This is a genomic window from Paenibacillus sp. N3.4, from assembly GCF_008017805.1.
Taxonomy (GTDB): Bacteria; Bacillota; Bacilli; order Paenibacillales; family NBRC-103111; genus Paenibacillus_E.
Window position 1 is genome coordinate 1 of the sequence record NZ_VRTT01000039.1, and the last position, 57,671, is coordinate 57,671.

Consider the following 57,671-nt stretch of genomic DNA (forward strand, 5'->3'; position numbering starts at 1 on the left):
GAAAACCAGTTATCCGGTCTTAGCTATCGTTTCCGATAGTTATCCCAGTCTTATAGGCAGGTTACCTACGTGTTACTCACCCGTCCGCCGCTAAGCATTCCCCGAAGGAAATACTCCGCTCGACTTGCATGTATTAGGCACGCCGCCAGCGTTCGTCCTGAGCCAGGATCAAACTCTCCATAATAGTGGACAATTGCTCATCCGTATATCTGAAAGCTTAATTGCTCATTTGCGTTGCTAGCGAGATTTTACAATCTCTTTTTGAACGATTGCTCGTTCGTGCTTACTCACTCGTTGTTCAGTTTTCAAAGATCAATTTCTTTCGTATTTCTTCGCCCTCTGTTTAGCGGCGACTTTTATAATATATCACATTCGATCCATTCAATGCAAGCTTTTTTTATTTTTTCTTTTTTATGCTTGGTTTGCATGGTAGATGGTGGAAGCTTCGAAAGCGTGAACCGTTTTTAGCGGCGAGAGTTAATTTATCATAGAATCATGATGAAAGTCAAGCAATAAAAAAGAATCAGTATAACTACTGATTCTTCGCAGATCGGTTCATTTATATACTCGTGTATTTTAACTCTAATTCTGAGATTTCTTCATCGATGAGAATCGCTACTTCTTTAATCAAGGCTTTCTTAACTAGTTTATTCAGCAATAAAGGAAGCTCTGCTCTCACTTCAACTAACCCAGGATGAAGTTGTAGTTCATCGGAGCTTAAAGGATGCTCGCTTTCTTTAAGTATATGAATAAGCGCTGCACAGCATCGTTCCATTTTGGACATAACAGAAAATTCACACGCAAGAAGAACAAGCTGTACGCGTTGTTTCAACGTCTCTTTACTCATCGTTAGTTCTTCATATAATTTATATACTCCAGGGTTAATGGCCCGGATCTGTCTCCAAACCGTAATCTCAGGATGATAACCGTCTTCAATAATGACAATTCGCGCCCAGTGGTGAAGGGCTTCTAGAATATTATTGTAAGCATCGAGGATATGATCATCTAATATGTATTCCTTACTTTGAAAATATTTGCGTAAAAATAAAGAGAACTCAATTAGCAGCTTGTGCTCTCGCAGATCACCGGGAAACTCAAGTATGCGATGACGAAGGCCTTCCAAATACGTATTCTGATCCAGAAGTATCTCTCCTTTTAGCAGCCATTGAATCATATTCCGATTAACGCCTTGACGAATCCACTGCTCGACAGAAGATGGGTCTAACCACTTTTCTTGTATCCTTGAATCGTCTCTTATATAATTAGCTGTATGATTGTTCAGGCTCAGGTCATTCGTAACTATAAGCAGCAATGTATCAAAACCGTCTGTCAGCGAGGGAAGTTGCTTAGGATTGTCTACCGCCATGACACTAATTACTCTGGGGTCATTCCGGAACTTAAGCAAATACTGCTCTTTATCAATTCCCATGGGTATCAAAAGCTCCTGTCTTCTCTATTGTTTATAACTATTTCTACATCGTGAAGGAGTTTCCTGCTGATTTCTGTGACAAATCATACAAAACATCATGCGAACAATGGGGAGGAATTACAAAGTGCGTTTCAGATCAAGCAAAGTAAATGAATTCCGCTTATGGGGTCTTTCATTAACGATGGGCGGCATGCTGCTCATGATTATTGGACTTGCAGGAATTGTTTTTGATTGGGGCACGGCAGGCCGAGTTATTGCCGTCGTTTTTATGATTTTAGGTATGGTTACTATGATGGTGAGCATGGGCATCTACTTCTGGGCAGGTATGCTCTCAACTTCCGCAACGGTCATCGATTGTCCGGAATGCGGCAGAAGAACTAAGATGTTAGGCAAAACAGACCGCTGTATGTTCTGCAAAACCATTCTAACGGTTGATCCCCAATTCGAACCAACAGCTGAAAATGAAACAGCAGCCGCACTTTTGGCGCAGCATGAGCATAATAGAGAACATGAACATAAGCCTCATTGAGAAAACCTCTATCGAGGTCAAAAAATGAAAAGCCGCAACCCTTTCGGGTGCGGCTTTCGCTTTATTTTGGAATTCATTCAAGATTTCATTTGAGCCAAAGCATCCTGTATCACTTTCCACATGGTCGGCTGTTCAAAACCTCTACGCCACGAAGCAACTCCGGCTAGATCATATTTCTTTACCAGATCAATCCTTGCTTTGACAGATGTTTCATCTTCCAGCCAAATACGAATAAGCTTCTCGCCTTCTTTGTATTCCACATAGTTCTGTCCAGTTTCCGAAAGAAAGGTCGGGGTTAGCTTTTTATCCTTGATAATCGTCTGCGCTGCTTCCATCGTTAATGTCTTGGATGTTGTCGTCGTCTTGCCGTTTTTCGTTTCCTCGGTCCATTGACGCGTATAGAATGGTACACCAAGGACAAGCTTAGATGGTGGAACTTTCTCACTCCCAAGCAATTGGGTGACAGAGCGCTCTACCCAAGGCAAAGAAGAGACCGAGCCTGATTTGGGGCTTGATGCCCAGTATTCGTCATACGCCATCACAATCATATAATCTACGACTTCAGCTAAGGCGGGTCTGTCATAGAACATGGACCACATTTCATTCGTAGATTTCGGTGTAACATCGATGGAGACAGCCAATCCTTGCTCATGCATAAAAGGTGTCAGCTCACGAACAAACTGGACCAGATTGTCTTTATCTTTGAGGTACACATTTTCAAAATCAATATTAATCCCTTGCAATTTATAGGTTTGGGCAAAACCTAGCAGTTGTTTAATCATTTTCATACGCCGATCATACGTAGAAAGGGCTTGGGTTGTTCGATCCGCCTCAAAGCCATTGCTAAACAACGCCCAGACCTGATAATTACGAGTTTGCGCCCATTTCACATAAGAAGCATCCGCCAGATTCTTAATGCGCCCTTCCCCATCTGCTATGGAGAACCACGTTGGACTAACAACATGCAGACCAGGCATATCGCCTATCTTCGTGGTGTCGGGATTTTTGGTAATGACATGTTCCCATGTCATGTTCAGTTTACCGTTAAGCGGCTTCCACGGCACGTAGGCAGATGTTTGCTCTTGTACGGGAATTGTCTCTTCATGATCTACTGCAATTTGTGCTTTGCGAACGAATCCAATCGGACCGCTTTCTTGTTGTACACGGTACCAATCATTTTCTTCCCCCAAAATCATCACCTGCTCATTAGGAGCGATAGTGGATACAAACGGCGCTTTGATGGACGAATCAGTCCGCAGCTCATCTTGTACGGCGCCAATTTGCTTGCCCCATTTGAGATGATCCCCTTGTTTCAACAGAATCACAGCGCCAGATTTTGCCGATTCTCTAATTTCAAAAGGATATAATTGACGCAAAGGTTCGATCGGAACGTAAATAATGTCATCTTTTTTTTCAACAGGAAAGGAAAGCGTTATGGGTTTCTCGTTCATTAAAGCCGTCAACTCGGCTGTTTTGAACCGAAGCACTTTGTCTTTGGTCGTAATGATAACGGAATCGCTGCTTTTCTCGTATATAATAGAGGGATCTATCCACTCCTGGATAAGATCAAGCGGAAGCTTCAATCCTTCTTTTTCACCGATAGCGCTCGTCTTATAATAGTTGCCTTGATAAAAGACAGGCTTACTTAATGCATGGAAATCTGTATCCACCTGTGTACGATTCGGGGCAAGCTGCTGCCAGATGAACAAACCGATACCCGCAGCAAACATAAAGATAAAGAGAAAACTGATAATAATTAATTTCTTAGCTGTTTTTTTACGGCGTGTAGGCTGGTCTGCAGGAGTTGGATACAATTCTTCACTTCCTTATAAGCAAAATATAAAAGAAAAAACGTGCTCTTACCTCTTTTATGCAAAGAAGGTTCGATCACGTTTCATTATACAACATAGGAGCAGACAATGAGGAATTCTGCGTTAATTTAGTGCTTGGTAATCCCTGTACAATCCGGACAAACGCCATATACCTCTAATCGATAGCCACGCACTTGAAAGCCGGTCTGACGAGCGGCTGTTCCCTCAACATCAGGGAGAGGCGGGTATTCGAAATCCGAAATTTTGCCGCATGCTTCACAAACCGCATGGTAATGGTCTGTCATATCCGCATCAAAGCGACTCGAGCTATCCCCATAGGTTAGTTCTCGAACGAGTCCCGATTCAATAAAAACTTTGAGATTATTGTACACCGTCGCAACGCTCATGTTCGGGAATTTCGATTCAAGAGACTTGTAAATGTCATCTGCTGTCGGATGAGTCATGGAATCCAGCAAAAAGGATAGAATGGCATGCCGCTGTGGCGTCATCCGAACACCGGTTGTTTTCAACTTAGCTAAAGCCTGTTCTAATTGTGCTGCCATGGTACTCACCACCTGATGTTAGTCATTAAAACCTTACACTATATTGTACGTGCGCAAATTGACTTTTGTCAATGAGGGCAGCTTTTCCATGTTTGATATTATTTGTTTTTACGGGAATCCAGCACGAACATGGCTAAACCAGCAAGAACAAGTACGATTGAACCCACATAAGAGCCCATAAAATCAAAGAGCCCTGCAAACCAACGAGGTTTGGTGCTGAGCAGGAAAAAAAGAACACCAATAGCAACCAGCATAACACCCAAATTCGTGCCTCTAAGCAGTTTTTGCAAGGGGTCTTGAAAGTCACTAGGGTAAGCGTCTGGCGAGAATGCTCCCAACTCATTGCGTCGGTTCACATTATCTGTTGCTTGCAACACATCGAATAGGTTGTAAAAGTAAATGACCGGAAGAAACAGCGAAAATAGCGTCATCATCGGTACATTGGTATTGGGCTGGGTCGCTATCGTCGTCATGATAAAAATATCAAGAATCACCAGCATCATGATAAAGAGCCCGCGCTGCATCAGGCCTAAGTAAAAGTGCCCTGTGCCAGGAACGAGGAACGACAATAAACCTGCCTTCCACTTACGCTTCTTAGGTGCTTGGTAATAAGGAGCATAGGGAGGGTAAGAAGGATCTGACGAATAGTCAGGAATATGTGATTTTTCATTAGGAACCTGCATGTAAAATACCTCCATTCTCTTTTTTAAAATTGTAGAAATTGAGAAAGCTTTTGAATATAAGTCGTTAGCTGAGTAACTTCCGAATCGAGATTCATTATTTTACTGATGATCCCTGATTGGATAAGAACAACTGTAGCCGCAATAGCCACAATGCTGTTCATCCATTCCTTCCTTCTAGGTGCTTTGCTTGCTTTAGGTGGAAAAGAGTTCTCAGGAGCATGTAAAGAGCGCATCACGCGATCCGTTAGTGTGGAAGAAGGTTCATCCAGAGGCATGTCATCCAAGAACTTATTTAGGTATTGCGTGAGCCGAATGTCTTCCTGATGTTTGAATTTCATGTGCGTTCACCTCCAACCACTTTTCCTTTAGCAAAGCTTTCCCTCGGTAGAGCCTCGTTTCCAACGTTTTCACGGGTAAACCGGTAATTTCGGCCATCTCTTGATAAGAAAGCTGCTTATAGTGGAATAAATACATAATCAATTTGTACTTGTCCGGAAGTTGAGCTAACAAGGCCTGCATCTGTTCTTGCTCTTCCTTCAACAAGGCTACTTCCTCCGGCTGCTCCCTCGTATTCGTGAACCAGCCTTTCATTTTATCCAAAAGCGCTTCAATAGGCTTCCTTTTCTGAGAACGTTGATAATCGGTAACCAAGTTTGTTGTCATACGATACAGCCAAGTCGTAAACTTCGCCTCGCCTCGAAAAAGTGATAAGGAACGAAACAGCTTAACGAATACTTCCTGGGTTAGGTCTTCGGCAGTTTCCTTATGGCCTACCATGCGATAGATGAGTGTATAGATATAATTTTTATGCCTTTCTACTAATACACGATATGCATCGGAGTGACCTTGACGGACCTGATCGATGATCTGCTCATCCGTCATATTGTCCATGCCTGACTTCCCCCTTTCTGTTAACTTCCTAAAACTTAGACGATGCCTATGAAGCAACCCCTTCAAATTTTACTTTTTTCTATCGTAACACCGGTTACACCTATAGTTTGACTAATTTCCTCAAGAACAGAAATGATAATAGACATTTTGGGAATCGTAACATGAAATGTAATTTGTATATTTTTGATCTCATTGACGGTTTCTTGTTCATCCATGGCAATTTTACGAATATCCACTTTATGTTTACCAAGTAAGGTTGTAATGAGGCCTAATGTGCCTGGTTGATCGATGGCTTGAATTTTGATAACTCGAATTTTCTTCCCATTAAAATATTTGAGTTCGACTTTGTTTAATATCCATAAGGAGATAAGCACCATAAAGCAAGCGAGAATAGCAGGGTAATAAAAACCCGCGCCCACAGCGAGCCCAATGCCCGCCACTACCCACAGTGACGCCGCTGTTGTCAGCCCCGTAATAGATCTGCCATTAAATATAATGGTCCCTGCGCCCAAAAATCCGATTCCACTGATGACTTGGGCAGCTAAACGCGAGGGATCAATACGGACATTTACTTCATTCACAAATGCACTAAATCCGTACATGGAAAGCAGCATCACTAAAGTAGATCCCACGCACACCAAAATATGCGTGCGAAGACCCGCGGCATGACTGCTGACTTCCCGCTCAAAGCCGATTAAACCACCTAGCAAAAGTGCTAAAACTAAACGTATCGTGACATGCAGTTGATCGATAACCCAAGGATTACTCATGGTGTTCGCCCCTTTTTCACTGATCATATATTGTATCGCGTAAGAACCCCTTACGATCCTAATCCAAATGAAAAGTTATTAGATCATAGCAGGCCGTTCAAAGGTAGTTAAATTTACACCTGGGGGAACCGTGAATACCCTCCGTACGGTAAAGCCAAAGCTTTCGTATAATCGGACAGCTGGCACATTATCCGTTCCTGTAGATACGAGGAAGCGTAAAGCTCCGCCTCTCACTTGTTCGGTTAATATATATTGCAGGAGTGACCTGGCAATGCCGCGGCGAAAATATTCCGGATGCACCATCATGCGACAAATGGTTATGGCAGTGCCCTCTTGCGTAAAGGAGATCGCCCCGGCAAGTCGGTTAGTTCCTTCTTCATGAAGGTAATAACCGTAAAAGGTTTCTTCGGCTTCACGTATCGACTGAATGCCGTCTTTGAGTGGAGGAATGTCTTCAAATCCGATTATATTCGCTTCTACACGATAAGAAGCTAATTGTAAGGATAACAATATCAAAATATCCTCATTGCTCTGTAATGGCAGTTGTTGAATGGTCAAGGCGAATCCTCCTATTTAAAATGGAAAAAAGTGGTGCCCCCTAAATTTTAGGATCACCACTTTATACCATATCATTTGCTGTTCAGACACTCCACAATTAATTTATTAACGAGCCCTGGATTCGCTTTGCCTTTCGTCTCTTTCATCACTTGTCCGACTAGGAAGCCTACGGCTTTTTCTTTGCCTGCTTTAAAATCAGCTACGGATTGCGGGATATTATTTACAACCTGCTCCACAATTGCCTTGATCGCGCCTTCGTCACTGATTTGTACAAGTCCCTGCTCTTCCACAATTTTCTGTGGATCTTTGCCGGTCTCGATCAGCTCCTTGAAGACAGTTTTGGCAATCTTCGTAGAGATCGTACCTTTTTCAATCAGACCGATCATCTCTCCGAGTCCTTTGCCAGTGATTTTCACATCGGCTAGTTCCAAGCTATTCGCATTAAGATAACCAAGCAAGTCCCCCATGATCCAGTTCGAGACTGCTTTGGCGTCTTGGGTATACTGTAAGCTCTCCTCGAAGAAATTCGCTAACTTCATGGAAGAAGTAATCACGTCGGCGTCATAGCTTGGCAGTCCGTACTGGCTGCTGTATCTCACTTTACGCTCATCAGGAAGCTCAGGGATAGAAGCTTTGACGCTAGCTTTCCAAGCGTCGTCAATGTATAGGCTGACCAGATCCGGGTCCGGGAAGTAACGATAATCATGCGCTTCTTCCTTGCCTCGCATCTTCAGCGTCTTGCCCTGCGCATCATCCCAGCGGCGCGTTTCTTGAACGACTTGGCCGCCGCTGCGGAGCACTTCCGCCTGGCGGTATTCTTCATATTCGAGCCCGCGCTGCACGCCGCGGAAGGAGTTCATATTTTTCAGTTCGGCCCTTATGCCGAACTTCTCTTGACCGAATGGGCGCAAGCTGACATTCGCGTCGCAACGCAGCGAGCCTTCCTCCATTTTCACATCGGACACATCGCAATAGAGCATAATCGCCTTAATTTTCTCCAAGTATACACGCGCTTCTTCCGGAGAACGCAGGTCTGGCTCTGACACGATTTCGATCAGTGGTGTGCCTGCCCGATTCAAGTCGACGAGCGAAGCATAACCGCCATCGACATGCGTCAACTTGCCTGCATCTTCTTCGAGATGAACGCGAGTGATGCCAATCCGTCTCGTCACGCCGTTTACTTCGATGTCGATCCAGCCATGCTCGCCGATCGGCTGATCGTATTGCGAAGTCTGATACGCATCCGGTGAATCCGGGTAAAAGTAATTTTTACGGTCGAATTTACTATTCGTTGCAATCGTGCAATTCAGTGCCATAGCAGCTTTCATCGCATACTCGACTGCTTGACGGTTAAGAACCGGCAGTACGCCCGGGTGGCCTAAACAGACCGGACATGTATTCGTGTTTGGAGGTGCCCCGAATGAGGTTGCACAATCACAAAATATTTTTGAAGCGGTATGGAGCTCAACGTGAACTTCCAGACCAACTACGGTTTCAAATTGGGTTTCTGTTGCCGACAAAATAAATGCCTCCTTCATGACTCATGAACTGTAAACCTACAATTGCGGGCGCTGCTTGTGGTGATCCGTGTGCTGCTCATAAGCGTGGGCTACACGCAATAGGGTAGCTTCGTCCAGGGCTTTGCCGATGACTTGCAGGCCAACGGGAAGTCCGTTCACGAAACCGCAAGGAACGCTAATTGCCGGAATTCCTGCCAAGCTGACCGGAATGGTCATAATGTCATTCATATACATCGTCAGCGGGTCTTCGCTCTGCTCGCCGATCTTGAAAGCAGGGGTCGGAGCCGTTGGGCCGATGATGATATCATATTTCTCAAACACTTGATCGAAGTCTTGCTTGATCAACGTGCGAACTTGTTGAGCTTTCAAATAATAAGCATCGTAGTAACCGGAGCTTAAGGCATAGGTGCCCAGCATGATGCGGCGTTTGACCTCAGGGCCAAAGCCTTCGCTGCGGGACATGTGGTAAAGATCGAGCAGGTTCCGTGCGTTGTCCGATCGAACGCCGTAGCGCACGCCATCAAAGCGCGCAAGGTTCGACGACGCTTCGGAGGAAGCGAGCAGGTAATAAGCCGCTACAGCATATTCGGTATGAGGAAGCGTTACTTCTTCCCATACAGCGCCTAAGCCTTCCAACACTTTGAGCGCTTCCAGCACTTTCTCTTTCACGGCAGGGTCGATACCATTGCCCATGTATTCTTTAGGGACACCGATGCGCAAGCCTTTGACATCTCCGGTCAATGCGCTGAGGTAATCTGGAATGTCCACGTTCGCAGACGTGGAGTCCTTCGGATCGTAACCTGCGATCGCTTGCAGCAGGTAAGCAGAGTCTTCCACGTTCTTCGTCAGCGGCCCGATTTGGTCGAGCGAGGACGCGAATGCGACCAAACCGTAACGGGACACAAGGCCGTACGTCGGCTTCAGACCGACGATACCGCAATAAGCGGCAGGCTGACGAATGGAGCCGCCTGTATCGGAGCCCAGCGCGAAGTAGACTTCGCCTGCAGCTACTGCAGCAGCGGAGCCGCCGCTGGAACCACCTGGCACATAATCCGTGTTCCATGGATTATGTGATGGATGAAAAGCGGAGTTCTCGTTAGAACCACCCATCGCGAATTCGTCCATATTGAGCTTGCCAATCGTGACGGTTTGGGCGGCTTTGAGCTTGCTAACGACAGTGCGTCATAGATCGGATTATAGTTGGACAGGAATTTGCTTGCGCATGTAGTTACAAGCCCTTCCGTGACCAAATTATCCTTAATCCCGATAGGTAAACCGAATAGATGACCCCCGGCGTTATCACCAGCCAACTGCTCGTCCAACTGTTTGGCCGTTTGTCTGGCATTTTCTTCATCCAAGGTAAGAAATGCACGGACTTTGGCATCTACTTCCTGAATTCTTGTATAGGATTGATCCACGAGATCGGCAACAGTGATTTCTTTGCCTTGAAGCTTCGTGCGGATTTGCTGTAGGTTTAAATCAAACAAAGACAACGACAGGCACTCCCTTTCATAAGGTTCTCTATTCTAAAACTGCTGGAACTTTAAACTGCCCATCTTCATGATCAGGCGCGTTCAACAAAACTTTTTCAATCGGCAGCGACGGTTTCGCGACATCTTCGCGCATCACATTCACTAACGGCATGGCATGGCTTGTCGGAACGACGCCATCGGTATTTAATTGATTTAGCTGTTCGGCATATTGGAGGATTGCATTTAGCTGCTCGGTAAATTGCTCTTTTTCGGTTTCGTTCAGATCGAGTCTAGCCAATTTTGCTACGTGCTCGACATCTGCTCTTGTAATGCTCACGTTTCTACACCCCTTTTTCAGCGTCTGGTCATTCTTTTCATTATATCCCAGATATATGTCGAACTCAATCCAGAATCAACAGTTCAGCATCAGGACCGCTTGCCTTGTAAAAATAACAGCTCCCCTTCAAAGCGGCTGTGGCCAACATTGAAAGAGAGCTGTTATCCGTTAAGCTATTGGATAAATCCGGTATCCATCGCTTTTGCTTTTTCTTTTAATACATAATACTTGAGCTTCGCTGCTGCTAAAGTCGTTTCGGCTTGGTTTACTTTGAGCGCAAATTTATTAAGATCATGTTTGGAGATGACGCCCACATCGAAGCGGAACTTCATTTTCCCCAGATCTCCCTGCACGTCATTGAGATTTCGCTGTTCCGTGAGAACAGCTTGGTACGCATTCTTGGCATCATTGTAAGTCGTTTGAATTTTTTTGGTCAGTTCAAGCTTCGTTTGCTCGTTTTTCTGGCCATTTATCGCCAAGTTAATACCGAGGTAAGTTTCCCCATACGTATTCTGCGTAACGCTATGTCCCGTCTCCCACACAGCTTCATCCATATTATTGCCTGAAGCTTTCATTTGATAAGAGGTTTTGAGCAAAGTCGTCATATCGCTCTCCGTGATCGGTTCAACAGAAATAGGTTCAATATCCTTCACAATTAGGTTAGGGTCATAGGAGATTCCAATGTCAGTTGACAGCTGAACAAGTCCCAGACGATAGTTATTCGTCAGCGCCACCTTATCATCCTTCTGTTTGTTGATTGCTTTCTGTACCGTCTGCACGTCATCAGAGGAGGCCAAACCTTGCTGCGCGAAAAGCGTAGCTCTCAGCAAGTCTTTTTCCATAACTGCTTCGTATTCATTCATGAAATCCAACTGCTTCTTCTGGCCTAGTAACTGCACATATTGAGCGATCGTTTGCAGCCTGATGCCAGCTTTCGCCTCATCGGTTTGCAATAAGGAATTACGCTGATCCGTTCCTAATTGATGAGCGGCCGTACTCATTTGTGCTCGCTGAGAAGAGATGATCTTATTCATACCACCGGCAAGGGCACCCATCCCCTGTAGGATTTGATTCATGGCTGTGTCCTGCATGATCGTCCAAGCGATATCCGTGGGATCCGTGAGTCCCGGAAGACCGTTGGTCGGAGCCGTTACTTCCGCTGGTGTGCTAGGCAGATGTACGGGTGTAAATGAGGGTGAGCCCATTTCGTTCATTTGCTCCTCAAGATCACCTTTTTTGCTGCCTTGAGCAGCGTATTTCAACGATAACATCGCTAAATTGTGCGAGTCTTTCAATGCCTTATCCAGCACGTAAGTCAAATCAATAGAAGATACAGTTTCAAGTACATCTACATTCACATACACATTTTGATTCGGATCCTCGACAGTATCGGCAAAAATAAGCGCTTGTGAGCTGGTAAAGAATAATAATGCTGCTGATAAGCTGATGAGCGTTTTTTTCAAGAAAATCGCTTCCTTTCTTTATTAGACCGAAACATTGGAACCCGACGGCAGTGCTGGTTTTGTGCCCACAGGGGAATCTTGCGTTGTTTTCTTTGAAAAGACAACAAACCGAGTTAATAACATGGCGATCAAATAAGTAAGCGCTCCAGTCAAAATCAAGGAGAGGCAGTCATGCCAGATGACCGCGAAGTCATTTCCTTTTACAAATACATTGCGCACGCCGTCTAAAAAATAAGTTAGCGGAAGCATGTGACCAAACACCTGCAGCGCTTTAGGCATGGCTTCAAAAGGCCAAGTAAATCCGGAAAGCATAAAGGAGGGCACTGCAATCAACATTGCGGTCTGTGTGGCTCCAAGCTGATTCCCAGAGAATAGACTAATGAGATAACCGATTCCGCTAACCGCAAAGGTAAAACTAACGATGATTGCAAAGCCCACCAGCAAGCTGCCGCTCATTGGCGCGCCGAACATATAGAGAGCAAGGACAAAAGTTACCGCCGTATTAAAAAGATTGATCAAGAAATAAGGGGCCGTCTTCGCATAGGCGATTCGCCAAGGGTTTCGTTTCCACGCCTCAAACCGCTGCCATGTGCCAGCATCCTTTTCACGCGTGATGGTCAAGGCAATGCCCAGAAATAATACTTGCTGTAAAATTGCGCCTACCAGACCGTAAAGCATAAAATCGCTATAGTTAAACGTAGAGTTATACATGATGCGATAACGATACGGAATCGGAGATAAGGTATTCATGATCTGCTCGTTTTGCAGCCCTTGCTGCAGTTGCAGTTTCTTTTGCGAGTATCCCATGCTAAAAGTCGTGATGACTTCATTGGCACCTTTGGTTGCCGAGTTCGAAATCATCATATTGCTGCCGTCAATGAGCGTTAGCAAAGGCAATGTTTCGCCATGCTTCAGCTTTGCTTCAAAACTGGAAGGAATGATCAAGCCGACCTTCGCCTCGCCGCTGGATAAAGCCCGCTTCACATCGTCTTCGGAATGATATTCCTTCGTAATTTGGAACGTTTCGCTCTGTTCGAACGCTTGAATAATTTGACGACTTAAAGGACTTTGGTCTTCATCGACGACAACCGTGGCCATTTCGGTCACTTTATGGTGCATGTAAATCGATCCAAACAATATGGTGTACATGATTGGGACGAAGAACAAGATGAGGAAAAGACGTCGGTCCTTCAGAATGTGCGTCCATTCTTCTGAAATCAGCTTGCCAATCCGAAGATCCATCTTGTTCATCACCCTTCCGTTTTACCGTTCCATTGGAGTGTCATTCCTGTTGTAGCAGTTTCAGGCAATTCACTTAGTTCAATCTTGATTCCGAATGAACGGATGTCTGTCTCACCTGAAGTTTGTGTTGCTTTCTTAATGGCAAAATCGGGTGCTGCGGCAACGGTTGTTACGACACCAACTACTTTTTCACCTGTCGATAGCATCGTCATGCTGATTTTATTGCCTACTTTTAATCCGGCTACAGACGTTTCCGGCATATAAAATTTAGCCCACCGTTTCTCTGTCGATTCCATGGAGAATACAGGAAAACCGGAACCAACAATTTCACCTACTTGTGCGGATTGGGACAATACAACGCCATCGGTAGGAGCTAAAAGGTTTGTATAACTTAAATACGTCTCAGCTTCCAGTTGCGAAGCTTTAGCTTGCAGCTCACCGGATTGCGCTGATTTAATTGCGCCCTGCGCTTGTTGAACCGCAGCTGCCGCAGCGGATACATCGCCCTGTCGCACTTGCACCGTGGCACGGTTCGCTTCTGCCAGTGCTACGGTTGCTTTGGCTTGCTCCAGTAAAGCTTCAGCTCCGCGAATTTCTTCCTCGCGCGGGCCTTGATTTGCCATGTTCAATTGCTGCTCAGCGAGATCACGCTTAGTCTTCGCTTCTTGGTAACTCACTTTCACTTTATCGACATCGGCCTGAGCAACAAGTCCTTGCTCCAGCATCGCATTCATCCGATTCAAATTTGCTCGGCAATCGTGTACACTTCGGAAGCTGCCTTGAACTGAATCTCGGCCTGCTTCTTTTCTTCAGGACGCGCGCCATTACGTAATCCGTCTACTTTGGCTTGGGCAGCACTGACAGCCGCTTGGGCCTGCGCAACTTGCTGCTCAGCAGTTTCAGCGGTCACATTGACACCGGCGATGCCTTGCTGTTTCTTCGCTTCCGCGGTTGCAGTTGCGCCTTCCGCTTCGGCAATCTTGCCTTGGGCAAGAGCCACAGCGGCCTTGGCCTGCTCGACTTTGGCTTCAATCTCCGTGCTTTGCAGACGAGCCAGCACCTGACCCTTTTTCACCACATCCCCTTCTTTCACGAGGACTTCCGTTACTCTACCGCCTACTTTAAAGCTGGCGCTCACTTCATTCGTTTCAATATAAGCTGTCGGATGAGTCTGATTGACCGGATCCGTTTGGCTGGTTGCCTGCTTAGATGTTAGAAGAAAGACACTCGTACCGATGACAATCGCCATCACTGAATAAACCATTGGTCGAATAAAACGCATGACTACCCCTCCGAATATAATAAATTTAAAAAAGATAACTCTACTGCAATAAATTACCGAAATACAATTGCAACAACTCTGAGATTCGCTCATCCGTTAAGGGCGGATTCTGCTTTTCCCAATCAAAAACTAAAGCCACATACAGCTTAAATATAATGAAAGCAGTTAATTTGGGATCACAGCTTTTCATCGTGCCGTTATGTATCGCTTTCTCGATATGCAGGCTCATAAAATGGACGACTTCTGTCTCAATACTAGCCATAGCTTCATGTGTGACAGGACTGCCAAATTGTTGAACTTCATGTGCTAATTGAATAAGCAATTCATGCTCTCTGCGAAACACGAGAATACCATAAATGGCACCGTGGATCTTCTCAAAAGTTGTTGTTCCTTCAAGCAACGCCTTCTCAGCGACAGCTTTCATTTCAACAACCAGAGATTGCACGATATCATGCAAAAGCTCCTCTTTATTGGCAAAAAACGTATAGATTGTCGCTTTGCCGACTCCGGCGATTTTAGCGATTTGATCCATTGTTGTACCTTTATACCCGAAAAGGGCAAATGACTTCTTCGCCGATTCCATTATCATTCGTTTTTTTGCATCCATTCGCTCACCTCAGAACTAAAATACCAAAATAGTTTTGTGTTCGGATATTAATGTACCACCATTTTCTCCTTTTATCAATACCCAAATAAACAAGATCTTACCGCTTCCCTTGTTGTATACTGTTAGAATAAAAGAAACACGAGTTGAAGTTGCAAGCTGCTGATTCGGTTATATCGAATAGATTGAACATCATACATGCATAACAAAACCCGCTCTAGTAATCACTAGGCGGGTTTGTTATAAAGCATGTATTAAATCCAAGCCTTAAGGCCAATTTGCTTAATAAAATCTTCATTCGACTGCACTTCTTTGTCTCGTTCGAATTCTGCTTCCCCAGTCGATTCACCGTTCATAATTCTCCGAAACAGCTCTTCGTTCTTTGTAGCAAGCGCAAAGTCAATCAAAGCCTCTTTCTCGATTAAATCTGCTTCCTGGTGAAGCAGTACTTCTTCGAGCTCAATATCAACTGCAGGTACATAGTAATGCTTATTTTCCTTAGGTACACGAACAACGTAATCGAAAATATTATCGTTATTCCGATCATAAGCAATAATATATCCATAGCCGCCAATCGGCAGATTTTGTTCTAAACTATCAGCAATTACAATAACTTTCTCCCCAAGACGAAGCATCCGAATTCCTCCTACCTGTATGAAGCCACTCTACCAACAGCCTGCTAGCTTCCTAGTACTATCGTACTAAAAAAGATAGATTGTGTCCAATTGAAATACATTGTTCATACTCCATACATATTTCTATCCTACACTACATTTGATTTTACTTTATTTAAGGGAGTTGCTCATTTTGCTAAAACGATCACTAAACACTTTGCGCTATGTTGGATGGGCCGAAGGAACATCCTTTCTTATTCTGCTCTGTATTGCCATGCCGCTCAAATATGCATTTGATATTCCTGAAGCTGTTTTAATCGTAGGTATGGCGCATGGCGTTCTATTTGTTCTCTATCTTCTTTCACTTGCATGGGTAACCTTTCTTCATCGTTGGAGCATTCGGCGCGTATTGACCGCTTTCATTGCCGCTTTTATCCCATTCGGTCCGTTTCTGCTTGATCGTCGCCTACGTTAGTAAGCCAAGAATCGTACAATGAAAAAATGGGTTATCCCCCAAGCTGTTTGTTCACAGCTTGTAGGATAACCCTTTATGGACTTGGGGCGCTAACGCAAAAAAGCCCGCGGTAAGCATATTACCGACTGGCTTCTTTTAACTTTTATACGTTTAAATATAACGACTCGGAGCTACCCCATAATGTTGCTTAAACACCTTGACGAAATAGCCTTTGTTTTCATAACCTAACATTTGTGAGATGGTGTCAAGCGTCTTTTCCGACCCATTGAGTAGTTCCTTGGCTTCCTCCATCTTGCTTCGCGTTACATACTCAACGAACGTTTCTCCCGTTTCTTTCTTGAATAGGCGACTGAAGTAACTGGGATTCAAATGCAGGTGGTCTGCAACCTCCTCCAGCGTGATTTTCCGATTCAAATGGAGGCGAATATACTTTTGGGCATCAACGATTTCCACCTTTTTACTTTGATGTGAGATCTGTTCCATTAGCGATACCGCATCCCTCACAAATTCGATAAGCCACTCCTGCAGTTCGCCAATACTGGTTAACTGGTCTAAATCCTTTTGCAGCTTTTCGTTGGTGTATTGTTGATTGAATTTAAGCTTCAACATCATGTCTAGGACGAGCTTGAAGACGAATTGCTTTACCGCCTTAGGCGAAAACTGATATTTGGAAATAAACTGAATAAACGGTTTCACGGCTTCTAAAGCATCGATATTTCCCTCAAGAATGAAGCGATTCATTTGTTCTGCGTACTCGTAATAATGAAAGAGCGGATCTTCAGCCACATCTCTAGGATGGCCGTTCTCTCCAGTTTTCATAAAGACAGGCTCCCAGGAATAAAACAAACGTTCAGCATCCTGGAATAAGTGAACATATTGCCGCTTGATGCCAATGCGGTCTCCGACCATTTCACCCAGCAGCATAGTGACAGGCAATTTGAGCACTTGCGTGAGTCTGTTTTGCACATTCTTGCATACGGTCGTAATTCGGTCATAGGGATTAACTTTCAAATCCTTCCGACAGTTGAACAGCAAGCAAAACTCCTTCGCGGAATAGCTGAATGACAATGTATCCGATTCATGCTCCAAGAGTTCTTCTACCGCATTCTCCACAATAAATTTCAAGGTATCTTCACTCTGATAACGATTCAGCGCATCTCTGAAACGATGCAGCCGGCAAATAACAGGAATAAATTGCGGCATGATGGGCGTCAGCCCAAAGCCCTCCAACTGGCGTACCCAAGATGGATCATCCGTGACCGGTGTAGTGAGCAGATCCCGAAGCCACTTTTCCTTGATAGCCGATTTGCTTTGGTGGGCCTGAAAATGAAGCTTCCTGACTTCGTGCTGAAGTTCATCTTCTTTTTCAATTTTCCCCTTGATCCGGGTGAAAATTTCGATAATCGCTTGCGGCTCCAACGTTTCTTTCAAAATATAATCTTCCACACCCATCTGGACGGCCTGCTGCGCATATCGGAATTCGTCATGGCAGGACAAAATAACAAACCTCGGCCGCTGACTGATTTCTCTTATTGCCTTTATGAAAGCCAGCCCATTCATTCCGGGCATCCCAATATCGGTAACAATCAAATCAGGCATTGTCTCCCGGCATTGCTCCATAGCATCTAAAGCATTGGTAAAAGTGCCGGAAAGCTCAAGCTGATGAGCCTCCCAAGGAATCGCCATCCGCAAAAACTGTAGTACGGCTACATCGTCATCTACCAACAAGACTCTATACATCCTTTGCATCCTCCTCTTCCTCCATATGGAATGTGATCGGTAAATGCAGAGTCAATTTCAACCCAAGGCCAGGTGCGCTCATCAGTTCCACATGATAAGCTTCACCATAGATCATGCGCAAGCGCTCATTCACGTTTCTTAATCCTATTCCGTTCATGCGTGATGACTTTCCTTTCACCGGTTCTCCCGGTCGATTTGATTCTAAGAGCATAGCTCTCACAGAGGTAAGTTCTTCCTCTGTCATGCCAACGCCATCATCCTCAACAGATATAAATAACAGATGTCCCTGTTTCCAAGAATTCACCGAAATTTGTCCATGTCTTTGCCTTAATCCATGAAGATAAGCGTTCTCGATCAACGGCTGAAGCGTAAAACGCGGTATCATCGCAAGCAGCGTGTCCGATGCCAAACTAGTTGTAAGCTGAACATTTTCCAAATGACGAAAATTCATCAGCTTCATGTACTGCTCGATGGTTGCTACTTCTTCATGCAGCGTCAGAAATTCGTTATTTCGATTGATGGTCATACGCAGTAAGGTGGATAAGGAACCGATAATTTCAGAAATCTCCATCTCACCCTTCATCCTCACTTGAAGACGGATAGAATTAAGTGTGTTGAACAAAAAATGCGGATTGATCTGAGCCTGTAGCGCCTCCAATTCCGCCATACGCTTACGCCCTTGTTCCCACTCGATTTGCTGGATCATCTCCTCGATGCGATCCAACATTCGATCGAAAGAGGAGCCTAACCGACCGATTTCATCCTTTCCTACAATCATCGAACGTTCATTCAGATTACCTGACTCCACACGCATAGCGGTCTTCACCAACTGCACGATCGGAACCGTCAACTGCCGCAGCAAGTAAAACAACACGACGGCGAACACGACAAAAAATAAAGCCTGAAAGACGATAATATCGTTTAAAAAATTGCCAATCTTCCCTGTAACCTCGCGATAAGGCGTTAAGCATTGCAGGCTCCATCCGGCAAAAGAAAGAGGATGGTTGACCGAAATATATTCTTGTCCATTCCAATTGGTCTTTTCTGTCAAGCCCGCGGTAAGAATGTCCTTCGGAACTTTGGTCCCTATCTTATCCACGTTAGATTGGGACAAGATCGTACCTTGTCCATCCAACAGCATCATGGTCTGATCCTCGGCATATTTACTGAAGATCTCATGAAACTGTCCTTCCGGTTTGCTTATCATGATGTAGGCGTTCTGCATATTCGCATAAAGACGAAAACTTCTAACGACAGTAATCAGCTTCGGATATTTCTTGGCATCGGAACGGACATAGTTATTTTGGGCGCCGATCCAATTCGTCATATTAACGGGATCAGCTGACATTCGAGTCAACCATGGTTCCTCATACATGTAGGACAAATCATTCTGATAGGTAGAATAATTCGAAAAATACAAACCATTCGGAAGTAAAACGCTTACGTATGTTTGCCCGCCAAAAAAGGTTAATTGCTCCAGCTTCTCGGAAACAGGCTTGTACGCGAAGAAATCGACTTGTTTCCCTCCATTTTTATCGTAGCTATTCCATGCAACACGCAAATTTGTAATGAATTCGCTGTCATATTGAAGCGTATTGAAAGCATTCAGCATATCAATGACAATGTTGGAAATATAAAGGTCTGCGACCTCAAGAGATTGCTCGGATTTAAAAGAAGCCTTATTGGTCAACTCATTCTTCGTATACAGACCTGTTAAAGCTAATGTGATAACTGAAGGAAAAAACAAGCATAACAGAGATATCGTAATGAGCTTCTGCCGCCAGCTGAAGGAAGGCATTTTCATCGTTGAATTCACCTTCCCTTACCGTCCATTCTTATATTGTGAGTGTATCATATCAGATCGCTTTTAGTCGCGATTTATGCAAAAAGGGATGCCGATTTAGGCATCCTCTTTTTTCCATCTTTTGTGTTACTTTTTATTGGCATCAATAATTTTTTGTAAATTGGTTTTGATATTTTTCAATGTCGTATCAATATCGGTCGCGCCCAGAATATATTTTTCTGATTCAGCGATATACGCTTTTTCCAAATCTGCTGCGTAGGATACCGCGATCGGAGGATCCGGAAGCTTCGACACCGTAAGTGTATTCACAAGAGATGCCTTATCAATTTTATCCGGCGTCTTCGTTGCGGCAATAATTTGATCCAATTCTTTATTCAAGTCCGTTTTCTTCCAAGCAGACAATTGCTTAGTCAAGCCCATACCTTCAGTCGATAGGAACCGTAGGAATGTATAAGCTTCTTGTTTATGCTTCGAGTTGGCAGACATAACCAATGGATCTGCTGAACCAAAGGAATAATTCTCGTCGCCTTTATTGTTCGTTGGCCATGGTGCAAATGCTGTAACGAAAGTTGCAGGAATTTTATCTGTTCCGCCAGCTTCAGAGATCATCCAAGGACCTGTTGGCAGCATACTTGCTTTACCTTGGAAATATTCATCGCGGTAAGGAATTTTTTGTGTAATAACGTCTTGATAAGGCTTGCTGCTTTTATCATCATGTTCCATGACATAACGTAGTTCAAGTGATGATTTCATCAACGGATTATCTGCGTTAAGCTTCGTGCCATCGTCCGTCATAATCCCTTGATTTTTCGGGGAGCTGTATTGACGAAGCAGGAAATAATCTTTCCAAGTGTGGAAGAAGACACCATATTGTTTACTCGGTCCGTCACCTTTTGTCAATTTTTTGGCATAATCACGGAACTCGTCCCAAGTCCAGCTCTTCGGTACAGCAAGCCCCGCTGCATCCAATTGGGTTTTGTTAAGAATAACGAACCATGGTCCGAATTTACCTGGGAGAGAGTAACGCTTTCCATTTACTTTCATTTGCTCAGCTTTGTATTCATCTTCGTATTTCACGTTCTCTTTGCTCATATAAGCATCAAGAGGCTCCAGCATGCCGTTCGTTGCTCTTTGACTAAATGTAGGTGTAGAGTTCACAGAGAATACGTCGAAATCCTCTCCGGATGCATACATGATATCGATTTTCTTTAATGTTTCATTAGAATCGTTCTCAACCAGCGGCACGTATTGTACTTTAATATTAGGATACTTTTTCTCAAAAGCGTCAATAGCCGGTTGGTATACCGATGCCTTCTCCCAGTTAAGGAACTTGATCGTGACCGGTGCGGCGGGCGTGCTTGCGGCAGTTGCAGCTGCTGTAGAAGCAGGCGCTTTGCTTGGCGTTGTGGAATTACCTCCGCTTGAACATCCTGCTAACAGACTTGCTATGACAATCGATGACGCGGATACAGATAGCCATTTTTTCTTCATAATCTTTTTAACCTCCCCGTTTTGACAAACCATTGTTTGTGACTTCTTTACCTTACCAGTATGGAATTCGCTTTCAAAGTTTCTATTTTTACCTTTTTTCGATTTTTTTTACCCCTTCACACCACCAAGAGCAATGCCCTCGATGACCTGTCTCTGTCCTAAGATAAAAATAACGAGCAGCGGGATGATCGCCGAAACGGTTCCTGCCATAATCAAGGAGAAAAAGGCACCACTTTCCGAAGCAAACTTCTGAATACCGATTTGAACCGTTTCCAGAGCGTCGCTTCTCAAGAAAATCAACGGATTTACATAGTCGTTCCAGGTCCATATAAAACGTAAAATGGCGTAAGTCGCGAGCGCGGGACGCACAAGCGGTAGTGCGATTCTGGTAAACATCGTAAATTGTCCCGCGCCGTCAATACGTCCTGCGTCCATATACTCCTTGTGAATGCCCAAGAAAAACTGCCGCAGCATGAAGGTACCGAGCGCGCTAAACGATCCGATCAGAATGAGACCCAAATGCGTGTCGAACAGGTGGAGCCACTTGAAAATCATAAACTGTGGTACTTGGATAGATGAGCTCGGAATCATGAACGTCATCAGTACGACGACGAACATCGCATTCTTTCCGCGAAATTCCACATGAGAGAAAGCATAAGCAGCCATGCTTGAAGCTATTAATGAAATGAGCGTTGTCAGAACGCTTACCTTAATGGAGTTCCAATAGTATAACTCAAAGGGATGCTCGCCGAACCAAACATCGTGATAATTCTGAAATGCCTGCCATTGTTTGGGGATCCACTCGATTGGATACTTGAACACATCGATCTCCGGCTTCATGGACGCCGATAGCATCCATAGAAAAGGAAGCAGGAACGCAATTCCCAAAACCAACATAAAGATCGTAATAATCGTTCTTCTCCATATTCCCGTTGTTTGCATAAACCTTCCTCCTTCCTTAGTAATTCACCCATTTTTTCTGACCGTAAAGCTGCACAAGCGTAATTAACAGAACACAACCGAACAAAACCCAGGCCATCGACGACGCATAGCCAGTTTTCAAATTCTCAAAAGCCGTCGTATAAAGATAATAAGTAATCACTGATGTCGAATAGGAAGGTCCACCACTGGTAAGCACCTTAATAATATCGAAGGATTTAAAAGAACTAATTAAGCCTGTAATCAGTAAGAAAAATGTGGTTGGCGACACCAAAGGAAAAGTAATCTTGCGGAATCTTGTCCAAGATCCTGCGCCATCAATATCAGCAGATTCGTATAAGTCGCGTGGTATCGACTGCAGTGCTGCCATGTATACGATCAAGCAAAATCCAATACCAATCCAAACCATAATGATCATGACCGAAGGCAGCGCATAGTGAAGGTCAGCTAACCATTTGGGAGGGTTGGCCATTCCTAACGATTTCAGTGCTTGATTGACAGGTCCATAGGACGGATGGAACAATAACTGAAAGACGATCGCTACAGCTACCACACTGGAAATGTAAGGCATAAAGAAAATGACCTTGAATAAGTTTTTCCAATACACATACTTATCGATCACAACCGCGAGAATTAAAGCCAAGATAAGTTGAATAGGTACGACTAACAAAATCACAAGGTTATTGCCGAATGATTTGAGAAAAACCTGGTCCTGAAATAACAAAACGTAGTTGCGGAAGCCAATGAACTTAATTTTGTCCAGCCCCGCAATAAAGCTCCAATCCGTAAAGCTGAGTATCAGGGATATTAATGTAGGAATAACTGTGAAAATGGTCAGGCCAATCAGCATTGGAGCTACTAAGAGATAACCTGCAAGGTTCTCTTTCTTTTCCCCTTTTACTTTGACCTTATGAAGCGACGCAGCGCGTCTCGTCTCTGTTTTGGACATGTTGTTCACCCCAGTGTTCATGATAGAATTGCCACACCTCTTTATTACATTGTTTTTTAGATACTCCTATTAAACTGTTTTATAGTTCAAAAAAAAAGCGACAGATTTGACTATTCTCGAAAATATTTGACCACCTCAAATTCGGCCGGGGGGCTCGGAAAACAAAAAGGGCTTCTCTCGTCCTATATCATGACTTTGGGATAGCCCCTTGGCAGTTCCGTCTCACGACGTCGAAATAGCTTGTTCGATCAAAACAAAACTTGGTTACCGGTCACCATGGAAACTTTGCCGAATTACATTAGCGATTATATCTTTTTGACGATTAATGCAGGTGAGAACAGCAAGGCTCGCGAGGAAGAACTAAAGAGTAATGGTGTTTGGAAAAACCTCCCTGCTGTGAAGGAAAATCGCAGGTTGTAACCAGTGAGTTTTATCGCAGGAGACCCTGTCTCTGTAGATAAACAGTTGGATATTCAAGCGAAGCTGCTGCTAGAAATTAACAAAAAATAAAAGGTGTCACAGCTGAATGAACGATTGTGACATAAAAAAGATTGCCGCATGTCTGCCCTTCCGGGTAGATTGTCGGCAATCTTTTCTATTTAAGGAGATCTTTATGGATTTTGATAACGATTTTTTTGATCGGCATTTCCTCGCGGATCCAACAATTCGGGCGATGAATGTCCGAAGGAAAGAAAATGGCGAACATGCCTGGTTGCAGAAGCACTTCCGTTTCGTCCTGGGAGGGATCTGATTCATAGAAGACGATATCACGCGTATCCAAATGGTTTTGCTCCACTTTGGCACCGGCATGGAGCTTGTAAGAACAAATTTTTTCTTCCCCGCTTATAAGAAATTGAATGTCTGTATAGGTCTGATGGGATTCAGGCTTTTGCTCTTGGGAGGGACGTGTGATTAGCTCTTGAACCAAAGCAAACATGAGTTCACCATTCTCCCCCTCAAGCTCATATCTCCCGACAGCTGCTTCGCCCAGTTTACGATTCAATATGTAATCGATCCCTCTTTGTACAGCTGAGGGCCATAAATGGCGCTCTTGTTCAAAATGTTCGACATTGCTAATAATCATAGGGTAGCTGACTCCTTATTATTCAAATACTTTCCTATTGCTACTATAGCCGATTGTGCAAAAAAAGACCCGTTTTTTTACAGCGAGCCCTCGCAGTTTTTGGCGGCTTACGGAAATTGGAGGTGGTAAGCCCACTGCCAGCCTTTCTCAGCGTGTGGAACGCTCCCTAAGCTCTCCGCTGTCATCCATTTAGCAGGACTAGTTTAATGAGCGGTCTCGCAGTATAATCAAATTATGCGACGAAGAACGTCCCACTCCATTCCTTTGCGAATGGAAACGGGGCGTTTTTCTGTCATTGGGGAGGAGCGTCAATGATGAATTTCGAAAAGGCACATGCCTCATTTATCCAGTACCATTTGCAGGCTATAGATGTAGCAACTCACTTAAACATCAACCATCGTACCGCTGTTCGATCATTGCAAGTACTCTGCGCAAAGGGTTGGTTTTCTCCAATGACCGGTGCGGATGGCAAACACGTTGTGCGCTATGAGATTGGGCGAAGTGCAATGCAGGGACTATAGTTGGAGAAAGCCTGCAATTGTACATTTTTAAATAACTCGATTTATCCAGCAGCTTATCATTCATGCGAAAATACATGTTTTCATTCACCCTATCTCTAATTAGGACAAAAAAAATCGGAATACCTGTAGATTTGCACGATTTCCGTACTAAAAAACGATTACAATCGAAAATAACTGCACTCTTACAGTTTAAGTAGACCACTGAACTAAAAACACCATTCACTAGCCCATAAGCCACTGATTTTTTTTCTGTGAAGCAATAATTTTTAAGTATGATGAGACAGAAAAACAACGAAAAGACCGTTAAAAGCCATTTTACAGGCTAAAAACGGTCCATTTTCATCTTAGAAAAACGTCGACAAGACTTTATCAGTAGCCCGCTTTTTACAGCAAGTCTTTCTCTGGTGCATGCTTAAAACTTGGTTTGATTCGCGCCTTCCCAATCAGCCAAAAATTTCTCGATTCCCGCATCTGTAAGCGGATGTTTGCTCATCGATTCAATAACTTTATAAGGTACTGTAGCGATATGTGATCCTGCAAGTGCCGCTTCAATGACATGTGCAGAGTGACGCACGCTAGCAGAAATGATTTCTGATTTGATACCATGTACTTGGAAGATTTGGCTGATTTCTTTGATCAAATTCATACCAACTTGGTTGATATCATCCAAACGACCGATGAAAGGCGACACGTAAGTCGCGCCGGCACGAGCAGCAAGCAATGCTTGCGTCGAGCTGAATATCAAGGTTACATTCGTTGGAATGTTCAATGATCTGAACACGCTAGTCGCTTGCAGTCCATCCAATGTCATTGGCAGCTTAATCACTACGTTAGGGCTTAGTTCAGCCAACTTTTTGCCTTGTTCAACCATCTCGTCCGCTTTCAGTGAAACGACTTCTGCGCTGATCGGTACATCGCCAACGATGGTGATGATCTCCTTCACAGTTTCGAAAAAGTCTCTTCCTTCTTTAGCGATAAGCGACGGGTTCGTTGTCACTCCTGCAACAACGCCCAGCGCGTGAGCTTTACGAATTTCTTCTACATTGGCTGTGTCGATAAACAATTTCATCCTGTATCCCTACCTTTTCTCCCTCTTGGGGTTGTTATTGGAAATACTTCTGTCTGATTTGTTGTACGATTGCTTCTGCGGTAAAGCCATATTCACGAATGACTTTATCTGCCTTCGCTGATGAACCGAATTTACGGATGCCGACTACGAAGCCTTCGCCCCCCGTAATTTCTTCCCATCCCGCAGGATAAGCCATCTCAATGACAACATTGGCTTTCACTTGCGGCGAAAGAACGGACTGTTGGACTTCTAAAGTTTGCTGCTCAAACAGTTCTCGGCTTGGCATGGAAACCACTCTCGCTCCAATTCCATCTTGCGCCAATAGCTTCTTAACGTCAAGTGCTAAGGTAACTTCAGAGCCAGTGGCTATGAGCTGCACATCAGGTGTTGTACCAGCATCAACGTCAGATAGTACGTAAGCGCCTTGATGAATATGGGCAAAAGCAAGCTTATCCGTGCCAGGCAGCACCGGTAAATTTTGACGCGAGAGCGCGAAGACGAACGGACCTTCCTTCGCTTGCAGCGTATACTCCCAGGCAGCAGCTGTTTCGTTGGCATCTGCAGGACGGAATAGCGTCAAATCGGGAATCATCCGCAAGGATGGAATTTGCTCTATCGGTTGATGGGTCGGACCATCTTCACCTACTGCGATACTGTCATGCGTGAATACATATGCAACAGGCAGTTTCATCAATGCGGACAACCGAATCGCGCCACGCAAGTAATCGCTGAAGACTAGGAACGTCGCCGAAAGCACGCAAGCCACCGTGCAGCAGCATACCGTTCAGTGCGGCACCCATTGCAAATTCTCGTACACCAAACCAAAAATTGCGGCCGCTGTAATCCGCGGCGCTGAATGCCGCTTCATCCGTGATCATAGTGAAGTTGGAGCTCGCAAGGTCAGCCGAACCGCCTACAAGATGAGGTACCCGCTTCGCGAGGCCGTTAATCACTTTGCCTGATGCGGTGCGTGTTGAAATTGCGCCGCTCTCTGGGGTAAAGCGCGGCACATCAGCGTTCCAATCTGCAGGCAAATCGCCGCGGGACGCAAGCTCGAACTGCTGAGCGAGCTCAGGGTAAGCAGCTTTGTAGTTATTCCAAAGCTGTTCCCAACTGCTCTCGGCTTGGACGCCCAGCTGCTTGTACCCGGCGAAATGTTCGATAACCTCAGCAGGAACGTAGAAGTCCGGCTCTAACGGCCAACCCAAAGCCTGCTTCGTCAACAGCAGTTCTTCTTTACCCAGCGGACTGCCGTGCGTACCGCCGTGGCCGCCTTTACCCGCTTTGTTAGGACTGCCGTAACCAATCGTTGTTTTGATCTCAATCAGAGTTGGGCGGTTCAAATCCGCCTTTCCTTCTTCGATCGCAGCAGAAATCGCATCCACATTGTTCTGCTCTTCAACGCGAAGGTACTGCCAGCCATAAGATTCAATGCGTGTGCGAATATTCTCGGAGAAGGACATGTTCAATTCGCCATCTAACGAAATATCATTGGAATCGTATAACACAATTAGTTTACCCAACTTTAAATGGCCAGCTAACGAAGCAGCCTCACCTGAAACGCCTTCCATCAAATCGCCATCACCGCAAATCGCATAAGTAAAGTGATTGACGAGCGGAAAGCCTTCTTGATTATAGACCGATGCCTGATGCGCTTCGGCCATGGCCATCCCTACTGCCATCGCTACGCCTTGCCCAAGCGGTCCAGTTGTTGCCTCGACACCGTCCGTATGACCAAATTCCGGATGTCCCGGCGTCCGGCTTCCCCATTGGCGGAATTCCTTAATGTCTTCGATCGTAACATCGTAGCCGCTTAGGTGTAAAAGACTGTATAGCAGCATCGAGCCATGTCCGGCTGAAAGGACGAAGCGATCCCGATCCACCCATTTGGGATTAACCGGATTATGCTTTAAGTGCCGGGTCCAAAGGGCATACGCCATCGGAGCCGCTCCCATCGGCATACCGGGATGTCCCATAGCCGCCTTCTCAACCGCATCAATGGTTAACGTTCTAATTGTATTGATACTTAACTCTTCAATGGATACAGATGTCTGATTCAACAAGTATCGCCTCCATCAATATAATTTGGTTTAACTTCCTCTACGTTCTATTATAAGGATAGATGAAGCATTCAAATAATTGATAGTTTCGATACTAGCTATAGATGGTGTCTATATGATGAATTTCGAGTTGTAGAACGTAAGGATTCGATGTTTCTTTCGTAACCAATGAGTTTGCAGCTAAGGAATTAAAAGAAGGCAGTTTGTTCGAAGTTGACATTGAGGCAACCATTCCGTCGACCAAGATCGGAATTCATCACTAAAAAAATATGCCGCTATTTAAAAGCTGCGGCGGCTTTTGTAGAGAAGTTGGAAACATCCCAGGCTGTAATCGGATGATTAATTCGAGGCACATAGATTGTCGTATCTATTCAGCAGTTCATCCAACTCATGAGAGAGTTTAAGTATAAAGTCAGAAAGCAGATCATAGTGGTTGCTTGCTTGATTCAATTCTTTCCTTTTATCTTCTATTTTTTTCTCTATTTCATATAATGGGACCACTCTACATCCCTCCAAAGCAATGCCTATTATAGCTAAATACTCTATATCAAATAATCTTGTATGTCTATTTTACACGAATAATGTTAAAAAAATATAAGTTAAGCATTACATATTTATGAGGAAAACCACTAATTAGGTAATTACTTATCTAATAACCACATATTCGCAATTAGAAACGTCATTCTTACAAAATGCGGGAATTTTTTCGTGTTAGAATTTGTTAGCTCTTACTTGTGATAAATGTCACATCCATTCCCCAAAAATGGTGCTATATTTTCAAAAAAGGGTACAAGATTGGGGACAGGGGCGATGAGGAAAGCTACATTTAGTATTGTCAAAAAGATGGTGCTGGGAATCACGGTCGTTTCAGCCGTAACCTATGCAACAAGCGCTTTTTTTATTTTTATGTTACAAGATTTATTTAAAGATTACGTTTCTGGTTGGCTCTTCATCGTCATCACCTTATCTATGGGCGTTTTTTGGACAGGCTTTCTAGGCTGGATCGCTGCGAAATGGCTCGTTAAACCGTTACTTCTTCTCACCGACGCGGCCAACCATGCTTCCATCGGTAATTTGCAAGTACAGATTATTCCTAATAAATCGGATGATGAATTACGAGCATTAGGACTTTCTTTCGCTAAGATGATTGAAAATGTTCGAAGTATCATTGAAGGAATTTCAACGAATTTTAAAGGAACCAATACACATGTCGATGAATTACGAATGGCGATTGGACAGGCAACTGCTCAAGTTGAACTTATAACAACTACCATAGAAGAAATTGCTAACGGCGCGGAGCGGCAATCCAAATCCTCCGAATCGATGTTCGTGTCCGTGGAACAGATCACCAAAGCTACGGATGATATTAACGAAAAGGCAAATACCGCACAACGATTGACTAAGCAAATGGTGGCGTCTATCGAGGATAACACCAAAGTGATACAATCTTTAGTTCATGGGATGCGCAAACTTGCGGTCTCTAATCAAGAATCGATACAAGTCGTCATGCGCCTGGAGAGCAATGCACATACAATCAGTGATATTTCGAATGTTGTAGGTGAATTCGCCAATCAGACACACTTGTTGGCTTTAAATGCTTCTATTGAGGCTGCCGCGCGGGTGAGCATGGAAAAGGCTTCACCGTTGTAGCCGGAGAAGTAAAAAAACTAGCCGAACAAAGCTCACATGCAGTAAACAACATTAATCAACTCATCAGTGAAATGCAATCCGAAGTAAAAAATACGGTACTCAAAATTACTGAACAATTTGAAATAGCCAATACGGAATCAGCACGGGGTGAGTCTGTTGAATCCGCCTTTCAAGTCATTGTCCACGAGGCTGTTGAAGTAGCCGCAACCGTAGATCACATTGCGGGGATGGTTGCTATCCAAGCTGAACAAGTTCAGATTACCCTAACTGAGGCTAGAGATGTTGCAGACATTGCATCCCATATTAGCGTGGGCGCTAAAGGCGTATTTGCTTCAACTCAGGAGCAAACAGCCGTGATGCAGGAAATCGCCGCATCCTCCGATCTACTGCGAGAGCAGTCCACCAGCTTAAAGAAGCAAATTGAATTTTTCAAAGTTAGCTAGCTAATATAAAAAATGAGCTGCAGGATGTTACTGTCAGCTCATTTCCTTTTATTATTTCCCTGTACATGCTTTTAAAATTACGCCTGCAGTACGCTTAGATCGGTTACTAGCTACCTAATAACAACTCACTAGTCAAGTCCAATTCATATTGCTCATATTTGCTTAACCAGATACGCCACTTCCAGTATAAGAGCCACTCTACCATTGCCAAGTATGGTTGCGCCTGCTATGAAATTAGTTTTCCCAAGAAAAGAACCCATCGATTTGATGACGATTTCCTGATTGCCGATGAGCTCATCGACGGCTAATGCCACTTTTTTATCCGCGGAACCTACGATAACTACAGGCAGCACTTTTGAAAACTCTGTAACAGCTTGGGGATAATTTAATATGTCATTTAGCCAGACCAGCGGGATAATCTGATCCCGGATCACAATAACCTTCTCCCCACGAATGGTTTGTATACGTTCTCTTGGAAGCCTCACAATTTCCAAAACATTGCTCATTGGAATCGCAAAGATACGTCCGCTAACTTTAACCATAAGCCCAGTAATGATGGCCAATGTCAGTGGTAATCGGATCGTAAACCGTGTTCCAACATCCATTTCCGTATGGATATCGATAAGTCCATTCAATCTCTCTATTTGATTGCGCACAATATCCATTCCTACGCCCCGTCCGGATACTTCACTTATAGAAGAGGCTGTGGAAAATCCCGGTCGAAAGATTAAGTATAGGGCATCTCGCTCCGAAAGCCTCTGTGCTTCTTCTTCCGTAATGATTTGCTTGCTCAGAGCAGATTGCTTGATCTTCTCTGCGGATATGCCTGCTCCGTTATCCTCCACGGTGATAATAATTTGATTGTCTTCATGATAAGCATCAAGCCTGATGATGCCCTCTTTTGCCTTTCCTTTGCTCTGTCTGATTGCTGCCGATTCAATGCCGTGATCGATTGCATTTCGAATTAAATGAATCAACGGATCCCCTAATTCCTCTATAAGCGTACGATCCAATTCCGTTTCTTTACCGTCAAGCACAAGTTCAACTTGCTTGTCCAATTTTTGCGAGAGATCCCGCACCATACGGGGCATACGATTAAATAAATGCTCAATAGGAAGCATTCTGGCTTTCATCACGCTCTCCTGCAATTCGCTCACAATACCCGACATACGATCAGAGATCTCCTCAAATCTTCCATAAAAATCCTCATTTGAGAATCGACTGTACAAAGAATTCTTTAGTTGTACAAAGGAAGTTTGATCGATGAGAAGCTCTCCGACCAAATTCATTAAATGCTCTAATCTCTCTACACTAACCCGAATGGTCGGCGCAGTCTGCTTTGGTCTATTTTCCAAAGCTATCGGCTTCTCCGTGTTCAACGGATCTTCCTCTTGCCGCTCCAGTGAAATATCCGCCAATAACGTGAGCTCTGCATGTTCAACATCCATCAATGATTTCAAAACAAACTCAATATGACTTGCCTCATAATCTGTACTCAGAACCACATCGACGTTCCTGTACAAGGCATCATCTGCAAGCTCCTCTGTTTCTTCTAGCAGAGGATTGGGAACCACAACATGCCCGTATTCTTCCCTAAGCTTTTTGACAATTAAATGAAATCGAGCTGCTTTCATCTGACAGTCATCAGAAAGTACAAGCTGAATTTTGTACGGCTGACCTTTAACTTCTCGGCCTTCTGCCAGAAATGTCGGTTGCTCAGCAAAATTTTGGACAATAGTTATGAAGGGCTTTACATCTGTGCAGGGTATTCCTGCCATATATTCATCACGAAGCAGTTTTAGAAAATCCAACGCTTGAAATAACAGATTGATAAGTGCACTATCTATAGCACGTTTCTTACCTCTGACCAAATCGAGCATATGCTCCACTTCGTGGGTCAGATCCTTCATTTCATTGAAGCCCATTGCCGCAGATGAGCCTTTAATTGTATGCGCTGCGCGAAATATGGATTGAATCAATTCGTCCGATTCACTTTGTTCCAATGCCAGCAGATCTTGATCCATCTTTTCCAACTGTTCAATCAGTTCTTCTACAAAAGCCTCTCGATAAACCGAAATATCCTCCATAATGAGCCATCACTACCTATTCTTGAAGTAATATTTCATCCATTTGTAAAATCCCGACAAGATGGCCTTCTCGAAGCCCAATTCCTAGAAAGTATGCTCCGCTTATGCCCCCTATCCTTTCAGGCGGAGGCTGTATTTCATCATAGGTTGAAACTTTATTCACATAATCGACGATAAGACCTATCGATTCTTCCTTATGTTTGACAACAACAATACGTGTTGCTTTGGTTTCCTCCACATCCGGTAAACCAAATAAGTGACGAAGGCTGATGACAGGAACAACTTTTCCTCGAAGATTAATAACCCCTTTCACATAGGATCTGCAGTTCGGAATGTCAGTGATTGGCTGCATCTTAATAATTTCATGTATATCCTGTATGTTTATCGCATAATTTTCTTTACCTATAACCATTTCTATGTACATTTCTTGCTTTAGCGTTGTCATATCCATCACATCCAGCATATTTATTTAATCTTAAATACAGAAACGGATGCATTCAGTTCATCAGCTAAATGTGCAAGCGACTGACACGTAGCCGCAGTTTCCTCCGATGCTGCAGCTGCTTCTTCACTGGCTGCTGCTATCGATTCAACCGATTGCATGACTTCGGACGCTTGCGCAGCTTCCTCTTGACATGCAGCTGCAATTTCGTTGACCTTGTTGGCTGATGTGTTAACCATCTCAGCGATCTTTTTGAATGCATGACCGGTTTGTGTTGATTGTGAAACACTGTCCAAAACTGCGACTACACTCATCTTGGTGTTTTCCTGCATAACTTTAATAATGGATGAGATTTCTTTCGTTGCCGCACTGCTTCTTTCAGCTAATTTCCTAACCTCATCTGCGACAACGGCAAAGCCTCTACCCTGATCTCCTGCTCTAGCCGCTTCGATCGCTGCATTCAGAGCAAGCAAATTGGTTTGATCCGCAATATCATCAATGACCTCAATGATTTCTCCGATTTTATTGGAGTCATCCTCCAATCGAGACATCGTTTTATTGACGGCCTGCATGCCGTTAATCGAAGCATCTACAACCTGTCCGCCTTCACCGGCAGTCTGGACCGTGTTATTAGATAGTTCCGCCGCTTGCTCGGCGCTTTGGGCAACGAATGTAATCGCCGTTGAGAGCTCTGCGAACAGCTCGGAAATAGACTGAGCCGACTGTGCTTGATTGGCATTGCCGTTGGCAATTTCTTCCGTGCTTGCAGATATTTGCTCCGAAGCGGCTGCTACGCTCTCTGAAGATTGAATAATGCCTCCAATGAGACCTCTTAAATTATCGATCATATGATTCATAGAGCTTGAAAGGGTTCCAATTTCATCTTTGGTCTGGATGTCCGACTTTTCACGGAGGTCTCCTTCGGCCACCTTACCTACCAAGGACACAATTTTATTTAAAGGACGAGCTATGGATTGAGCGATGAGGTAGCCTAATAAAATACTGAGGATAAGAGAAACAATAATGACTGCAATCGTTGCAGCCCGAGCTGTTGAATAGGTTTGTTTGGATTTTTCATTGGTTGCTGTTGCAATTTGCACATTGAGGTCAATCAGTTTCTGTAAGTTCGTTCTCAATTTATCGCCCTGTGCGCTTAATTCCGTATTCTTAAATGCATTGAATTCGGCCTGATCATCTTTATAGGAAAGTTGTAAGGCTGTATCATATATTTTCAGATAAGCAGCCAACTCCGCATCGAGTATCTTCAATTGATCTTGTTCAGGCTTCGTCAATTCCGTTTCCCGATAAGAATCTAATTTATCGGTTACTTCCTTTTTAAATCCAGGAATATCGGCCGATATTTTATCCTTTGCTTCTTTGGTCGGCGTTGTGCTTATATCACGAACGGCAACACGCATCTTTTGATAACCGATCATGCTCGCGGATACATCACGAATCGAAATCAAGTTATTACCGTAGATCTCATTTATATTTCCATTCATCGTATTTAGATTCACTAACCCATAAATGCCAACTGCAACGACTATCATTGAAACCAGAACAAATCCAAGAATGAGCTTAGCTGATGTTTTTAAATGTGAATACCAATTCATAAAAGCACCTCATTATCATTGTATGATACGATTGAATTTCGTTCTGCCTCTTGATGAAGTAAATCTAAAAACTCCATGACGTAATAACGATCAAATTGCGTGTCACTGTGAAGAAGTAGCTGCTCCTTCGCCTCTTCAACAGATAGCCCCCTGTGATAGGGTCTCTCCGAAATCATCGAGTCGAAAGCGTCAATAATCGCGCAGATTCGGGCATAAGCTGGAATTTCCGTTCCTTTTAAACCGCATGGATATCCCTGCCCATCCCAACGCTCATGATGAAATTCAATGATATCAATGATGCTCGTATCCATGGAACGGTGGCTCCTTATCCATTCTGCTCCTATGGACGGGTGCTTCTTCATGATCTCCCATTCAAGCAAGGTAAGTATGTCCGGCTTGGCAATGATTTCCTCTGGAATAAACAATTTACCGATATCATGAAATAAGCAGCCTTTCACCAACCGATCTCTTTCCACTTCATTAAGACATAATTGAATCCCCATTTTCTTCGCCATTTTAGCTACCCTAAAACTATGAAGATAGGTATTCTTATCTTTCTCCCTAAGCATGTTTAATTCAAATGGCATTATTCCGCTCTGCATGATCGATTGCCCACCACCTATCCCTCCATACTATGCAGCCATGATCACCAATTGTTGCAACTTAGTGGTAGGTCTCTTGTCACTTTGTGTCGTACAATAACTGTTGTACGACATGTTTTTCAAGGAGGAATATATAGTGAACAGAAAAGTGACATCAACTCAGCTTCTATCCCCAATCAACCAGATTAACGAGTATTCCGACGATCAAATCATTTCTATGTTCTTGTCTGTGTGTGTACGTTCCAAATACACGCTGCGTAATTATCAAAGAGCCATAGAGCTATTCCGTCATTTTATTTCCTACAAATCACTTTCTGAGGTCACATGGCAAGAAATTGAAGCCTATAAAATAGGTCTTATAAAAGGATTTTGCAGTTTTCAAAACAAGCCGTTGGCTCCCGCCACGGTAGCAAGCTTCCTAGCACCTTTGAACTCTTTGTATAAATGGGGAAGCGACCCCAATATTCAAATATTCAAGCTTAATCCGATGTCGAGTGTGCGCACACCGAGAATACATGTCAACAGTAAGCATCACTATTTAACCAAGCAAGAGGTTGGTCGTCTGCTCGAGCAGCTAAAGAGGCATAGTAATCGCAATTACCTAATTGGTCTATCTTTGGTTTTACTGGGATTACGAGTATCCGAATTAATCGGCATGCAATGGAGTCATTTCAGGAAAGATCCGCTTGAAACCTCGGTATGGCTTCATGTCATGGAGGGAAAGGGAGGAAAGCAAAGGGAAATAAAGGTGCCCAGGGAATTATGGCAACTTTTTATGGAGTACTCTCATATACTTCCTCACGAGAAGCAAACAGCACCTAGGGACACACATGTTTTCCCCTTATCTGTTCGCCAAGTAGAGAGGATCATTAGCACATCCTGCGAGCAGTGCAACATAGGAAAAAAGACTACCCCGCATTGGCTTCGACATACCAGCGCAACGTTGGCCTTACTTCACGGTGCTTCCTTGCAGCAGGTTCAGGAAACCTTGGGGCACTCCCATATTAATACAACCCAGCGTTATTTACATACCGTTGAACAAATGAAAAAATCGGCCTCCGAGTACGTAGAGGACTGCTTGCGGGAATATTTTTAAATGAATAAAATAGAAACTTTTTACAAATAAAACAGTTGATAATATAGTTTGAATTAACTATACTAATCTTAATATTAGCAGTAGAATTATGTATTAATTTGTAAGAACATGTCGTACAACAGTTATTGTACGACATGTTTTTATTTTTATGCAATTTGCGCTGTGATTCCGCCTAATGTCCAACGACAGAAATATGACCTTTCAAAATATGATCAATTCTCCAAGGGAGAGATAATGTTGAATAAATGGATCAAATGAGGATTGGTCTTTTATTAATTTTTATTTTTGAGAAGAAAAATAAGCGGTGATATATCCTCTATGCTTCAAGTGATTTGTAGGCGGTCCCTATAAAATAACTGCTGGGCATAATGCTGTCGCATTTTTACGACAGCATTATGCCCTGTTTTTATTGAAAATTGCTGTAACATCAACATTACCAATCAGGTCACATTTCTGTCGTTGGACACCTAACAAGGTATACGAACCTGATTAAACGAAATCACAAGCGACTCTACACTTTATTATTTAATCTGTAAATTCATTGTAATGACATACAACCATTGGGAGCAGTTTAGAAATCTACAAAAAGTTATGCATCCGATATTTCATACTGCAATCATAGGGCTTTTGATTTATAGTTAGGTTTTAAGCATGATGAATCATATACGGTTTCTTTAGAATACTAGGAGGCATAAAGTATCTGTGCAAAGCGAATCATCAACAACAAAGCCAAGGAACAAAATTAGCTTGACTACACTTCTAACAGGGCTAGTTTCCCTATCTGTTTTTCTGACTCTGAGCATGATGCTCGTTGCGTCCTACCAATCACAAAAAAAATCACTGATGGACACCACACTTACCTTGAATTTTTCAAGCGCAAGCAAAATGAGCCAGACCATAGATTCTTTGTTCAAATCCATGCGGAGCAGCTTGTACTATTCGGCAAATATCTTCACAAATATACACGACATGAATGAAGAGGAAGTCACTTATAATTTGGAATTAATGCGTCACAGCAGCAACTATTTTAATTCCATTACGATCGTAGATGAAACGGGTCTTGTACGTAACGTGTCCCCCAAGTCCATCGGTTCAGCAGGAAAATATATTACAACGGATGCGGCAAAGACCGCATTGGCCTTGCAAAAGTCCTATCTTTCCAAACCATACATTGCTGCTACCGGACGCTTGATCGTATTTATGAGCGAGCCGATATACGACAAGGAAGGTACATATCGAGGGTTTATCGGCGGAACTCTTTATTTAGAGGAATACAACATCCTAAGTACGATCTTTGGAAACAATTTAGTAGATAAAATAGGTTCTTATTTTTACATAGTGGGATCAGACGGCCATATATTGTATCATCGCGACAATACTCGGTTAGGGGAAAATATCAGCGCTAATTCTGTTGTCCAAAAGCTTATTCAAGGTCAAAGCGGCTATGAACTGGCGGTCAATTTAAAGGGCGAGGCATTATTAGCGGGGTACGTAAAGGTCCCCGAAAATGGCTGGGGCGTAGTTGTGGTGTCGCCGATCCTTGTTATTAATGAACAATTGAGTCATCATATCAAAGCTATTCTTTTGTATACGATCATTCCGTTTTCGTTATTGATGTTAATCGTCATCCTTCTTGCGCGCAGATTGGCTCAACCTTTCGTTTCCTTGGCCAATTTGGTGAGTAAAATAGGTAGTGAAAAGGTAGAGTTCCCTGAAGGGAAGCAACATTGGAACCGAGAAGCTGATTGGTTATCAGAAGCAATTCGACATGCATTCACGGACGTCAAGAAGCAGACCGATCAATTGACGCACGAGGCAACGACAGATCCATTGACCGGATTAACAAACCGAAGGACACTCGAAACAATTATGCACAAATGGATCATGGAGCCTACTCCGTTTTCGGTTGTTCTTATGGATATTGATTACTTTAAAAGCATTAATGACACTTATGGTCATCAAATTGGAGACGAAGTGTTGAAACACTTCGCTAATATCATGACAGCAACGGTCCGACCAAGTGATGTGTGTTGTCGTTTCGGGGGAGAGGAATTCATTGCACTTCTTCCACATAGAGCAGCTGAGGAGGCTTATCTTGTTGCCGAACGAATTCGTCATCTTTTAGAAACTAACGTAAATTGTATCGGAAATCCGATTACGGTCTCTCTGGGGATCTCTCACTTTTCTACTCACGCCGATTCGGCTGAAGAGCTGATTCATCTGGCCGACCAGGCCTTGTATAAGGCTAAGACATCCGGAAGAAATCAAACTATTATAGCAGAAATTAGTACGTAGCACTTCTTTTATAGAAAACCGTCAGGCACTCATTTTCATGAATTTCTAGCGGTTTTCTATTGCTCAATAAGTCCTCTTAAAGGCTTAAAGAGAAATTCAAGAAGTGTAGGAAGACCCGGCATATCACGAAGATCCAGCATAGATAATAACCATGCGATGAACAGCATCGAAATAAATACCGCTCTATCCTTAACTGGTTTTATTTTCAGCTTCGGCCAGTCCCAAAGTTCTTTTCAAGTAGATGAGCCATAATCAATTTTTTTATGCATGATTATCCAATTGTTAAGGGATACATTTGCAAAAATGGTTGAACGAAAAAAGAGCGACGAATTTTTACATTCGTTCCGCCCCTTTTTGATCTTTTATTCCTCCCGACTAATCCCTAATTATAAAATTAACATCCGATACATGGCCTTGTATATCCATATGTCCGGAAATGATATCTGTAACAAGTCTGTCTTGTCTTCTATAATTTTTTATATACACATCTTTTACATAAGAACCACTATTTACGCCTTTTATTAAAGCTTTCTGTTCTCCACTTCCCCGATAAGTAACGTTATCTAACGTAACGTTTTGAATGATTCCTCCATCTAAATCTCCGGGGAACCGTTCATCTGTTCTGAATTGAAATACTGCAGCTTTATAGGGATCTCTGAACGCTTCTATTCTTATATCTTTAAATAAAATATTTCGAATATGATTTCCCCCGTTTGCCCATAACTTCAATACGCCGGTAAATTTATCAATCACATAAACGCCTTGTTGATTAAGTACATCTATATTTTGAAATGTCAAATCTGTTATATGGGCATCTGGCTCACTTCCCAAACCTATCAAAATAGTATGTGCGTCATCTCCCCATAATACGCTATTTTGAACCGTATGAAAGGAAGTTGGGCCATAATGATACATCACAATATCATCATCCGGCGTTCTGATAAACACACCTGTAATTAGACCGTGATTGGATCCACTAAAATGGATGCCATCTGCATTTACTTCATAGGCAATAATGTTCATGTTTTTAACGATCGGTCTTGTAGAAAAGTTCATAACAACTGCCCACATGGTTGGATCAATAATCGTAATTCCTTCCAATACATTATCACTTCCACTGCTTAACCAAATGGCGCCTGTACGGCCTTCGCCCGGTTGAGGGTTCGTATGCTGCAATTGACTGCCATCCAATATGCCCCGACCTCTTATCGTCACATGATCCACTTCATCAGAAGAGATGGACCCATAACAAACAGCACCGGGTGCCATATAAACCGTTGTGTTATTTCGGGAAATAAAGAAGGATTCGCCCGAATGCCAATTCCCATAATTTGAACTTGTACCATAACTTGTATGTTCATTTCCATCGACTGCATGTTTGTAGCTAGGCATAGCTCCCGCTATTGCGCGATTCTTAGCCAAATTTAGAGTACCGCCAGCTTCATAAATCTTAAATGCACTGATAGAATTACTAAATACCCAACCTGTAGCAACATTACTTCCCAAAAGCAATAATCTCACATATCGCGCTTTTCTTTGTGGGAAGCTCTTGGTCATATATCCGATAAGCGTATTACTTGTACCATCATAAGCAGTCGTATACGGTTCACTTTCATTTAATTTTGTTTCCACCAGAAATCTGTTGGGATACGAAAGAGGTTCCATTCCTAAACCTTGCATTTTAATTATAGCCTGCCCGAGATCTATTCTATCAATTGAATACGTGGCCCCAAGATCAACCTCTACCCAGGAACCTTTTGGCAGCGTGTGAAAGCCTGGCTTGAAATAATACGTATCTTTTCCAGCAGGTAATTGTAAAGGAATTGGATCTCCTGGATGAATAAGATACACATTCGGATCGACCTCAGATGGCACATTCGTTTCCAGCGGATTAGTTAGAATATGCAAGTTTTCCGTATTCCAGCTATCATTGATACGTATAACTATTTTGCGTGGAGAAGCATCGTTTTGTGTAATTGAAAAAATAAGGGTATTCCCCATCTGCGCGGCATTTATGCCATATGAATTCGGCCTGATATCATAACAGTTAATAGTTTCACCCTGATAAGTGACCTTCACATCTAGGGAACCAGAGAAATCGAAATTTACCATGGAGGAATTAAAAACTGTCCCATCTTGATGACCTAATTTTACATTGTATACAAATAAATCTACCCATAAAGACTCATCAGATGGCTTAACCTGTACCTCGAATGTAAGGTTCGGTGTTGTACCTACTGGCGGAGACCATACATTAATCATATTCGACATTTTTTCCCCCTATGAAACTTAGATCGTATACGAAAATACTATTAATTTGTAATCGTTACATTGTCAAAATAAAAGATGCCGCCTGTAGGTGCCTCCGACGATACAAAACCTACTCTGCCTATATCGCTTGCAGCTACCTCAAGCCTTTTATTGCAATTGATCAAAACATTATCCATATGCAGGCCAAATGTACCTGTCCATGTATTTATGATAACCTTTACTTCGTACCACTGATTCGTGTTGTAAGGCATTAAGGCTGACCAAACATTAGCGTTGTTACTATATATCAAGCAACCGTGATAATAATCAGGGAACCTATCTGATAGGTCCCCCGCAAATAATCCTTATTTTTTGGCTGTCAATTTCCATGCGTCCAACTGCTTTTGTTTCTCAGCAATGATTTTGTCAATACCTGCGCTTTTAAGCCCAACAACCAATTTGGGAATGTAGACTTCTGGGTCCACTGAGCCAGACATAATAGCCTGTTGATATTGCTTGAGTACGCTGCCACAAGCTGCTACTTCCTGCGTTAAAGATTCCGAATTCCAAGCAAAACCGAGTGCAGGGGATTTATCTGCAGTTTCGTTAAATGAGCGAAATTTTTCCCATTTCTTCGGATCTTCATTTGGGAATAAATAGGTCAACATTTGATTTCCCCACATCCAAGGTTCGTTTTTATAACCAACTTTTGTAGCGTCGACTCCAGCTGGGAAATCAATGGTTGTATCATCTTTTTTCACATAATGAGTTCCTTCAATGCCGAAGTCAAATAGATTCAGTAACGTTTTATCGCCATAGAGCAGGTTCAAAAACATCATAGCCCGTTTAGAATCTTTGGAAGTCTTAGGAATGGCCGTCATAATTCCTGTCGTATTCAAAGTAATAGGCTTGTTCACCATTTCTTTCTGAATGACCTTAACTCCCCAGGCTGAGGACATTTCAGCATCTTTGCCAGGTTTCAGTTCCGAATACATGGCGAATGCTTTTCCTGCTTGCATGGCACCGAAGTCTTTGACAGTTGCCGCATCAAGATTCATATACTTTGCCTGATACCACTTACGTGCTAGCTTCGCATAATCCATGAATACCTGGGATTCAAAAATATTAACCACTTTTAATTCCTTGCTAGAAAGATCTAAACCACCCAAATAATCGCCAAGATTATCAAAGTACGAAGAACTAACTGCAAAATTGCTCATTTGACGCCCTTCTTGTCCAAAGAAAGGAACGATACCCGGTTCGTTGTCTTTAATAATTTGCAGCATCGGCTCTATATCCTCGAGCTTGTTAACTTTGCTAATATCAAATTTATATTTATCGACTAATTCCTTGTTAAACAAGAGACCATCAACACTACCAAATTCTTTATTCGTAGGAAGTCCATATATATTCCCGCCTATCCTAGTACCATCTAAAAATTGGGGTTGCAATGCTTTCGTTACATCTCCACCGTATTTAGCAATGAGATCATCTAAGGGCAAAAACGCCCCTTTTGCTACGTTTTGAGAATAACCAAGACCGCCCGCAGTCATCATAACATCTATTTGTTCATTTGTAGCAATCATAAGATTGGTCTTTTCAACCCAAGTTCCCCACTCAATCGGTTTCAATTCAACAGTAGCGTTAATCTTGTCCGTTAAATACGTATTCATTTTATCTTGCACAGCTTTTAAGTCTTTGGGAATCGCTCCTGCAGCATAAACAATCGTAAGCTTATATGGATCCAGTTTAGAAGATGAAGTCTTGTCGGTCTCCTTCGTGCTTTCCGAAGTGCTGCTTTTCGCGGTATTCTCCTTCGTCGTTGAAGGATTACAGCCCGAGATTACGACACCTATTGTGAGAATTGTCACCATCATCCCGATATACTTTTTCATATTTATCAAGTCTCCCCCGTATGTTATTCATTCAACATCAACTTTATCCTAACAATAAGACAAATAGCCCTATCCCATAAATCGTTTTGTTCAATCACCTCCTCAAACTAATCAAGCACTAACCTTTCACCGAACCCACAGTAAGGCCCTTTACCAAATACTTCTGAAAAAAGGGATATGAAATAAGAATGGGACCTACGCCAATAACAGCCATTGCCATGATGACAGAATTTTGGGGCATTTCGGAAATCATTTTTGCGGAATTGGCATTTTCCGTATGTGATGATAAAAATTGAATATTCAATAGCGCCTTCGTCATTAAATATTGAACGCTGAAGTATTTCGATTCACTGATAAAAATCAATCCATTAAACCAATCATTCCAGTAAGCAAGTGTGGTGAACATGCCTATTGTTGCAATTACGGAAACCGAGAGCGGCAAAACCAGTTGAAAAAATATTCTCCACTCGCCAGCTCCGTCTATCCGAGCAGACTCGATCACGGAAACAGGAACAGAGTTCGAAAAAAAAGTCCGCATGATCAGCACATTAAATCCATTCATAAGTAAACCTGGAATAATGAGTGCCCATATCGTGTCTCTCAAATCAATGATTTGGGTATATACCAAATACCAAGGAACCAAACCACCATTTAATAAAATGGTAAAAAACACATAAAACGAAAGCATCTTTCGATACGGAAAATCAAGACGAGACATCGGGTAGGCAATTAAGCTTGATAGGAGTAAGCTGATTAAAGTACCTCCCACGGTAATGAAGACGGTAACCCCATAAGCCCGAATTAATTGGCCTATATCTAAAAATAAATAGTGATAAGCTGCTAAACTAAACATCTTCGGAAAAAAGGTGTAACCGCTTGTACGTAACATACTTTCGTCCGTAAAAGAAGCGATCATTACCAAAACAATCGGAATTATACAAAATGCACTCATAAATACGAAGAACCCATGTAATAAACCGCTCACCAAGGATGATCCTTCTCTATCACTTCGAAAACGATTTCGGTTCGCTAACTTAGCTTCCATATTCATCCCCCTTAAAATAAAGCACTCTCTTTATCCCATTTTCTTACCAGCATATTGGCAAGTAACACGAGCACAAAACCAACCGTCGATTGATATAAGCCGGCAGCAGAAGACATACCAATATCTCCCGTTACCAATAGCGCTCGGTAGACATAGGTATCAATAACATTCGTAGTCGAAAACAGAATCCCCGTATTTAAAGGCACTTGAAAAAACATGCCAAAATCCGCATAAAATATTCGACCAATCAGGATAAGCACCACAACGATCACAACTGGACGGATCAGAGGAAGCGTGATCTTCGTCATTTGCAGCCATCGATTCGCTCCATCCATTCGGGCAGCCTCATAATATTCTTGATTAATTCCGATAATAGCCGCGAAATAGATTAGACTTGAATAACCAACATATTTCCACGTGTTAACCATGACAAGGATGTAAGGCCAGTATTTAGGCTCCAAGTACCATTCAATCGGATGTATATGCAATAGCGGAAAAATAACTTTATTGATAAAACCATGCTCTATACTAAAAAAAGCAAGGACAATATAACCAACAATGCTAAAGGAAATTAAAAAAGGAAGCAGCATCATACTTTGGTACAGATTGCGTGCAAATCGATTTTTAATTTCGTTCAAAAATAGCGCTACAAGCAGTGCGATAATTAAATTATTGACGATTATAAACGTTCCATTGTAGAGCAGTGTATTGCGGGTAATGATGAAGGCATCATGAGACTTGAAAAGAAACTCAAAATTTTTAAATCCAACCCAATCGCTATGCAAAATTCCTTTTGTATAGTTAATGTTCTTAAAAGCTATGAAAGCGCCAAGCATGGGTAAGTAATTGTTAATAAATAAATAGATGACCCCGGGTAATGCCATCCATACAAGACTTCTATACTTCTTTGCCATTCCGCTCCCCCCACTCTGTTCTTCTATTTCTTATTTTAGAGGGAATAACGTTCTTCAGATAGCGTTCAAGATACCGAAACTATCGCTCAAGTTACTTCTTAGGAATAAAAAGACGAACGATTGCCCCTTTTTCCAAGCCATTACCCATCATTAAACAGGCCTCATTTGCAAAATAAGCTTGGAGCCTTTGTTTCACATTTTGAATGCCCAAATGCCGATCACCATGTAAGGCCTGGCTGCTTGCCACAAACTTTTGTAAGGATTGCTCTGAAAATCCATTGCCATTATCTTCAATCTGTATCCAGATGCCACGGCTATTTTCCACAAGCTCTTGGTAACAAGATATTTTCAAATGAAAGCCCTCCTCTTGTATAACCATGCCATGGATAATGGCATTTTCTACAAAAGGCTGAAAAATTAATGCAGGAACAAGCCATTCGCCGGCGGATTCGTCCATTTCAATCACATAATCGAAATGTATAGGAAAACGCAATTTATGAATTTGCAAGTAATGATCAATATGCTTCATTTCTTCCTTGACCGTAACCATTTCTTGTGAGCTTCGGATCATAAAACGGAAATAATTCATGAGATGAACCATCATCTTCTGTGCTAATTCGGATTTTTTAGTAGCAATCAGGTTATAGGCTATATTTAATGAATTCAATAGAAAATGGGGATTAATTTGCAACTGCAGCTGCTTAATTTCAGCCTGTTGCGTTTTAATATGCTCTTCGTAAACGTTAATTTTTAAAGATGAAATTTGGGTGGACATGGTGTTAAATGTTTCAGATATCATTGCCAATTCCCTGGAATGACTAGGAGGCATTCTGTATTTCAGATCCCCGTCCTGTATGCGCCGCATGGCATGAATGACACGAAATATGGGGTTCATAACGATTTTTTTGAGTAAAATTAAATTTAAAATAAGAAAACTACCAATAACAAAGGGCAAGAAGTAAATAAACTTTTGCAGCAAAGAGAGCTGTTTATATACATTTTTTTCTGGCATGAGAACGATCATAATCATATTAGAAACCTGTGACCGATGCGTGACCATTAAATAATCATCAGGAATTTTCACAGTATGAAAGGAATTGTTATTCCTAAGAATTTCGCTTGTAATTTGCTCCAAAAATTCAGGAGATAGGTTTGATTTCGTTAATGGTTCTGCTTGCTCAGAGAAGAAAATAATTTGTTCACCGGCAACTAAAGAAACCTTATTGGTTGGCTCCGCTAAATTCTGGATAGGGATAATGCTCCCTACATATAGATCTTTCCCTGATTTAACAACATGAATAAGACAAGGAATGTCTGCAACCTTGATCGTTCTCCATCCGTCCCATTGTCCTAAGGATTGGCCATCCTTTCGCAACCACTCAAAAATAGCATTTTCCGTGAATTTATTTTGTGGAATCTGAGACCCGTTAGACCTTGTAATCACATAATCTTCCGTTTTAGGAGAGTAAATAAATAAAGCGCCTATCTCGCTGTAGTAATTAATATCCTTCTCCATCGTATTGGCAGCGGCTATTCGAGTCATTAAATATTCATCGCTTCCGTGAGGCTGCATTTCTAATGAAGTGATAGCTGGATCTTGGAGAGCCATTCTAAACATATATTTATTTATTTCCGATAATTTATTGTCAATCTGACTCATTTGCCCGCTTAACAAACTTGAATTGGTTTGTGCTACTTGATCGCGTACCAAATTCATGGCGTAGCTATTACTGAAAAACAATAATAAAAGCAAAGGAAGGGATACAGAGATAAAAACGCTTACAAATTTGAACATCAGAGAACTTCGGTAATTCATCTATATTCCCCTCTCTAAGTACTTATTTTTGCAGTTTTCTAAATTCATACGGTGTTATATCATACGTGCGCTTAAACATCTTGGAAAAATGAGAGAAATGGAAATAGCCGAGAGAAACGGCAATTTGACTAATGGTAGCATCAGTATCTGTTAATAGCTCCTTTGCCATCTTCATCCGTTCGTTCGTCATGAAATCGGTTAGTGTTTCTCCTGTTTCTTTTTTAAAAAAACGGGATAAATAGGCTGGGTTTAAATGAACAGACTCTGCTATTTCTTCACGGGTTATTTCTGAGGTTAAGTTCTCTTTCATATACTTTTTCACTCTCTCAATCATCGTCTTTTCCCCTTTTGGAGATACCAACAATTCCAAGATAAGCTGAATAACATCATTTAACCAAACTTCCAATTGCGAGAGCGTTCTCGGATGCTCCCTCAATACGTTGTGAGCTTCGGTAGCAGCTATCCCGTTTTTATGTAAGAAATAATAGATCATCTGTAATAATCCCTGTGAAAATGATTGAATGAGTGATGTATGAATGTTCGAGCTTGATTTAAGATTTTCTAGAGCCTCTTTTATTTTATGGATGAGCTCATTGCTGCTGCCCTGTTCAATCAAATCTCCCCATTCGGAAAAGTTAGGCAGCTTAAGGCTTAAATCATATTCCTCAAATTGTTGGTGGTAAATAAGTGCCTGATTGGAGAGAGTGACATTATTGCTTTCCATCACTATTAAATTTTGATATACGCCAAATAAGCCCTGTATGGACGTCCAATTCCCTACATAACAGGATAAACTGCAATAGAAATATTCTTTGCATGCCAGAATAAAAGCTTCACATCTTAAACGCCAATCCTCCTGAGAAAGCGTCTGCGTACCTTCAGAATAAATAAATATTATATTAATTCCCGAATGATCCTGAAACGCAAGTCCATGATCCTGTTGAATGACCAACTCTACTGCTGCATTTCGGCATGCGTACTCAAGAACCTCTTCATCTCTGGAACTGAATTCTTTATGCCATTTTTCCACACTAATCAGAATCGGAAGGATTGTAAAATGGGGAGAAGTGGTTAGCCCAACTTCTTTCAGCTCACCTTCGATCTTTATTGGATCGTTGGAAATACGCTCGTCCAAATAATCTTGCCAAACGCGTTCAATGAGTAAAGGCTTTTTTGCCTCCCACAATGTGTAGAACTTTTCATAGGATTCTTTAATTTCTTCATAGCCTTGCTCTTTTTTTCGAATTTCCAACGCTTTTACGATAATCTCCTCAAGTTCCGAAAAAATTACAGGTTTAACCATATAATCAAAGACTCCCAATTGAATAGCTTTTTTAGCATAATCAAACTCAGAATGGCAAGTAAGAAACACGACAACGATGTAAATAGAATATAAGGTTGCCTGTGCGTTATAATGATTCTTGCCATGTTAGATATTAATTAAAGGGGAGTCAATATGAGTCAATTATTGCTAGTTGATGACGAAATTTATGCAATTGAGGGACTATGTAGTTCTTTCGCGATTAACGAAATTAGATGTGAAATGGATTTCAGAATTAAAAGGCAATGAACATTTCAGAGGGACCAAATCGAATCCATTCTTCGAGCTCATCATGGTGACGGAAGGACCTATTTACTTGCAAGTGGGGAGCGAGCGATTAGAGCTGCAAAGCGGAGAATGCTTCTTGCTAATGCCTTGGGAACAGCATGGTATGTGGAGGTCTATTGCCGAGCAGAGCGGCTTTTATTGGGTGCAGTTCGCAGCAGATCCCGGGTTGAGCTGGCACTCAGACGTGACTGATGCATGGAATCCTATTCCTTCTACGACACCTGCCATGCAGGATTTAAGAATTTCGTCCCCTCACGATATGATCGAATCTTTACTCTTGCCGCGCCGCTTCAATCCTTCGCTGCGCTATGAAATACTAGGTCTGTTCGAGAAGCTGCAGCACCACTTTAATGTCCCAAAAGGGTACTTTCGCTTCCGCTCTTCTCTTCTGCTGGGGCACATACTTGAGCTGATTGCACAAGATTTGCTCGAACAAAAGCAGTTGAATACGGAGCCGTCTTCCACCTTTCTTTTATACCGCAAGCTCGTCAACTTTCTTGACGAGGAATACATGAACAACTCCTCGAGTGATAGGCTTGAGCAAAGCTTTCACCATAATTATGAATACCTTTGTCAAGTTTTCAAAAAATATTCGGGCATTACGATAGGTTCCTATCTCCATCAACTGCAAATACAAAGAGCAAAGCATCTGCTGGCCAGTTCGCAAACAATGATTCGCGACATCGCTGAGCAGGTCGGATTTCAAGACCCTTATTATTTCTCTCGCATATTTAAAAAGCTGGAAGGCATTAGCCCCCAGCAATTTCGAGATCGTTTATTAGATTTAGATAAGCTTAGTTAACGTTTCGGAACACCGTTGATGAACACGAGCGGAATAAGCCCTTTTGTTGGACGTCCTTGCGCTGTAATTTCGACGATTAGGTCATACCTGCTCTCTTGCATGTCATTAGGAGTAATCGTAAACACTAGTTCCGTTCTCCCAATGTTACAGTGATAATTTTCCAGGGACGTTCCTACTTGTAGTCCAGGAGTAATGCTCCAATTTGCTGGCAGGTGCCATTTTACTTGCAGCCACTGCTGCATGAACAGTTGATTGTCGACAATCAACTTAATGGTTTTCGATACCCCCTCTTGAACGAATGGCTCTTCACCATAATCAACCGCTGCTGCAAATATGACAAAATCATACGCGACACGGAAAGGACTCATTTGAAGCTTATCAGCAAAACTCCGGCTAAGCCACGCATTTACCTGCTGCGGTTGGCTGAATAACTGCTCGCCATCCTTAACCTCAATGGTATAACCTTCGGCGGCAGTTACGACATCGCAAAGGGTGCTTCCTAGGAACGATGGCGTCAGTCGAATGATTCGTTCCGTTAATTCCGTAACTGTTTTGGGAATTCGCAGCCCTTGATCTCCCAGATTAAGACAAACCGTCTTGATCGAATCACCGATCGGATCGGTCCATTTGCTTGGAATGCTTTGTGCGCCACCGATGATTCCGAGGATAGAGCCCAGAGTCGCAGCGGTACAATCCGTATCTTCCCCACAATTGTTGGCAATACATATGCTGTTGCCAAAATCTCCTTCGCCGTACAGCCAGCCAATGATTGTGATGCCCACGTTGCTTGGCGCGTCATAGCCCATTTTGCCTACAGGGATATCGTTTGGTAAATCTCTAGGGTCCATACCCAGAATACCAAAGCTGCCTGGCACATCCGTCAACACTTTGATGCGTGCCTCTTGCCAAGTTAAGCCGCTAGTGTAAGCATCCATCGCTGAGGCTACGCCTTTAGCTACACCGCTATCTGTAGGAATATAAGATAAGCCGATTTCAATCAGTTTATTTCTATCACTTTCTACAAAAGCAGCGCTTTCGATTGCCGCGAAGAACACCTCCGCGTAAACCCCTTCATGGCTGTGATCGACGATCGCATCTTCCCAGGCATAATTGACTGCGATATCAGGATTACCCGGAGCCAAACAAGCCCAAATTTCGGAACGGATAAAAGCGCCATTGCTGTCACGGAAAACGTTGTCCACATAGCCTGAAAGCGGCGGCACGATACCTTGACGCATATTATTTTTCCCAGCACCGTACTCTCCCCAGTTTGGAACAATATAGGAAAGCCAGTATTCGCCTAAAATCCGCGCATTCACACCCCGCCCATACTTCTCTGCGACATTCAGCCAAACAAGCTGCAGGTCCAAATCATCATTGGGCAGTGGCTCTCCATTCAAATCCTGCGTATAAAAATCAAAGTCAAAGACTCCGCGTTTGCATTCGAAAGGCGCACCTAATGTTCCTCCGATATTTTTGCCGATCCAGCACCCCATCAATTTACTTCTGTACTCGCTCAAGCTCAGCTTCATCTTCATTCCTCCATAGGTTCGTTTCATTAACTAAACCGAGTATAGCAGGAGGTTTTCAGCTGCGACATGAACGATCTTTAGTAAGTTTCTCTTTAAAAAGTGAGTTTTGTCCATCTTTAGTTCAGACCCGTCAAACTTAATCAGAATCTATCTTTAGTGCATCCATGGGTACTAAAAATAATTCCATACATTCATCTTCGACGAGAGCTAAATGATCTTCCTCATACGCATGCAGCAATGTTAACTGAGTATTCAGAGAAATTCCATCGATTAATTTAATCGTTGTAGCGATTTTTTCACTTTTATTTTCTGGGTAAAAATTTGCGATTTGAAGAAGCTTAGAATGAATCTCATCTAATTGAAATGTTAATTCCGTATACATATTTTTAATCTCTTCAATAGAAGAGCTCTCTGCAAATTCATTATATTGGTCAGCCAATGCAGCAATTTCTTTGGATACTTCAAACGTATTCGTAATATTCATTTTCATACGCTCCCTCTAAAAGTTAGTATATCTCTTAAATCGAATTAAATTATTATATCATGGCAAAAAGACGCTGGCGAGAGAAGGGGCTCTTCTCAACCAATGCCTGATTATACCCTCAACCGGCTGCAGCGAGTACCTTATCTTACGCTTGCTGTTACCTGATCTAATAACATTGAAATATCCTCTTTATCAAAAATCCCATCCTGATTGACATCCATCTGCAAAGCAGGATTAATGATCATTTAACTATATCGTCTATGCCAATTCGATTATCTAGTGATAGGTCGAGATTATTAAAGGTGATGACTGGCCTAGCACGGATCGCATTGTTTAATTCATTATTGTTGGTTTTAAACGTTCCACTTTGCAATGACATCGTAACCAAGGTTGCTTGCCATAACACGGGTGAGGAAAATGTTAGTTTTATTGTTTGGCCACTCAAATCTGTTGAATCGTAGACGGCATTCGTTACTGTAACTAGATTATCATTTGCGATAATTTGAAATTTGTTCGCTTGTATTACGTACGTTGCGTCCAGAACCGATGATAATTTAACGTTATCGTATGCCCCGTTGCATCACTAAAAGCAGACAACACGGTAACGTCCTTGGTTTTCGGAATTAAGGCCGTTTCCAGGGTTATGATTGCCGCCTCCGCATCTGTTAATCTACTTAGATTCGTTACTAAGCTTTTTTGACTCGCAGAAAGTTGATCATAGGCCATTCGTGCCGCTGTGATGGCAGATTTATCCGATAATGCCACAGCGTCATGGATCGGCAATTGCCCAATTTGCGTCACCATCGCGGTTACAGCTCTCTCATCGGCCTCCGTCAGATGTAAAAAAACTTCAAGCTCAACAAGTCCACTAAACGTGTCGCGACTTCTGTTTGTAAATACGACCTGTAATCTACTCGATGTAACGAGATCAAAATTCACCGTGTTCAAGAAGGCTTCAGGTATCACAGGGGTTTTCATTGGGTTGGGTATATCCACCCAACCACTACCATTCCAAAATTGGATCAGATAACTTGCCGGAGGCTGCACACCACCACCATCATCATATATATGTAACTTTATCTGATTAAAAGTTTTAGCCGAACCAAAATCAATAGCCAACCAATCCGTTTCATTCGGGGAACCATAATTGGTCCATCGATCTCGCGGATTTTCATTATAGGAGAACACGCCATTAACTGTACTCCAAGCACTATCACAACCGCATGTATAAGATGCTGTAACTTCCGGGTAACCTGTCTGACCTGGATTTAAAGCAAGATTCGATTCACTTATTGCATAAACCCTGTTTGAAGTCGGAAACAGGGTTAGTATCATAGCAACCATTACAAGTAACAGCATACCTCTTTTTTTAAACATGAGATCGATCGACACATAAATCCCTCCTCACAAATGGTACTTATCGTAGCCTATTAATAATTCGATTCTTTTGAATCTTGCGAATATAAGACATGATTAAATAGCAGGGAAAGCAACTTCCTAATTGATCGAGCGCCAATTTTCTTCATAATATTTGCAAGATGATTTTGGACCGTTTTTTCACTGATCATACACTGTTCGGCAATTTCGCGATTGGAAAAACCATATAAAGCAATCAAAGTCAGAATTTCTGATTCTCGCTGCGTAAACGGATGACAATTTAAAAAATCTTGCATGGCGGGATCCGTTCCCGTAATCAGAAAATCATTCAAACGCTCATATTCCGCACTGTAATGTTCACGAGTATCGCTGTTCTTCATGTGATGACTTCCTTCTGTCACTCGGAGGTACCACCTTCTCAGCATTGCTATCCCTTATTAAACGGAAGAGGATAAGTAAAGTAGAAATAAAAAGAATGCCACCTAATACATTCCATAAAATTAGAAACATTTAAACGTGCCTCGCTTTCCGTTTACTACTACCCTTATTATAAATAAATCTAATGACCTATTGTAGATGAAGAAATTCACTATCCAAGAAGTATTTCTGTCATTTTTCTACATAAATCTTCAATTCATATGACTAAAGTCATGTTTATGATAAAATGGAGATAGAAAATTTTCCTATTCCATGTGAGGTACAATATGGATATACAATTAAATAAAAGAATAACACTGATCTTGACTTTGATCGTGATAGGAACAACAATCATCTTACTGCTCCACACGCCTGATTTTTCTATTGAATTATGCTCGCTATCATGCAGTTATGTGGCTATCGTCCTCATTCGGGACTACATCATGAAAATTCATCTTCAACGAACGACAGGTATGTTGTTTTTATTTGTTCAACTAGCGCTGGCATTGGTTATATCCGTATTGTCAGAAGATTTTTTTGCACAAATCTATATCTTAATTCTCATAGGAGAGTTTACTTTTCATCGCTCCAAAAACCATTCCATTATCTTTACTATAGTGAGCTATGTTTGCTGTGTACTAAGCCTTCGGATTTATCACTATTTTCCTCCATTTGAACAGATCTACTATGTTTTGCCTCGAATCATTGAATACTTTGCTATTTTCGGAATAAGCCTTCTTGCAAAGATTGCTTTTCAGCAAAAGAATCAATTGGCTGAAGACAATGAACAGCTGCGAATTGCCTCCATGGAGTTGGAGCGGAAAGCAAAACTGCAGGAGCGAACTAGAATATCCCGTGAAATCCATGATTCCGTTGGACATACGCTGACATCCGCGTTAACCGGTTTGCAAACGGCCTCACACGCTATTGGTAAAAGTCATTATCCTCTTGCACTTGAGATGATTAACAGAACAAAAGAAAATATTCTCAGCGGTCTGGATGATGTGAGAACATCCGTACATCTGTTGCGTGAAAACATGCCAGATCATAAGTTTATACCCGAGCTTCAAGGATTGATCCATGACACGAAAAAGCAAACCAACGTGGAAATTGCAAGTGAAATAGACCCATCGATGCCGGAGCTGTCACCTATGATTGAGATAGCTATTTACCGTGCCTTACAAGAGGGTTTAACCAATGGTATTCGTCATGGTTCCAGCACCTATTTCCATTTCACATTAAATTATGATGCTGCGTACATACGATTTATGTTATCCGATAATGGAAAAGCCCCATCCCAAATTATCCATGGCTTTGGTCTAAACGCCATGAAAGAGAGAGTGGAGGATGTTGGTGGAAAGTTATCGATTTCAAGCAAGGATTATGCCGGTGGCGGTGTAACATTGGAGATAACCATACCCTTTCAGACCAAAAAATGATCGGACGGAGTGAGCCACTTGTCTAGAACAACCATTCTTATAGCAGACGATCAACCCTTAATTCGCGACGGTTTAGCGGCCATTCTAAGTATGGAGGACAAATATACCGTAGTAGCCAAAACGGGGGATGGGCTGACAACGATTGCGCAAGTACAACTGCATCGTCCTCAGCTTGTTTTGATGGATATCCATATGCCGAAGCTAGATGGCTTGGCAGCAACAAAACAAATCAAAACGGAATTTCCTGATATCAAAGTGCTGATTTTGACGACTTTTGAAGATGAAGCATATATATGGGAAGCGATACGTCATGGAGCAAGCGGTTTTTTAGTTAAAGGGGTGGAGACAGAAAAAATTCTTTCTGCCATTCAGGACTGTCTGGATGGCAGAATCAATTATCCTTTCAGCGTACAGCTGCGCCTTGCTCAAGCACTCCACTCCTCCGAACAACATGCCAATGAGTCGTCGAAACCGAATAGGGCCCCCTCTGATCCCGATCATCCGTATGATGATAAATTAAGTGCTTTATCCATACAGGAGCGAAACATTGTAAAGAATCTAAAACAAGGAAAATCTAATCAAGCTATCGCTTCTGAGTTATTCTTAACCACAGGTACCGTGAAAAATTATTTGAGTGCCGTTTATAAAAAACTGAATGTTTCCAGCCGCTCTGAAACTGTCGCTTACCTTCACGACAATGATCTTTAAAAAATAATAGGCGTTCACCCTGTAGAGTGAGCGCCTAACTCCCTTCTCTGAAGTTTTTTCTGTATTCTCTAGGTGTTATACCCACTTTTTTTCGGAAGCTAAAGGTAAAATAATTGGCATCGGAGTAACCCACTTTCTCTGCAATTTCCAGCGCTCTCAAATCGGTAGTGCGCAGCAGTGCCTTACCCGCTTCCATTCTGATATGGTTCAAATAATTCACAAAAGTCATCTTTGTTTCTTTCTTAAATATGCTGCTGAAGTAGCCAGTGCTGATATGAAGGTGGCTGCATACTTTATTAATCGAAATATCACCCAAATGGTAGTGGTTTTTCGTGTATTCTTTGGCCCTCTCTACTATATTCATGTAAGTAGACTGACGGTTCGTGGCAATATGATTCTTGACACTGAAACAAATCTCGAGGAACCAAATCTTTGCCTCCTCAATCGTAGTGAAATTATTAATTTTTGTAAAAGGAACAAAATCCTCGCCTAATACCACATCGATATGAAGGTTCAAATCTTTGGCTGCTTTCAGGATGCAGGTTAATATTTCGAGCGAATAAACTTGATAGTCTTTAATCGAAACGCCTGCCTCAACTCCTTGAAATAGCTCGTGAATCGTTTCCTTCATTTCCTGAATCGTTCCAACCTTCAAACAGCGGGTTAACGCATTCTCCCTTCGTTCGTCAAAACGAACCTTCTCCATGTTTCTTTTCTCTACATCCTCAATACAAATCAACCGATTGTTTCCTAAAATTAGCCTATAGTCGAGAGCCAGGATTGCATCCTTGTAGGAGTAGCTAATCTTCGTTACATCTTTAACTGCAGCACCTATCCCTATCGTTACCGAAAACTTGAGATACTTTTTAACGCTATGGCGCACTTCTTCCAGTACTTTAATCGTTTCTACTAAAATAGTTTCTCTGCTGTAATCACTAACAGCGAGCACAACTACTTGATCATGATGCATAAATACGAGGCCTAGGCCAAATCGCTCAACAATCTCTACCGTTATATTGAGCAGCGAAATATGTTTTAACGTTTGATCCTCCGAATATTTCAATGAAACGGACCGGACCCGATCAGGCCTAACTCGATCATCTTCTTGGATCAGATGCCCATCGATTCTAATCACAGCGGCCACAAATCTGTTTCCTCCCAATTCCATGCCGTAGTTCGCCGCTTTATCTAACACTTCATTCAACGAAAGCCTACTGCCGCCGCTGATTAATGAAGAGAGGAACTTCTCCTTCAACACCGGTATGCTGTTACGATAATGCTCACTCAACTGCTGAACATTCTCTAGATGAGCTATTTCTTGTTGAATCTTTTCCTTTATTTTGAGCAGCGCATTTATAAGTTCTTTTGCTGAAAAAGGCTTTAACACAAATTCATCGATGTGCAGCTTAATCGCTTGCTGAGCATAATCAAACTCATCATGACCCGTGATAATGATGATTTTTATCATTGGAAATTGATCCCGAAGCGCTTCAGCAAATTGGAGACCATTCATAAATGGCATCTGAATGTCCGTTACTACAATATCAGGCTGTAAGCTCTCCACCATTTCGAGCGCTTCTCTTCCATTCTCTGCTTGACCTATGAGTTCTAACCCTAAAGCTTCCCATTCTACTTCGCGGACAACGCCTTCCCGCACATCCGCTTCGTCATCCACCAAGATCACCTTATACATAAACGTCCTCCTATTACCTTCAGTTGAACATCTTTATCTTAGTATGAGAGGACAAGCTTTCAAATCAGTATTCAGACCTTTTCGTATAACAATTCAGACTTTGCATCAGATGAGTTGGCAAACAAAAAAATCTTTTATCAAACTCCCCTTCCAGGTCAATATGACCAAAGGCAGCATGATAAAAGATTGTAGCTCATTGATTAACGACCTGACGGCTATGTCGGAAATCTTGAGGACTCATTTGGGTTTCTCGTTTAAACATTTTTGAAAAGTAAGGCAAGTTAGAAAATCCGACGGAAGTCGCAACACTGCCAACCGGCATTTCCGTTTTCAGCAGTAATTCCTTTGCTTTCCGTATCCGTTGTTTTAGAACGTATTCGGATAAGGATAAAGCCGTTTCTTTTTTAAAAATTCGGTTTAAATAGTCAGCGTTTAAATAAACATGCTGCGCAATCTCCTCACGCGAGATATCTTGGTGCAAGTGTATATCAATATAGTGCATGACTTTCTCTACAACAGTTTGTGAGTTTTCCAGGGATTCCATATGATCCAAAACCAATTCAATAATCATATTCATCCATTCTCTAAGTTCTGTAACCGAGCGAGTTGCAGTCATCATAGGTTCTATAGAAACAGAGCTTGATAAAATTTGGTGCGCTTGATGTCCTTTTACTTTTAAAGTATAGTGTACCATTTGCAAAAAATCTTGGTAAAGTTCTCGTAATAACGCAGAATCCAGCCTCTCAACTTCCATCCAACTGTCCAAAAAACAATTGATTGTCTGGATCAATTCATGTCTCGATCCTAATTTTAACAATTCAAACCAAGAATTGATATTCGGTAATTGGATCATCCTTCGCTGCCAGTCCTTGTCATTCCGCACAAACACACGATTGTCTGAATTCACGTTATCCGCCTCACGATGATATAAGGAATTAACCATCTCTTTTACATCTGAAATCTGTGTAGGCAGACCCATATAACAGGATAAATCACAATAAAAATATTGATTACAGGAATGAATATACGTGTGGCATATTTCTTTTATTAGGTTGATGTCAAAATGATACCCCTCTGTCTCCATTAAAAAAATGAGGATACTGCCACTTCGCTGCTGCACGATTTGAAAGTCAATCCCGATTAAATCGTTGAACTGTTCCTCTAAGGCATTCCTTAAAGCGTATTCCATAATTTTATAATCACGGTTCGTTAAGGATTTATGCCACCGCTGAACACTAACCAGAACAGGCAAAAACTTCACATCAATCGTGTAGGGAATCGCTCTTTGCTTTAGTTCCTCCTGAATGGCATCTTTGTCAGAAGATAGGTGCTGATCCAATAAATCAATCCAAAAGCTTTCAATCAAACGGGGCTGATGAGACTTCCACAGTTGATGGGTATGTTCATAGTGACTAATCTCCCGCTTTTTGTTAATGATGTGCTGAGCTTTCTTAACCGCTTCTAATAATTCGGAAAATGGGACTGGCTTTAACAAAAATTCAAGGCTTCCCATATGTAATGCTTGCTGCGCATACTTAAAATCAGCATGGCAGGTTAGAAAA

The 57,671-nt window shown here is 42.4% G+C and carries 51 protein-coding genes, 1 rRNA gene and 3 pseudogenes (1 of these 55 running past the window's edge); 11 read left to right on the plus strand and 44 right to left on the minus strand.

Going from position 1 to position 57,671, the window contains the following annotated elements:
* Both FU659_RS19445 and FU659_RS19450 read right to left on the minus strand, forming a co-directional pair.
* Window positions 1–184: ribosomal RNA gene (locus FU659_RS19445) — 16S ribosomal RNA — on the minus strand; the annotation flags it as partial.
* 375 nt (window positions 185–559) lie between these two features.
* Window positions 560–1,429, minus strand: coding sequence for a nucleotidyltransferase-like protein (locus FU659_RS19450; RefSeq protein ID WP_147949093.1), 870 nt, complete (start codon window positions 1,427–1,429; stop codon window positions 560–562).
* A 124-nt stretch (window positions 1,430–1,553) separates the two neighbouring features.
* Between FU659_RS19450 and FU659_RS19455 the strand changes: the two genes are divergently transcribed.
* On the plus strand, window positions 1,554–1,958 hold the full coding sequence (locus FU659_RS19455; protein ID WP_147949094.1) for a DUF2614 family zinc ribbon-containing protein: 405 nt from the start codon (window positions 1,554–1,556) through the stop codon (window positions 1,956–1,958).
* Window positions 1,959–2,035: 77 nt separating this feature from the next.
* On the opposite strand, the gene FU659_RS19460 is transcribed toward FU659_RS19455, so the two are convergent.
* The 16 genes and pseudogenes from FU659_RS19460 to FU659_RS19530 all read right to left on the minus strand — a co-directional run bounded on the left by FU659_RS19460 (window position 2,036) and on the right by FU659_RS19530 (window position 15,789).
* Entirely contained in the window at window positions 2,036–3,772 is a 1,737-nt protein-coding gene (locus tag FU659_RS19460) for a glycosyl hydrolase family 18 protein (protein ID WP_261807924.1), read from the minus strand.
* Window positions 3,773–3,897: 125 nt separating this feature from the next.
* Window positions 3,898–4,332 (minus strand): peroxide-responsive transcriptional repressor PerR, encoded by a 435-nt coding sequence (gene perR, locus FU659_RS19465; RefSeq protein ID WP_147949095.1) that lies wholly within the window; start codon window positions 4,330–4,332, stop codon window positions 3,898–3,900.
* 98 nt (window positions 4,333–4,430) lie between these two features.
* The gene (locus FU659_RS19470; RefSeq protein ID WP_147949096.1) at window positions 4,431–5,015 is read right to left on the minus strand and encodes a DUF6677 family protein; all 585 of its coding nucleotides are present in this window, start codon (window positions 5,013–5,015) and stop codon (window positions 4,431–4,433) included.
* A gap of 23 nt (window positions 5,016–5,038) precedes the next feature.
* Window positions 5,039–5,353 carry a hypothetical protein gene (locus FU659_RS19475; protein ID WP_147949097.1) on the minus strand — a complete coding sequence of 105 codons (315 nt, stop codon included), beginning with the start codon at window positions 5,351–5,353 and terminating at the stop codon, window positions 5,039–5,041.
* The gene (locus FU659_RS19480; RefSeq protein WP_147949098.1) at window positions 5,304–5,906 is read right to left on the minus strand and encodes an RNA polymerase sigma factor; all 603 of its coding nucleotides are present in this window, start codon (window positions 5,904–5,906) and stop codon (window positions 5,304–5,306) included. The genes FU659_RS19475 and FU659_RS19480 overlap by 50 nt, the downstream gene beginning before the upstream one ends.
* A 62-nt stretch (window positions 5,907–5,968) precedes the next feature.
* Complete coding sequence (locus FU659_RS19485) at window positions 5,969–6,676, minus strand: MgtC/SapB family protein (protein WP_147949099.1); 708 nt, start codon at window positions 6,674–6,676, stop codon at window positions 5,969–5,971.
* Window positions 6,677–6,754: 78 nt separating this feature from the next.
* On the minus strand, window positions 6,755–7,234 hold the full coding sequence (locus FU659_RS19490; RefSeq protein ID WP_261807925.1) for a GNAT family N-acetyltransferase: 480 nt from the start codon (window positions 7,232–7,234) through the stop codon (window positions 6,755–6,757).
* Window positions 7,235–7,305: 71 nt separating this feature from the next.
* Window positions 7,306–8,754, minus strand: a complete 1,449-nt coding sequence (gene gatB, locus FU659_RS19495; protein ID WP_397356093.1) for an Asp-tRNA(Asn)/Glu-tRNA(Gln) amidotransferase subunit GatB — start codon at window positions 8,752–8,754, stop codon at window positions 7,306–7,308.
* A 36-nt stretch (window positions 8,755–8,790) separates the two neighbouring features.
* Window positions 8,791–10,247 (minus strand): annotated as a pseudogene (gene gatA, locus FU659_RS19500) (Asp-tRNA(Asn)/Glu-tRNA(Gln) amidotransferase subunit GatA).
* A gap of 28 nt (window positions 10,248–10,275) precedes the next feature.
* Window positions 10,276–10,563, minus strand: a complete 288-nt coding sequence (gatC, locus tag FU659_RS19505; RefSeq protein ID WP_147949101.1) for an Asp-tRNA(Asn)/Glu-tRNA(Gln) amidotransferase subunit GatC — start codon at window positions 10,561–10,563, stop codon at window positions 10,276–10,278.
* Window positions 10,564–10,736: 173 nt separating this feature from the next.
* Window positions 10,737–12,026: a TolC family protein gene (locus FU659_RS19510; protein WP_147949102.1), complete on the minus strand. Its 1,290-nt coding sequence runs from the start codon at window positions 12,024–12,026 to the stop codon at window positions 10,737–10,739.
* Between the two features lie 21 nt (window positions 12,027–12,047).
* A complete protein-coding gene (locus FU659_RS19515; protein ID WP_147949103.1) occupies window positions 12,048–13,277 on the minus strand; it encodes an ABC transporter permease in 1,230 nt (409 codons plus the stop codon).
* Window positions 13,277–14,002: an HlyD family secretion protein gene (locus FU659_RS37375; protein ID WP_261807931.1), complete on the minus strand. Its 726-nt coding sequence runs from the start codon at window positions 14,000–14,002 to the stop codon at window positions 13,277–13,279. Before FU659_RS37375 ends, FU659_RS19515 begins: the two co-directional genes overlap by 1 nt.
* Before the next feature lie 5 nt (window positions 14,003–14,007).
* Entirely contained in the window at window positions 14,008–14,550 is a 543-nt protein-coding gene (locus tag FU659_RS37380) for an HlyD family secretion protein (RefSeq protein ID WP_261807926.1), read from the minus strand.
* A 40-nt stretch (window positions 14,551–14,590) separates the two neighbouring features.
* Window positions 14,591–15,157, minus strand: a complete 567-nt coding sequence (locus tag FU659_RS19525; protein WP_147949104.1) for a TetR/AcrR family transcriptional regulator — start codon at window positions 15,155–15,157, stop codon at window positions 14,591–14,593.
* 251 nt (window positions 15,158–15,408) lie between these two features.
* Window positions 15,409–15,789, minus strand: coding sequence for an ATPase (locus tag FU659_RS19530; protein ID WP_147949105.1), 381 nt, complete (start codon window positions 15,787–15,789; stop codon window positions 15,409–15,411).
* A gap of 172 nt (window positions 15,790–15,961) precedes the next feature.
* Here FU659_RS19530 and FU659_RS19535 point away from each other — a divergent pair, with 172 nt between their 5' ends.
* Window positions 15,962–16,243 carry a DUF3817 domain-containing protein gene (locus FU659_RS19535; protein ID WP_147949106.1) on the plus strand — a complete coding sequence of 94 codons (282 nt, stop codon included), beginning with the start codon at window positions 15,962–15,964 and terminating at the stop codon, window positions 16,241–16,243.
* 150 nt (window positions 16,244–16,393) lie between these two features.
* Here the strand turns inward: FU659_RS19535 and FU659_RS19540 are convergent, their stop codons facing one another.
* From FU659_RS19540 to FU659_RS19560, 5 genes are all read right to left on the minus strand, one after another.
* The gene (locus FU659_RS19540; RefSeq protein ID WP_187274259.1) at window positions 16,394–17,983 is read right to left on the minus strand and encodes a response regulator transcription factor; all 1,590 of its coding nucleotides are present in this window, start codon (window positions 17,981–17,983) and stop codon (window positions 16,394–16,396) included.
* Complete coding sequence (locus FU659_RS19545; RefSeq protein ID WP_147949108.1) at window positions 17,976–19,787, minus strand: sensor histidine kinase; 1,812 nt, start codon at window positions 19,785–19,787, stop codon at window positions 17,976–17,978. The genes FU659_RS19540 and FU659_RS19545 overlap by 8 nt, the downstream gene beginning before the upstream one ends.
* 126 nt (window positions 19,788–19,913) lie before the next feature.
* Entirely contained in the window at window positions 19,914–21,278 is a 1,365-nt protein-coding gene (locus FU659_RS19550) for an ABC transporter substrate-binding protein (RefSeq protein WP_187274260.1), read from the minus strand.
* A 108-nt stretch (window positions 21,279–21,386) separates the two neighbouring features.
* On the minus strand, window positions 21,387–22,220 hold the full coding sequence (locus FU659_RS19555) for a carbohydrate ABC transporter permease (RefSeq protein WP_147949110.1): 834 nt from the start codon (window positions 22,218–22,220) through the stop codon (window positions 21,387–21,389).
* 16 nt (window positions 22,221–22,236) lie between these two features.
* Entirely contained in the window at window positions 22,237–23,166 is a 930-nt protein-coding gene (locus FU659_RS19560) for a carbohydrate ABC transporter permease (protein ID WP_261807927.1), read from the minus strand.
* 240 nt (window positions 23,167–23,406) lie between these two features.
* On the opposite strand from FU659_RS19560, the gene FU659_RS19565 reads away from it, so the two are divergent.
* Window positions 23,407–23,586, plus strand: coding sequence for an ABC transporter substrate-binding protein (locus FU659_RS19565; RefSeq protein WP_187274261.1), 180 nt, complete (start codon window positions 23,407–23,409; stop codon window positions 23,584–23,586).
* A 175-nt stretch (window positions 23,587–23,761) separates the two neighbouring features.
* Here the strand turns inward: FU659_RS19565 and FU659_RS19570 are convergent, their stop codons facing one another.
* The gene (locus FU659_RS19570) at window positions 23,762–24,250 is read right to left on the minus strand and encodes a NanQ anomerase/TabA/YiaL family protein (protein ID WP_147949113.1); all 489 of its coding nucleotides are present in this window, start codon (window positions 24,248–24,250) and stop codon (window positions 23,762–23,764) included.
* A gap of 311 nt (window positions 24,251–24,561) precedes the next feature.
* Here FU659_RS19570 and FU659_RS19575 point away from each other — a divergent pair, with 311 nt between their 5' ends.
* Window positions 24,562–24,771 carry a hypothetical protein gene (locus FU659_RS19575; protein WP_147949114.1) on the plus strand — a complete coding sequence of 70 codons (210 nt, stop codon included), beginning with the start codon at window positions 24,562–24,564 and terminating at the stop codon, window positions 24,769–24,771.
* 412 nt (window positions 24,772–25,183) lie between these two features.
* On the opposite strand, the gene fsa is transcribed toward FU659_RS19575, so the two are convergent.
* The 3 genes and pseudogenes from fsa to FU659_RS38915 all read right to left on the minus strand — a co-directional run bounded on the left by fsa (window position 25,184) and on the right by FU659_RS38915 (window position 28,401).
* Window positions 25,184–25,840 (minus strand): fructose-6-phosphate aldolase, encoded by a 657-nt coding sequence (gene fsa, locus FU659_RS19580; protein ID WP_147949115.1) that lies wholly within the window; start codon window positions 25,838–25,840, stop codon window positions 25,184–25,186.
* 34 nt (window positions 25,841–25,874) lie between these two features.
* Window positions 25,875–27,900: pseudogene (gene tkt / locus FU659_RS19585) on the minus strand (transketolase).
* A 339-nt stretch (window positions 27,901–28,239) separates the two neighbouring features.
* A complete protein-coding gene (locus FU659_RS38915; protein ID WP_187274262.1) occupies window positions 28,240–28,401 on the minus strand; it encodes an aspartyl-phosphate phosphatase Spo0E family protein in 162 nt (53 codons plus the stop codon).
* Between the two features lie 309 nt (window positions 28,402–28,710).
* On the opposite strand from FU659_RS38915, the gene FU659_RS19595 reads away from it, so the two are divergent.
* A complete protein-coding gene (locus tag FU659_RS19595; protein WP_187274263.1) occupies window positions 28,711–29,550 on the plus strand; it encodes a methyl-accepting chemotaxis protein in 840 nt (279 codons plus the stop codon).
* Window positions 29,551–29,570: 20 nt separating this feature from the next.
* Window positions 29,571–29,993, plus strand: a pseudogene (locus tag FU659_RS19600) (methyl-accepting chemotaxis protein); the annotation flags it as partial.
* A gap of 152 nt (window positions 29,994–30,145) precedes the next feature.
* On the opposite strand, the gene FU659_RS19605 reads toward FU659_RS19600, so the two are convergent.
* From FU659_RS19605 to FU659_RS19620, 4 genes are read right to left on the minus strand one after another with little or no spacing between them, the layout of a single operon-like run.
* Window positions 30,146–32,080, minus strand: a complete 1,935-nt coding sequence (locus FU659_RS19605; protein ID WP_147949119.1) for a chemotaxis protein CheA — start codon at window positions 32,078–32,080, stop codon at window positions 30,146–30,148.
* A 16-nt stretch (window positions 32,081–32,096) separates the two neighbouring features.
* Window positions 32,097–32,525 (minus strand): chemotaxis protein CheW, encoded by a 429-nt coding sequence (locus tag FU659_RS19610; protein ID WP_147949120.1) that lies wholly within the window; start codon window positions 32,523–32,525, stop codon window positions 32,097–32,099.
* Window positions 32,526–32,545: 20 nt separating this feature from the next.
* Window positions 32,546–34,135: a methyl-accepting chemotaxis protein gene (locus FU659_RS19615; protein WP_147949121.1), complete on the minus strand. Its 1,590-nt coding sequence runs from the start codon at window positions 34,133–34,135 to the stop codon at window positions 32,546–32,548.
* Window positions 34,132–34,737, minus strand: a complete 606-nt coding sequence (locus FU659_RS19620) for an HD-GYP domain-containing protein (protein WP_261807928.1) — start codon at window positions 34,735–34,737, stop codon at window positions 34,132–34,134. The genes FU659_RS19615 and FU659_RS19620 overlap by 4 nt, the downstream gene beginning before the upstream one ends.
* Before the next feature lie 133 nt (window positions 34,738–34,870).
* On the opposite strand from FU659_RS19620, the gene FU659_RS19625 reads away from it, so the two are divergent.
* Together FU659_RS19625 and FU659_RS19630 are read left to right on the plus strand one after the other, a co-directional pair.
* Window positions 34,871–35,833: a tyrosine-type recombinase/integrase gene (locus tag FU659_RS19625; protein ID WP_397356110.1), complete on the plus strand. Its 963-nt coding sequence runs from the start codon at window positions 34,871–34,873 to the stop codon at window positions 35,831–35,833.
* Window positions 35,834–36,535: 702 nt separating this feature from the next.
* Window positions 36,536–38,128, plus strand: a complete 1,593-nt coding sequence (locus FU659_RS19630; protein ID WP_261807930.1) for a sensor domain-containing diguanylate cyclase — start codon at window positions 36,536–36,538, stop codon at window positions 38,126–38,128.
* A 375-nt stretch (window positions 38,129–38,503) separates the two neighbouring features.
* Here the strand turns inward: FU659_RS19630 and FU659_RS19635 are convergent, their stop codons facing one another.
* From FU659_RS19635 to FU659_RS19660, 7 genes are all read right to left on the minus strand, one after another.
* Window positions 38,504–40,399 carry a glycosyl hydrolase family 28 protein gene (locus FU659_RS19635; protein ID WP_147949123.1) on the minus strand — a complete coding sequence of 632 codons (1,896 nt, stop codon included), beginning with the start codon at window positions 40,397–40,399 and terminating at the stop codon, window positions 38,504–38,506.
* Window positions 40,400–40,440: 41 nt separating this feature from the next.
* Window positions 40,441–40,650: a hypothetical protein gene (locus FU659_RS35660; RefSeq protein ID WP_187274264.1), complete on the minus strand. Its 210-nt coding sequence runs from the start codon at window positions 40,648–40,650 to the stop codon at window positions 40,441–40,443.
* A 93-nt stretch (window positions 40,651–40,743) separates the two neighbouring features.
* Window positions 40,744–42,063, minus strand: coding sequence for an ABC transporter substrate-binding protein (locus FU659_RS19640; protein WP_222708588.1), 1,320 nt, complete (start codon window positions 42,061–42,063; stop codon window positions 40,744–40,746).
* Window positions 42,064–42,391: 328 nt separating this feature from the next.
* Window positions 42,392–43,318, minus strand: a complete 927-nt coding sequence (locus FU659_RS19645; protein ID WP_187274266.1) for a carbohydrate ABC transporter permease — start codon at window positions 43,316–43,318, stop codon at window positions 42,392–42,394.
* A gap of 11 nt (window positions 43,319–43,329) precedes the next feature.
* On the minus strand, window positions 43,330–44,232 hold the full coding sequence (locus tag FU659_RS19650) for an ABC transporter permease (protein WP_147949125.1): 903 nt from the start codon (window positions 44,230–44,232) through the stop codon (window positions 43,330–43,332).
* A 91-nt stretch (window positions 44,233–44,323) separates the two neighbouring features.
* Window positions 44,324–46,048, minus strand: a complete 1,725-nt coding sequence (locus tag FU659_RS19655; protein ID WP_147949126.1) for a sensor histidine kinase — start codon at window positions 46,046–46,048, stop codon at window positions 44,324–44,326.
* Window positions 46,049–46,070: 22 nt separating this feature from the next.
* A complete protein-coding gene (locus tag FU659_RS19660; RefSeq protein ID WP_147949127.1) occupies window positions 46,071–47,351 on the minus strand; it encodes a helix-turn-helix transcriptional regulator in 1,281 nt (426 codons plus the stop codon).
* Between the two features lie 175 nt (window positions 47,352–47,526).
* Here FU659_RS19660 and FU659_RS19665 point away from each other — a divergent pair, with 175 nt between their 5' ends.
* Entirely contained in the window at window positions 47,527–48,459 is a 933-nt protein-coding gene (locus FU659_RS19665; protein ID WP_187274267.1) for a helix-turn-helix domain-containing protein, read from the plus strand.
* Here FU659_RS19665 and FU659_RS19670 read toward each other — a convergent pair.
* From FU659_RS19670 to FU659_RS19685, 4 genes are all read right to left on the minus strand, one after another.
* Window positions 48,456–49,991 carry an ADP-ribosylglycohydrolase family protein gene (locus FU659_RS19670; protein ID WP_187274268.1) on the minus strand — a complete coding sequence of 512 codons (1,536 nt, stop codon included), beginning with the start codon at window positions 49,989–49,991 and terminating at the stop codon, window positions 48,456–48,458. The two genes, FU659_RS19665 and FU659_RS19670, sit on opposite strands and share 4 nt — an antisense overlap.
* Window positions 49,992–50,127: 136 nt before the next feature.
* A complete protein-coding gene (locus FU659_RS19675; RefSeq protein ID WP_147949130.1) occupies window positions 50,128–50,475 on the minus strand; it encodes a hypothetical protein in 348 nt (115 codons plus the stop codon).
* A gap of 522 nt (window positions 50,476–50,997) precedes the next feature.
* Window positions 50,998–51,867 carry a discoidin domain-containing protein gene (locus tag FU659_RS19680; RefSeq protein WP_147949131.1) on the minus strand — a complete coding sequence of 290 codons (870 nt, stop codon included), beginning with the start codon at window positions 51,865–51,867 and terminating at the stop codon, window positions 50,998–51,000.
* A gap of 38 nt (window positions 51,868–51,905) precedes the next feature.
* Window positions 51,906–52,253 carry a response regulator transcription factor gene (locus FU659_RS19685; protein WP_222708589.1) on the minus strand — a complete coding sequence of 116 codons (348 nt, stop codon included), beginning with the start codon at window positions 52,251–52,253 and terminating at the stop codon, window positions 51,906–51,908.
* A 303-nt stretch (window positions 52,254–52,556) separates the two neighbouring features.
* Between FU659_RS19685 and FU659_RS19690 the strand changes: the two genes are divergently transcribed.
* A complete protein-coding gene (locus FU659_RS19690) occupies window positions 52,557–53,708 on the plus strand; it encodes a sensor histidine kinase (protein WP_147949133.1) in 1,152 nt (383 codons plus the stop codon).
* A gap of 18 nt (window positions 53,709–53,726) precedes the next feature.
* Window positions 53,727–54,416 (plus strand): response regulator transcription factor, encoded by a 690-nt coding sequence (locus FU659_RS19695; RefSeq protein WP_187274269.1) that lies wholly within the window; start codon window positions 53,727–53,729, stop codon window positions 54,414–54,416.
* A 34-nt stretch (window positions 54,417–54,450) separates the two neighbouring features.
* On the opposite strand, the gene FU659_RS19700 is transcribed toward FU659_RS19695, so the two are convergent.
* Entirely contained in the window at window positions 54,451–56,109 is a 1,659-nt protein-coding gene (locus FU659_RS19700; protein WP_147949135.1) for a response regulator, read from the minus strand.
* A gap of 193 nt (window positions 56,110–56,302) precedes the next feature.
* Window positions 56,303–57,671 carry the 3' portion of a response regulator transcription factor gene (locus FU659_RS19705; protein WP_187274270.1) on the minus strand. The gene runs 245 nt beyond the window's last position, so only the last 1,369 of its 1,614 coding nucleotides appear in the window; its start codon lies beyond the right edge, outside the window — the gene reads right to left on this strand; it ends in the stop codon at window positions 56,303–56,305.

Coding starts and splice junctions, on each gene's coding strand:
- FU659_RS19450 (WP_147949093.1), bottom strand. CDS start 1,429: ATGGGAATTGATAAAGAGCAGTATTTGCTTAAGTTCCGGAATGACCCC.
- perR (WP_147949095.1), bottom strand. CDS start 4,332: ATGGCAGCACAATTAGAACAGGCTTTAGCTAAGTTGAAAACAACCGGT.
- FU659_RS19470 (WP_147949096.1), bottom strand. CDS start 5,015: ATGCAGGTTCCTAATGAAAAATCACATATTCCTGACTATTCGTCAGAT.
- FU659_RS19475 (WP_147949097.1), bottom strand. CDS start 5,353: ATGAAATTCAAACATCAGGAAGACATTCGGCTCACGCAATACCTAAAT.
- FU659_RS19480 (WP_147949098.1), bottom strand. CDS start 5,906: ATGGACAATATGACGGATGAGCAGATCATCGATCAGGTCCGTCAAGGT.
- FU659_RS19485 (WP_147949099.1), bottom strand. CDS start 6,676: ATGAGTAATCCTTGGGTTATCGATCAACTGCATGTCACGATACGTTTA.
- FU659_RS19515 (WP_147949103.1), bottom strand. CDS start 13,277: ATGAACAAGATGGATCTTCGGATTGGCAAGCTGATTTCAGAAGAATGG.
- FU659_RS37375 (WP_261807931.1), bottom strand. CDS start 14,002: ATGAATGCGATGCTGGAGCAAGGACTTGTTGCTCAGGCCGATGTCGAT.
- FU659_RS37380 (WP_261807926.1), bottom strand. CDS start 14,550: ATGCGTTTTATTCGACCAATGGTTTATTCAGTGATGGCGATTGTCATC.
- FU659_RS19525 (WP_147949104.1), bottom strand. CDS start 15,157: ATGGATGCAAAAAAACGAATGATAATGGAATCGGCGAAGAAGTCATTT.
- FU659_RS19530 (WP_147949105.1), bottom strand. CDS start 15,789: ATGCTTCGTCTTGGGGAGAAAGTTATTGTAATTGCTGATAGTTTAGAA.
- FU659_RS19540 (WP_187274259.1), bottom strand. CDS start 17,983: ATGTATAGAGTCTTGTTGGTAGATGACGATGTAGCCGTACTACAGTTT.
- FU659_RS19545 (WP_147949108.1), bottom strand. CDS start 19,787: ATGAAAATGCCTTCCTTCAGCTGGCGGCAGAAGCTCATTACGATATCT.
- FU659_RS19550 (WP_187274260.1), bottom strand. CDS start 21,278: ATGAAGAAAAAATGGCTATCTGTATCCGCGTCATCGATTGTCATAGCA.
- FU659_RS19555 (WP_147949110.1), bottom strand. CDS start 22,220: ATGCAAACAACGGGAATATGGAGAAGAACGATTATTACGATCTTTATG.
- FU659_RS19560 (WP_261807927.1), bottom strand. CDS start 23,166: ATGTCCAAAACAGAGACGAGACGCGCTGCGTCGCTTCATAAGGTCAAA.
- FU659_RS19570 (WP_147949113.1), bottom strand. CDS start 24,250: ATGATTATTAGCAATGTCGAACATTTTGAACAAGAGCGCCATTTATGG.
- FU659_RS19575 (WP_147949114.1), top strand. CDS start 24,562: ATGATGAATTTCGAAAAGGCACATGCCTCATTTATCCAGTACCATTTG.
- fsa (WP_147949115.1), bottom strand. CDS start 25,840: ATGAAATTGTTTATCGACACAGCCAATGTAGAAGAAATTCGTAAAGCT.
- FU659_RS19595 (WP_187274263.1), top strand. CDS start 28,711: ATGAGGAAAGCTACATTTAGTATTGTCAAAAAGATGGTGCTGGGAATC.
- FU659_RS19605 (WP_147949119.1), bottom strand. CDS start 32,080: ATGGAGGATATTTCGGTTTATCGAGAGGCTTTTGTAGAAGAACTGATT.
- FU659_RS19610 (WP_147949120.1), bottom strand. CDS start 32,525: ATGACAACGCTAAAGCAAGAAATGTACATAGAAATGGTTATAGGTAAA.
- FU659_RS19615 (WP_147949121.1), bottom strand. CDS start 34,135: ATGAATTGGTATTCACATTTAAAAACATCAGCTAAGCTCATTCTTGGA.
- FU659_RS19620 (WP_261807928.1), bottom strand. CDS start 34,737: ATGCAGAGCGGAATAATGCCATTTGAATTAAACATGCTTAGGGAGAAA.
- FU659_RS19635 (WP_147949123.1), bottom strand. CDS start 40,399: ATGTCGAATATGATTAATGTATGGTCTCCGCCAGTAGGTACAACACCG.
- FU659_RS35660 (WP_187274264.1), bottom strand. CDS start 40,650: ATGCCTTACAACACGAATCAGTGGTACGAAGTAAAGGTTATCATAAAT.
- FU659_RS19645 (WP_187274266.1), bottom strand. CDS start 43,318: ATGGAAGCTAAGTTAGCGAACCGAAATCGTTTTCGAAGTGATAGAGAA.
- FU659_RS19650 (WP_147949125.1), bottom strand. CDS start 44,232: ATGGCAAAGAAGTATAGAAGTCTTGTATGGATGGCATTACCCGGGGTC.
- FU659_RS19655 (WP_147949126.1), bottom strand. CDS start 46,048: ATGAATTACCGAAGTTCTCTGATGTTCAAATTTGTAAGCGTTTTTATC.
- FU659_RS19660 (WP_147949127.1), bottom strand. CDS start 47,351: ATGGTTAAACCTGTAATTTTTTCGGAACTTGAGGAGATTATCGTAAAA.
- FU659_RS19665 (WP_187274267.1), top strand. CDS start 47,527: ATGACGAAATTTATGCAATTGAGGGACTATGTAGTTCTTTCGCGATTA.
- FU659_RS19670 (WP_187274268.1), bottom strand. CDS start 49,991: ATGAAGCTGAGCTTGAGCGAGTACAGAAGTAAATTGATGGGGTGCTGG.
- FU659_RS19675 (WP_147949130.1), bottom strand. CDS start 50,475: ATGAATATTACGAATACGTTTGAAGTATCCAAAGAAATTGCTGCATTG.
- FU659_RS19690 (WP_147949133.1), top strand. CDS start 52,557: ATGGATATACAATTAAATAAAAGAATAACACTGATCTTGACTTTGATC.
- FU659_RS19700 (WP_147949135.1), bottom strand. CDS start 56,109: ATGTATAAGGTGATCTTGGTGGATGACGAAGCGGATGTGCGGGAAGGC.